The organism is Streptomyces gilvus, from assembly GCF_022513565.1.
GTDB lineage: Bacteria > Actinomycetota > Actinomycetes > Streptomycetales > Streptomycetaceae > Streptomyces > Streptomyces gilvus.
In genome coordinates, this window is the sequence record NZ_JAKWBE010000014.1 from 165,684 (window position 1) to 221,660 (window position 55,977).

A 55,977-nucleotide genomic window follows, 5' to 3' on the forward strand; every position below is an offset into this window, starting at 1 on the left:
GTCCGCGGAAGGCGACGTCGAGGGTGCCCTTGCGCAGGTCGGCGACCATCGGGGCCGACTCGCGGTAGTAGCGGATGGTCACCGCGTCGTTCTTGCGGTCGGCGTAGCCCTTGTAGGTGCCGTTCCGGACGAGTTCGGCCTTCTTGCCGTCCTCGTACGACTGCAGCGTGTAGGGCCCCGAGCCGTCGACCTTGTCGTCCTTGCGCAGGGCGGCGGCCGGGTACTTCGCGGGGTCCACGATGGACATCGCGGGGGTGGCGAGCACGAAGGGGAAGGTCGCGTCGGGCTTGTCGAGGTGGAAGACGACCTCCGTGTCGCCCAGCGCCTGCACGCGGTCGAGGCTGCCGAGGAGCCCGGCGGGACCGCCGTTGAGGTTGATCTTCCGGATGCGGTCGATGGAGTACTTGACGGCCTGGGCGTCGAGGGCGTGTCCGTCGGAGAACTTCAGCCCCTTGCGCAGCTCGCATCGGTACGTCGTGTTCGAACTGTCGGTGAAGCGGCAGTTGTCGGCGGCGTCCGGCTGCGGGGTGGTCGCGCCGACGGGGTAGCTGAGCAGCGTCTGGTAGATGTTGCGGAACAGCTCCCACGACTGGTCCCAGGACGCCGCCGGGTCCAGGGTGCTGGGGGCGCTCGTCGTCCCGACCGTGATCGGTCCGGTGCTGTCGGAGGAGTCCGACGAGAGGACGCCGCACCCGGCCACCAGGGTCGATAGGGACGCGATGGCCGCCGTTCGCCGCAGGCCTCGGTTCCGGTTGAACACGCGCTCGCTCCTCGATCTGCCGTACCAAGGGTCGGCAGACCATACCGCAGTGTGACGGGAGTTCAACCCGTGTCGCACAGGGCCCTTGATCAGCATCTTTATGACGACGTTGTCATTTCCCCATGCCTTTCCCGTACGACGACGAGGGCGCCGTTCCCGTCAAGGAAACGGCGCCCTCGGGTGCCCGATCGTTACAGTCGCAACGCCTTTGTCAGGAGACGCCGGCGTTCAGGAAGATGCCGCCGTCGACCACGAGCGTCTGGCCGGTGACCCAGTCCGACTGCTCGGAGGTGAGGAACGCGGCGGCGCCGCCGATGTCGGAGGGCACGCCGAGCCGGGCCAGCGGGTAGGCGGCGGCCGCCTCCGCCTCCCGGCCCTCGTAGAGGGCCTTGGCGAACTGGGTCTTCACCACGGCCGGGGCGATCGCGTTGACCCGCACCTTCGGCGCGAACTCGTGCGCCAGCTGCTGGGTGAGGTTGATCAGCGCGGCCTTGCTGACGCCGTAGGCGGCGATGAAGGGCGAGGGCGCGAGACCGGCGACGGAGGCGATGTTGACGATGGCGCCGCCGTTGTCCTTCTGCCAGGCGTGCCAGGTCTTCTGGGCGAAGCCGAGCGCGGAGATCACGTTGGTCTCGAAGACCTTGCGGGCCACGTCCAGGTCGAGGTCGGCGATCGGGCCGAACACCGGGTTGGTGCCGGCGTTGTTGACCAGGAAGTCGACGCGGCCGAAGGCCTCCATGGTGCGCTCGACGACCTCGGTCTGGTGGTCCAGGTCGTGCGCCTTGCCGGCGACGCCGATGACCCGGTCGGCACCGAGCTTCTCGACGGCCTCCTTGAGGGCGTCCTCGTTGCGGCCGGTGATGGTCACGCGGTCGCCGCGGGCGACGAGCGCCTCGGCGACGCCGTAGCCGATGCCGCGGCTGGCGCCGGTGACGACGGCGACCTTGCCGGAGAGTTCAGTCATGTCCGTTACTCCTGGTCGAACCTAGTCGAGGGGGCCGCCGGCGACGTACAGCACCTGGCCGGAGACGAACCCGGCCGCCTCGCCGGTGAAGAAGGCGATGGCGTTGGCGATGTCGTCCGGCTCGCCCACGCGCGCGACCGGGATCTGGGTGGCGGCCGCGGCCTTGAAGTCCTCGAAGCCCATGCCGACGCGCTCGGCGGTGGCCTTGGTCATCTCGGTGGCGATAAAGCCGGGGGCGACGGCGTTGGCGGTGATGCCGAACTTGCCGAGCTCCTTGGCTAGGGTCTTGGTGAAGCCCTGCAGACCGGCCTTGGCGGCCGAGTAGTTGACCTGGCCCCGGTTGCCGAGCGCCGAGGAGGAGGACAGGTTGACGATCCGGCCGAAGCCCGCGTCGACCATGTGCTTCTGAACGGCCTTCGACATCAGGAAGGCTCCGCGCAGGTGGACGTTCATGACGGTGTCCCAGTCGGAGACGCTCATCTTGAACAGCAGGTTGTCGCGCAGCACGCCCGCGTTGTTGACCAGGATCGTCGGTGCGCCCAGCTCCTCGACCACGCGCGCGATCGCGGCTTCGACCTGCGCCTCGTCGGAGACGTCGGCGCCGACCGCGAGCGCCCTGCCGCCGGCCGCGGTGATCTTCTCCACGGTGTCCTTGCAGGCGGCCTCGTCGAGGTCGATCACGGCGACCGCGCGACCCTCGGCGGCCAGTCGTACGGCGGTGGCGGCGCCGATGCCGCGCGCCGCGCCGGTGACCACGGCGACCCGCTGCTCAGTGGTGGACATTGCTGCTTCTCCTCGCCCTTGAGAGAACCCGCGGCCCGGTGAGCGACCGCTTAGTACCTTCGTCGCACGTGACGCTAGAAGCCATGGCACCCGGTGTCAACGTCACGCGGCTGCGGTGTGATCCATTACCTCACCAGCAGGTCGAGCAACCGCTCGGTCTCGGCCGCCGGATCGGTGGTGAGCCCAGTGTGCACCGGCCCGGGCTGCACGACCGTGGAGCGCGGCGCGATGAGCCAGCGAAAGCGCCGTCCGGCGTCCTCACCGGCGGCCTGCCCCGCCCCCTCTCCCCCGCCGCAGACCCGCTCGACGGCCGCGAGCGCCGCCCGGATCCCGGCCACGTCGGCCCCCGGGTCCAGGGCCAGCAGCCGCGCCTCGTCGAGATGAGTGCGGGCGCCGACGTACCGCTGGGCGCGGCAGTAGAGCAGCACGCCCGCGTTGATGCACTCGCCGCGTTCGACGCGGGGCACGACCCGCAGCAGGGCGTACTCGAAGACGTCCCGGTCGTTGGCCTCGCTGCCGCGGATGATGTGCCGCTCGACCACGGAGCCGGCCATGTGGATGTGGCGCTCGGTCACTTGCCCTCCTCGATTCCGGTCACGCGCGTGTGGACGTCGGCGGCGCGGGCGAGCAGCACGCGCGCGTAGGCGTGCCGGAGCCCGTCCGGGGTGTCGAAGCCGGGCTCGTCGGCCAGCCAGACGTCCGGGATCTCCGCGGTCACCTCGGCCAGCAGGTCCTCGGTGACGTGCGGGGCGAGATCGGCGGCGGCGCCCGCGAGGTCGGGGCGGAAGCGGGCGAGGGCGTGGTCGGAGGCGTCGTAGGGGCGGGCGGCCGAGGCGTCGGCGCCGGGCCAGTTGTGATGCCAGATCATGGTGGCGCCGTGGTCGATGAGCCACAGTTCGCCGTGCCGGACCAGCAGGTTGGGGTTGCGCCAGGACCGGTCGACGTTGTTGATCAGGGCGTCGAACCAGAGGACGCGTCCGGCCTCCTCGGGGCTCACCTGGAAGGCGAGCGGGTCGAAGCCGAGGGCGCCGGAGAGGAAGTCCATGCCGAGGTTGGTGCCGCCGCTCGCCCGCAGCAGGTCCTGCACCTGCTGCTCGGGCTCACCGAGCCCCAGCACCGGATCGAGGCCGATCGTGACCAGGCGGGGCATCCGGAAGCCCAGCCGGCGGGCGAGTTCCCCGCAGATCACCTCCGCGACGAGCGTCTTGCGGCCCTGACCGGCGCCGGTGAACTTCATCACGTACGTCCCGAAGTCGTCGGCCTCGACGAGCCCCGGCAGCGAGCCGCCCTCACGCAGGGGCGTGATGAAGCGGGTCGCGATCACTTCCTTGAGCATCGCCCCAGGTTACTGGCCGACAGCGAACCGACAGCTCTGGTTTACCCCGCCCTGAACTCGAACGCGTTTAGATCTCGACATCGTCTGAACAACCCGTGCGCGAACGCCGTACCCCTGGACGATCCACAAACCCCACAACGAAGGGAAACGTCAGCATGACGACCAGCGAACCGCTCCAGCCCGTCCCGGCGCCGGCCCGGCGTACCGTCGTGGCGGCGGTCGGCGCCGCCGGACTGGCCGTCGCGCTGACCGCGTGCGGATCCTCCGACGACAACTCCTCCAGCCCCTCGGACACCCAGGCCGGCGCGAACGCGAGCACCGGAGCCGGAGCCGGCGGCGACGCGAGCGCGAGCGCCTCCACCGGCTCCGGCGGCGGCACGGCCCTGGCCAAGACCGCCGACATCCCGGAGGGCGGCGGCAAGATCTTCAAGGACAAGTCCGTGGTGGTCACCCAGCCGGCCTCGGGCACCTTCAAGGCCTTCTCGACCAAGTGCCCGCACCAGGGGTGCGCGGTCTCCAGCATCGCCAACGGCGTCATCGTCTGTCCCTGCCACGGCAGCGAGTTCTCGGTGACGGACGGCAGCGTGAAGAAGGGCCCGGCCACGACCGGTCTCGCGGCCCAGAACGTCACCGTGAGCGGCGACTCGATCACGCTGGCCTGATCCGCGCCCGCCGCGGCCCTTCGAGGCAGCCCAGCACCTCCGCCGTGGTCACGACCGTGGCGACCAGGGCGAGGGTGTTACGGATCATCGCGGGGGTGTACTCGGAGGGCACTCCCGCTATCGCGTCGGAGGGCACCACGACCGTGTAGCCGCGGTTGACCGCGTCGAAGACGGCGTTGGGGACGGCCACGTTGGCCGAGACTCCGGCCACGACGAGCGTGCGGCAGCCCAGGTTGCGCAGCAGCGCGTCGACGTCGGTGCCCTGGATCGGCGACAACCCGTGCAGCCGCCGTACCACGAGGTCCTCCTCGGCCACCTCGATGGGGGCCGCCACGCGCACCGCCGTGGTGCCGGACAGCTGCTGGACGGGCAGCCGTTCGGCGGCGCGGAAGAGGCGGGCGTTGCGGTTGGCGCCGCGTCCGTCGGGGCGGCGCTCGGCGATGGCGTGGACGACCTGGACGCCGCTCTGGTGCGCGGCGGACACGAGCCGCGCCACGTTGGCGAGGGCGCCCGAACGGCGTGCCTCGAGGGCGAGTTCCGGCAGGGCGCTGTCCGGGCCGACGACACCCTGCTGACACTCGACGGTGAGCAGCACGGTGGTGGCCGGATCGAGGAGTTCGCTGAGCTGTTCGCGGGACGGCACGGTTCCCCCTCGTCGCGGGCGGCTGGAGCGGGCGAGAGTAGCGACCATTGCGCATGGACGGAAGACGACCCATGCTTTTCTGACGTGATGTCAGAGGATCACCGGACCCTCTGGCACTTCGTGAGAGAAGAGGGGGACGCATGACCGTCACTCAGCGCCGCGGCCGCAAGATCATGATGACGCCGGGCGAGCTGGACGAGTTCCTCACCGGCCAGCGCACCTGCCGGGTGGCCACCGTGTCGGCGGGCGGGGCCCCGCATGTCAGCGCGCTGTGGTTCGCCTGGGACGGCACCTCGGTCTGGCTGTACTCGGTGGTGCGCAGCAAGCGGTGGACCGACCTGCGGCGGGACCCGCGGGTCGCGATCGTGGTGGACTCGGGCGAGGACTACGACGAGCTGCGCGGCGTGGAGCTGTCGGGGACCGTGGAGTTCGTGGGCGAGTTCCCGCGCACCGGCGAGCTGTGCGCCGAACTCGACGTCCCCGAGACCCTGTTCGCCCGCAAGAACTTCGGCCTGGAGGAGATGCCGCACGACGGGCGGCACGCCTGGATCCGGCTGACGCCCGAGAAGATCGTGTCCTGGGACTTCCGCAAGCTGGGGGGCGCGTAGGCGAGTTGATCGGGAGAAGGCAGGCACGTCGGGATCAGCCGGCCTTCTCCGCCGCCTCCTGCAGCGCCTCCACCGCCGCCCGGATCGACGGGCGGCGGTCGGCGTCCGCGCGCCACACGGCGTAGACGTACCGGTGCACGCGGTGCCGCACGGGCACGGCCCGCACTCCGGCCGGCATCGGGTCGCGGCCCAGCCGCGGCGCGACACACACCCCCAACCCGGCCTCAACCAGGGCGAGTTGGGTGTGGTGCTCCTCGGCGCGATGGGCGATCCGCGGCTCGATGCCCTTGCTGCGCAGGGTGTAGAGCAGCCATTCGTGGCAGAACTCGCCCTCCGGCCAGACCACCCACTCGTCCTCGCCGAAGTCGTCCAGGTCGACGTCGTCCCGGCCGGCCAGCGGGTGCCCCGCGGGCATGGCGATCTCCACCGGGTCGTCGAGGAGTGGCGCCTTCGCCAGCCCGTCGGGCATGGGCAGCGGCTTGTTGTACCAGTCCAGGACCACGGCGAGGTCGGCGTCGCCCCTCAGGACCGCGTTCACGCCCTCCTCCGGCTCCAGCTCCCGCGAGCGCACCCGCAGCGCCGGGTGGTCGTCGCGCAGGGCGGCGAGGGCGGCCGGGAAGAGTCCGCGCAGGGCCGTCGGGAACGCGACCAGCCGCAGCTCGCCGACCACCTGCCCGCGCTGCGCCTCCAGATCGGACTGGGCGAGCTCGACCTGCGACAGGATCCGGGCCGCGTGCTCGGCGAGCAGCCGGCCCGCGTCCGTGAGCCGCACCCCCCGGCCGTTCTTGGCCAGCAGCCGCTGGCCCACCTCCCGCTCCAGCTTGGCCATCTGCTGGGAGACGGCCGAGGTCGTGATGTGCAGCCCCTCGGCCGCGCCGCTGACCGAGCCGTGCCGGGCGAGGGCGTCGAGGGTGCGCAGGCGCTCCAGGTTCAACATGTAAGCGATGCTACGAGATATCTCGCGCGAAATCTCGATTGTGCTACGAGGTGCTGTCCAGCATCGTTACGGCCATGACCACCGCCACCGCGACCACCCGGACCCCCGTCCGCCCCGCCGCCCGCCGCCCCGCCCTCGACTGGCGTCTGCGCTTCGGCGCGCTGTCCCTGATCTGGGGCTTCAGCTTCCTCCTCATCAAGGTCGGCACCCAGGGCTACGCACCGTTCCACGTCACCCTGGGGCGGCTGGTGTTCGGTACGGCGGTGCTCGCGGGGGCGATGGCGGTGAAGCGGGAGCGGCTGCCGCGGGGCCCGCGCACCTGGGCGCATCTGACGGTCGCGGCCTTCCTGCTCAACGCCCTGCCGTTCTCGCTCTTCGCCTACTCCGAGCTGACGATCCCCTCGACACTGGCGGGCATCTGCAACGCGACCTCGCCGCTGTGGGGCATGGCCCTGTCCCTGGTCGCCCTCTCGGAGGACCGGCCGACCCGCGTCCGGGTCGCGGGGCTCGGCATCGGCTTCCTCGGCGTCCTGACGGTCCTCGGCGCATGGCAGGGCTTCCACGGCCTGGACGCGACGGGCACGGCGATGGCCCTGACGGCCTCGCTGAGCTACCCCGTCGGCTGGATCTACGTCCGCCGCACCCTGGCCGGCTCCAGCCACTCGAACCTCTCCCTGACGGGCGCCCAGTTGCTGCTGGCCACCCTCCAACTGGCCTTCGTGACCCCGCTGTTCACCTCCCTGCCCACCCGCTTCCCGGCCGTCCCCCTTCTCGCGATCGCGGCGCTGGGCGCCCTGGGCACCGGCCTCGCCGTGCTCGTCCAGTACGGCCTGGTCGCCGAGGTCGGCCCCACCACGGCCCAGATGGTCACGTACTTCATCCCGGTCATCGCGACCGTCGCGGGCGTGGCGGTCCTCGGCGAGTCCCTGACCTGGTCGACTCCGGTGGGCGCGGTGATCGTCCTGGCGGGCGCGGCACTGACCCAGGTGCGCCGACGCGCCTGAGACGCGGGGCGCCGTCGCCGGTACGGGGCCGGGCTCAGACGTAGGTACGCGTGGACGCCGGTCCCAGGGCCTGGGCGACCGCGTCCGCCAGTGGGGGCGTCTCCTCCGGTGCGAGGGTGGAGACCGTGATGCGGATGCCGGGCGGGGCGCTCATACGGAAGCGGGCCCCCGGTGACACCGCCCAGCCGGCGTGCAGGAGGCGGGCGACGGCGCCCGTCTCGTCGGGGACCGGGATCCAGACGTTCAGGCCGCTGCGGCCGTGCGCGGCGACGCCCCGCTCGGCGAGTGCGTCGATCAGCAGGTCTCGGCGTTCCCGGTAGGCGGCCGCCACCGCGTCCGGGTCGAGGGCGTCGTCGGTCCACAGGTGCACCACCGCCCGCTGGACGATGCGGCTGACCCAGCCGGGGCCCAGGCGGTGCCGGCCGGTCACGCGGTCGACGGTGACGGGGTCGCCGGTGAGGACGGCGAGGCGCAGATCGGGGCCGTAGGCCTTGGCGACCGAGCGGACGAGGGCCCAGTGGTGGGTGACACCGGCCAGGGGGTGCAGGGGCAGGTCGACGATGCCGTGGCCGTGGTCGTCCTCGATCAGCAGGGTCTCCGGGTGCTCCCGCAGCACGGCCCGCAGGGCACGCGCGCGTGCGGCGGTCACGGCGGCGCCGGTCGGGTTCTGGGCGCGGTCGGTGACGACGAGCGCCCGTGCACCGCCCACCAGGGCCCGCCGTACGTCCTCGGCCCGCGGCCCCTCGTCGTCGACACCTACCGGCGCCGTCCGCAGTCCGAGCGCCGGGATCAGGTCGAGCAGGCTGCCCCAGCCGGGGTCCTCGACGGCCACGGTGTCCCCGGGCTTGAGGTGGGCCGCGAGCACCCGCTCGATGGCGTCCAGCGAGCCGGACGCGACGGCGAGCGGCCCGTCCGGCACACCGTCGGCGTCCAGTCGCGCACGGGCGATACGGGCCAGCTCGGGCTCCACCAGGGCGTCCCCGTACAGCACGGGATCCCGGTCACCCTGCTCGGCGGCCGCCGCGAAGGCCTTCGCCAGCGGCGGCAGCAGCGCCGGGTCAGGATTGCCGCTCGCCACGTCCCGCACACCCTCGGGGACGTCCATCCGCGCGTACTCGCGGCCCGTGGTCGCCGGTTTCGACCGCACGCGACTGCCCCGCCGCCCGGCGGTCTCGATCACCCCGCGCTCCCGCAGGATCCGGTACGCGGCCGCGACGGTGTTGGGATTCACCCCCAGCTCGACCGCCAACTCCCGCATGGGGGGCAGCGGTTGCCCGGGTTCCAGCTCTCCCGAACCCACCGCGCGCTCGACGCTCGCCGCAATCTCTGCTGCGCGTCGCCCTTCGATCCGATATCCTCCTAGCACAAAGCAGATTATGCACTAGTGCAATTAGCGCCGCAAGGCGAGAAGCAGACCACCGCACGACGAAGCAACGAGTTCTGGAGAACGCCATGCAGGGGACCGCCCAGCCGACGTCGCCGCCCGCCGCCTACACGCCGACCGACCGCACCGTCCCCACGCGCTCGGCGGACCGGGCGTCGTACGACAGGGAATTGGTGCACTCGATACTCGACGAGGGATACGTCTGCCACCTGGGCTTCGTCCGCGACGGGCGGCCGGTGGTCCTGCCGACTCTCTACGGGCGGGTCGGCGAGCGGCTGTACGTCCACGGCTCGACGGGCTCGCGTCCGCTGCGGATGACCGGACAGGCCGACCCGGGCCTCCCGGTCTGCCTGACCGTGACACACGTCGACGCGCTGGTCCTGGCCCGCTCCGCCTTCCACCACTCGATCAACTACCGCTCCGTCGTGGTCCACGGCATCGCCCACGACGTCACGGACCCCGAGGAGAAGCGGGCGGCCCTGGACGCGCTGGTCGACCACGTCGTGCCGGGCCGCGCCGCCGACTCGCGCCCCGCGAACAAGAAGGAACTCGCGGCCACCGCCGTCATCCGCCTCGACCTCGACGAGGTCTCCGCCAAGCTCCGCACCGGCGGCGTGAACGACGAGCCCGCGGACCTCCCCCTCCCCCACTGGGCCGGGCTCGTCCCCCTGCGCAAGGGGTACGACGCCCCCGTGGCCGACGCGGACCTGACGCCCGGCATCGGGCTCCCCGACTACCTGACGGTCCGCTGATGCTGATCCACCCCTGGGACGCGGCACACGACGACTCGGAGTGGCAGCGGTGGCTCGCGGTCCACGACTTCGGACAGCTCGCCGTCAACGGACTGCCCGGCGAAGCACCTTACGTACAGCCGCTGCACTTCCTCTACGACGCCGGACGCGGCGAGGTCCTGACCCACCTGGCCCGGCCCAACCCGCTGTGGCCGGCGCTGGAGGCGAACCCGGACGTCGTGCTGAGCGTGGTCGACGACTACGTGTACGCGCCGGGCTACTGGCAGGCCATGCCCGGCACACCATCCGAGCACGGCACGCCGACGAGCTACTGCGCGGCGGTCCAGCTCCGGTGCCGCGCCCATCTGGTGGACGATCCGGCGGAGAAGGCCGAGCTGCTCAACCGCCTGGTCGACCACTTCCAGCCGGAGGGCGGCTCGGCGCGCGTGGCGGTGGGCGAGGTGCCGTACGGCAGGATGCTCGCCGGTCTGCGCGGGGTGCGGCTCGACGTCGTGGACGTCCGCGCGAAGTTCAAGTACGCCAACCACAAGCCCGAGGTGCACGAACGGGTGGCGGCGGCGCTGACGCAGCGAGGCGGTCCGCGTGACACGGCCGCGCGTGCGCATCTGGCGCGCAGGCACGGGGTGTGACACCAACTGCCGTACCGGCGCTGATCATTGAGGGAGGGGCCGCACGGGGGTGGGCCCCTCTCCGCACACCCGCTCCGGCTAGGTGGCCGTTCCCCGGGCCGACAGCTCGCGTTCCGGGCCGCCGCCGGCCACCGGGTCCGGGGAGGGCTTGGCCGGCGCGGAGGACTGGGCGATGAAGGCGCCCACGAGGACGACCGCGCCGCCCGCGATCTGCGGTGCCGAGAGGTGCTCGCCGAGCAGCACCCAGGCCAGGACGGTCGCTATGACCGCTTCCAGGCAGGCCACGACGCCCGCGACCTGCGGCGAGAGCCGGCGTACCGACAGCACGCCGGTGACGTAGGCGAGGACGGTCGCGATCAGCACGATCCACGCCAGCAGCAGGCCTGCGGAGACCGGGGTGCCGTTCATGTGCGCGGTGCCGGACAGCACCGACCAGTCCATGGACCAGGGGCGGGCGACAGCCGTAAGCAGGAGGGCGCCGATCAGCAGGCCGTAGGCGATGACGCCCAGTGGGTCCGGAGCCTCGTCCCCGGCGTCGCTGCCCTGGTCGGACAGGACGAAGTAGCCGACCTGACAGCAGGCGGCGCCGAGCGCGAGCAGCAGGCCGAAGACGTCGAAGCTCAGGCCCGACCAGACCTCGACCACACAGGCCAGACCGCCGACCGCGAGGACGACTCCCGCCGCGGCGGCGCGGGTCACCGGCCGCCGCTGCACGAACCGCACCCAGCCCAGCACCAGGGCGGGCGCGAGGTACTCCACGAGCAGCGCGACCCCGACGGGGATGCGGGAAAGCGCGGCGAAGTAGCAGGCCTGCACACCGGCCACCGCGAGCAGGCCGAACCCGGCGAGCAGGGCCGGGCGGCGGAACAGCAGCGTGCGGTGACGCACCGCGACCGGCAGCATCACCAGGGCCGCGCCGGTCACCCGCAGCCACACCACGTGCAGCGGGTCGAGTCCGGCCTCGATCAGCGGTTTCGCCGCGACGCCGGACCCTCCGAAGGCGAGCGCGGACACGAGCGCGAGCCCGAGCCCGACGCCCTTGCCGCGACCGGCCTGACTGCTCTGTGAGGTACGCACCGGCACATGATGACAGGCGTCGACAGGAGCGTCACCCCCGATGACACCTGTCTCACCGGATGGACGGTCCGGCGCCCGTCACTGGCCGGACCACTCCGGCCGGGTGAGCCGGTCCTCGATTCGGGCGAGCACCTCGTACGGGTCGATTCCGGCGCGGGCCAGCACCTCGACGGCCCGCGCCTGCGGGTCCGCGAGGATCGCCGCGAGCAGGTCGACGCCGAGCGCCGCGTCCTCGCCGCGGTGGGCGGCGCGCGCGGCGGCGTCCTCCATGGCGCCGGCGGCCAGCGGCGAGAAGCCCGCGCTCCCGGCCACCACGGGCACGGCGCCGGAGTCCTCGACCGAGCCCTGCCAGCGCAGCCCGTAGCCGATGCTGCGCTGCACGAGATAGCCGAGCAGCCGGGCGTTCTCCGCGCCGTCGTCGAAGACGGCGCGCACATCGGGGTCGTACTCCAGGAGCGAGTGCAGCAGATGGGCGGTGTCGATCTGCCGGTCCCCGTCGCGGACCGCGCGGCGGCGGGCACCCGAGACCACCGCTGCCAGTGCGGCGCTGAGCTTGGCATCGTTGTCCGGGCGAGGGCCGACGGCCGGCTCCTCGGCCTGCTGTCGGGGTATACGGGGTGGCACATCCCCCACCCCATCAGTCCCCGGCGTCCGCGGTCATCCCCGGGGGGAACCATTTCGGCGTCCCACGGAGAGTGGACGGCGTACGCCGGAATCTCCTCCTTGCGGATGAGATCAGGTGGCTTTACCCGGAGGGGCGCGCGCCATCCTGCCGCGCACCGGATGTGTCCCTGCCGGTCGTGGACGGCAAGCGGTACGGGTACCGGGTGGACGCCCCGGGGGACGTATGACGAAAGCGCCGTCCCGCGCGCGTGCACAATTTCTGACGCCTCGTCAGTATTGAATGTTGCGATCCCTGCGGTTACTTTCCGCGACACCACAGCCCGACACGAAGAGGTGGTCGCATGCCCGAAATCAGCGCGGAGGCACGGATCGAGGCGCCGGCCGAGAAGGTGTGGGCGCAGCTCACGGACTGGCCCGCGTACGGCGAGTGGAACGCCACCCACACCAGCTTTCCGCAGGGCGGCCCGGCGGCGCTGGAGGTGGGCGCGACCTTCCAGGAGAACATGAAGCTGATGGGCTTCCCGGCCGAGGTCGAGTGGACCGTCTCGGAAGTGGAACCGGCCCGGCGCTTCGTCATCACGGGCAAGGGGCCGATGGCGGTGAGCCTCGCCACCCGCTACACCCTCACCCCGGACGGCGACGCCACGAAGGTCCGTATCGAGGGGGAGTTCACGGGCGCCGCGGTGACCCTGATGGCGGGCAAGCTCAGGGACTCGGGCACGGCCGCCCTCAACGAGTCGCTGCGCAAGCTGGCGGGGCTGGTGTCCTGACCCCGGGCACGGACGGGCGCCCCGCGGACGATTCCGCGGGGCGCCTGCGTCGCCGTTGGACGTTCAGTCCTCGTCGGCGAGGATCAGGTACAGCTTCTTGCGGGCCTCGTTGATGACGGCCAGCGCCTTGTCGCGCTGGTCCTTGCTGCCGGTCTTCCAGACCTGGCCGAAGGCCTCCATCAGACCGAAGCCGGCCTGACGGATCTCACCGAGCGCCTCGAAGTCGATACCGCGGGAGGCTTCCTCCCAGGGCGCGTCCGGGCCCTCGTCGGCCGCGGCGCGGCCGGACTCGGTGAGCGAGAACAGCTTCTTGCCGCCCTCACTCGCGCTGGCGATCAGACCCTCGTCCTCCAGCAGTTGGAGGGTGGGGTACACCGAGCCGGGGCTGGGCTTCCATGCCCCGCCGCTGCGCTCGGCGATCTCCTGGATCATCTCGTAACCGTGCATCGGACGTTCCTTGAGCAGGGCCAGGATCGACGCGCGTACGTCACCTCGCCGTGCCCTGCCCCTCGGCCCGCCACGCCCTCGCGGCCCCCAGGGGCCCGGACCGAACCCGGGTCCGCCGAAACCGAAGCCGCCACGCGGGTCACCGCCCGGACCACCGGGCCCGAAGGGCCCGAAGGCACCCCGCCGCCCCTCGAAACCGCCCCGCCCACGAGGGCCGGGTCCACCGTGTCCACGCTCGAATCCATGGGAACGCATCGCAATCACTCCATCCATTCGTTGATCTGTCGCGATGCGTCAACGATATATCGGAACAGCTCGCATGACAACCCCCGGCCCGGACGGACGGCGGCGGCTGCTGCTGCTGACGGGCGGGGCCTACACCCAGTTCGCCCAACCAAAGGTGAAGAGATAGGCCCGGCGCCCCGTGTCCAGACCTCGGAGCCCGCGAATGAACATGACCACCAGAGCAACGAGGAACAGAGCAGCAAAGGCGCCGGCTACAAGGACCCCGGCGACAGGCCCCACGAGCAAGCCCACGAACACGCTCGCGACGATGACGATCCCCAGACCGAAGTGCGCGGCAGGCAGATCTGCCCTGATCGCCTCTCGCAGTGCCTTGCGCACCGACCGCATGTCGGAGTCGTACCGCTCCCGCGCCGCTTCCGGATCAGCGGCGGACCCTCGGGCCACCTGCTCAGCACTGGCGATCCCGAAGCCACTCGGCCACGGCCACGAAGTCCGCGTCCACGAGGCCCGTCATGGCATCGACGCGGTGAAGGAGGGCGTGCCCGCGATGATGAGCCGACACCCACTCCCGATCGAGATCCGTGACCGAGTCGTCGGCCCACACGAAGGGCCGGCCGGCGGCGACCCGCACGAGCGCCACGGTCTTCCAGTTCAGTACGCCGGGCTCGTACTCGTCCGGCGCGGCCGGCAGGTCGGCCAACGGAAGGTCCGGCAGTCCGAGCACAGGCGCGATCACCCTGTTCGCGTCGCCCATCCACGCGGTGGCCCATATCAGCGCGCAGGGCAGGGCGAGCAGCCGCGGGCCATGGCGTGGATCGAGCTGCGCCAGGTGGGGATTCGACACGTCCTGCCAGTCGGCCCATCCCTCGGGGGTCGTGGGAAGCCGGGCTCCGCGGTAGGGCAGGAGCGTTCCGTCGACGTCCAGGAACAGCAGCGGGCGGTCGCCCGTGGATCCGGTCAATGGCCTCGGAACGCCTCCTCCAGCCACCAGGAGCCCCGGTCTCGGGTCACCTTGGCGTCCACGAGGAGGGGGGCCGTGCGGGGGCCGGTCACCCAGTCCGCCACCGCCTTGAGGTCGGCGGTGGTGCGTACCGTCGCCGCCTCGAAGCCGTAGCCGCGGGCGATCGCGGCGATGTCCGTCTCCGGGAAGACGACCGTGTCGAGGGGGTGGCCTTCGGGGCCGAAGTGGTGGACCTCGGCGCCGTACGCCTCGTCGTTGTAGACGACCACCACCATCGGCAGCCCCAGGCGGCGCACGGTGTCGAGCTCCACCGCGCTCATCAGCGCACCCCCGTCGCCCAGCGCGGCGACCGGCAGCCGGTCCGGGCGGGCCAGGGCCGCGCCGATCGTCGTGGCGAGCCCCAGGCCGATGGACTGGAACGCCTGCGTGAAGCAGAAGCCGTCCTGGTCCGGCACGGACAGGTACGCGCTCGGGTAGCCCATGAAGTTGCCCGAGTCCACCCCGACGATCCGCTCGGCGGGCAGCATGTCGTCGAGGGCGATGCTGAGCGTGCGCGGGTCGATCCGGTCCCGGGTGCTCTCGTCCTCGTACGGCACGTCCCGCCACCGCACCCGCGCCGCGAGCGCCTCGGCGACATCGGGAGTGCGGTATCCGTCCCGCTCCTCGCCCGCCGCCTCCAACGCCCGCACGGCCGTACGGGTCACGTCTCCGGTGACGCCGAGGGCGATCTCCCGGTGCGCGCCGAGCGCCTCCGGGTCGTCGTCGACCTGCACGACCGTCGCCCCGGCGCCGATGAGCTTGCCGTGCCGCATGGTCCACATGTTCAGCGCGCAGCCCCACCCGACGATCAGGTCGGCGCCCTGGATCAGTTCGGCCGCGAGGGGCGACGCGAAGCCGCCGGAGACGTCGAGGGACCACGGGCTGCCGTGGAAGAGGCCGCGCGCGACGGCGGAGGTGGCCAGCAGGGCGCCGTGGCGGTCGGCGAGGGCGGTCAGCGCGTCGCGGGCGGCCGGGGTGCGGGCGCCGCGCCCGGCGACGAAGACCGGTCGCCGGGCGCGCGCGAGGGCGCCTGCGAGGTCGGCGACCGCCCGCTGCGAGGGCTCGACGGGTTCCGGTCCGGGCAGGGGCACGGCGTCGAGGGAGATCCCGTCGGGCACGTCCAGGGCCTGTACCTCCAGGGGGAGGTTGAGCAGGACCGTGCGGCGTTCGTGCACCGCGCGGCGCAGGGCGGCGCGGGCCTGGTCGACCGCGTCGTGCGCCGTGGTCACGCGGGCCGAGACGGCACCGACGGAGTGCGCCAACACAGCCTGTTCGACACGGAAGTTGGAGTGCCGCGCGGTCGCCTCGGCGGCCAGCACGAGCAGCGGCGTACGGCTCTTGGCGGCCTCGGTGATGCCGGTCAGGGCGTTGGTCAGGCCGGGCCCCTGGTGGACGCTGAGCGCGGCGACCGTACCGCTGGTGCGGGCGTAGGCGTCGGCCATGGTCGCCGCGCCTCCCTCGTGCCGGGCGGCGACGAAGCGGGCGCCCGCGGCCACCATGGCGTTGGTGAGGTGGAAGTTGCCCGAGCCGACGACACCGAAGACCTGGTCGACCCCGGCCGCGGTCAGGGCCCGGCCGACGGCCTCGGCGACCTTCACGACCGCTCCACCAGGGCCAGGACGCGCGCCGGGGCGCCGGAGCCGCTGACGATCGGCAGCGGTCCCGCGATGACGACTGCGCCGGTCGGGGGCAGGGCGGCGAGGTTCTGCAGCTGGGTGAGCCCGTACTTGTCGGCGCCCAGGAGGTAGGAGTGGCAGGGGAACGCCGGCTCGAAGGAGTGCGCCCGCCCCGCGTCCGTGCCGACGGTCTCCGTGCCGAGGCCGATGACCGGGGACTCCTTGGCGACCCAGCGCGCGCACTCCGGGGAGAGGCCGGGGGTGTGCGGGCCGTTCTCGTCGGCGTTGAGGAACTCTTCCTGTGAGCGCGAACGCGCGTCCCATCCGGTGCGCAGCAGTAGCCAACCCCCTTCGGGCAAGGGGCCGTTGTCGGCCTCCCAGGCCTTGATGTGGTCCACCTCGACGAGGAAGTCGGGGTCCTTGGCGGCCTGTTCGGAGAAGTCCAGCACGGCCGCGGGCGCGATGAGCCGACCGGTGGGGACGGAGGCAACGTCCGCGAGGTCCCTGCCGGTCACCCAGTGGACCGGGGCGTCGAAGTGGGTGCCGGTGTGCTCGCCGCTGCGGAAGTTGTTCCAGTACCAGGCGGGTCCACGGTCGTCGTACCGGCTGATCTCCTCCAGCTCGAAGACCTGCGTCTGCCCGAACTGCGGCGGCAGTTGGATCACGGGAGTGGAGGGCGAGAGCGGCTGGGTGAGGTCGACGAGCTCGATGGATCCGCTCCGCAGCCCGGACAGCAGCGCGGCGAGCACGGACGACTGGGACATGACGGCCTCCTGGAACGGGGCGGAACTGGCAACGCCTGTCTGGTACAGGGTGTCAGCGTCTCCCGGATCGTCCAGAGGCGCAGCATGAACCGGCAAGCCGGAGGCGCGGCATCAACCGGCAGGACGGCGACGGCAGTCCCGGAATCAGGCCAGTGGTCGGGAATTGGCCTTGGGCACGGGAGCCACGTGGTCCTAGCGTCGAAGACATGCGTATCCGAATCGTCGACGCCTTCACGGACCGTCCCTTCGCAGGCAACCCGGCCGGGGTGCTGCTCCTCGACGCCTTCCCGGACGACGAGCGGCTGCAGCGGATCGCGCTGGAGGTGAACCACGCGGAGACGGCGTTCGCACACCCGCTGCCCGGCGGCGGCGAGGCCGACTGGGCGCTCAGGTGGTTCACGCCGACCACCGAGGTCGCCATGTGCGGCCACGCCACCCTCGCCACCGCCCACGTACTGCACTCCACCGGCGCGCACGAGGGCGCCGTGCGCTTCACGACCCGCAGCGGCGTGCTCGTCGCGACACCCCGGGAGGACGGGTCGATCACGCTGGACTTCCCGACGGCCCCGCTCACCCCGGTCGAGGCGCCGGACGGGGTCGCCGAGGCACTGGGCGCACAGCCGCTCTCCGTCTTCGACACCGGACCGAACATCGGTGACCTGCTCGTGGAGCTCGCGGACGAGAAGACGATCCACGGCCTGTCCCCCGACCTCAGGACGCTGGGCGCCTACTCCGAGCGCGGCATCATCGCCACGGCCCGCGCCGAGGACCCCGCCCGGGGCTACGACTTCGTCTCGCGCTGCTTCTTCCCGAACGTCGGCATCGACGAGGACCCGGTCACCGGCAGCGCCCACACCGCGCTCGCCCCCTTCTGGTCGCAGCGCCTGGGCAGCCCCGTCCTCACCGGCCTCCAGGCCTCCCGTCGCTCCGGCCGCGTCCGCACCGAGCTGCGCGGCGACCGCACCCTGCTCTCCGGCCGCGCGGTCACCGTCATCGACGGCGAACTGCTGGCCTAGGCGGTCGGCAGCCAGCCCACCTTGCCGGCCAGGAGCGCGTAGCCGACGAACGCCCCGATGTCGAGCAGGGAATGCGCCACCACCAGGGGGCCGACCCGCCCCCACCGTCGGTACAGGTAGACGAAGACCACGCCCATCACCATGTTGCCGAGGAAGCCGCCGATGCCCTGGTAGAGGTGGTAGCTGCCGCGCAGTACGGAACTGGCCACCAGCGCGGCTCCCGGTGTCCAGCCCAGCTGCCCCAGCCGGCGCAGCAGATAGCCGACCACGATGACCTCCTCCAGGACCGCGTTCTGGATCGCGGAGAGGATCAGCACCGGGTACTTCCACCAGACGGAGGGCAGGGCCTCGGGCACCACGGTGAGGTTGGCGCCGAGACCGCGGGCGGCCAGGTAGAAGGCGATCCCGGTGCTGCCGATCACCGCCGCGATCGCGGCGCCGCGGGCGAGGTCGGGCCAGGGGCGGGTCCGGTCGAACCCGATGGTGCGCAGGCTTCCGCCCTCGCGCAGGAGCAGATGGGCGACGAGCGCGACCGGGACCAGGGCGGTGGCGATCCCGAACAGCTGCCAGGCGAGATCCAGCCAGGGGCGGCCCGGCGCGGCCGAGGCGTTCATGGTCGCCGCCTGGTCCTTCAGACCGCCCGGTTTCGTGACCGATCCGACAAAGCTGATCAGGGCGGACACACCGCTCGCACCGAGCGAAAGCCCCAGAACGAGCAGGGTCTCGTCCCGGAAGATCCGTCGCGAAAGCCGCTCGGGCGGAAAAGAATCGGCCACCCCACTCGTCTCTGCCTGCACACTTGACTCCACTTCAGTAATCCCGCCTCATCGCCACCGTCACGCCGCTAGGGTCTCGAAAGAAGTTGCGAAGATCGTGCGTGACAGGCCGTTGGGGGGACGGACGCCGTACGGGGCGTACCTCCCTTTTGCATGCCATACGGCCGTCTCGCGGCACGAGGTTCAACAGGGAGGGACACCACCGTCATGGGACGTCACAGCTTGCCCGATCAGTATGGGGCGGGCGCGAGCGACCCCCGTCCACGCGCGCGCCGCCGCACGGTGGCCATCGCGACGGTCCTCGTGCTGACCGCGGCCGGCGGCACGGCGGGGGCCGTCAAGAGCGGACTGCTCTCCTTCGGCTCGTCCTGCCAGGACCACGCCGTGCGGCTGAACCTCGTCGCCTCACCGGACATCGCGCCCGCGCTGACCCTCGCGGCGAATCAGGCCCGCGAGGACGGGATCACCTCCGACGGACGGTGCGTCGCCGTGTCGGTGTCCGCCCGGGACTCGTACAAGGTCGCGGACGTGCTCGAGGCCGGCCGGAAGAGCGACGCTCAGGTCTGGGTGGCGGACTCGGACCTGTGGGTGGACCGGATCACGGCGAACAGCGCGGCGACCGACGTGACCCCGGCGGGCGCCGTCGCCTCCACGCCGGTCGGCGTGGCCATGGTGCCGACGGCCGCGAAGTCCCTGGGCTGGCCGCAGAAGACGTACAGCTGGCTGGAGCTGGCCGGCGCGGCCATGCAGGGCGACTCGCTCAGGCTCGGCGCGGCCGACCCGGCGCGCAGCGCCACCGGGCTGCTGGCGCTGACCCGGCTGACCGCGGCCGCGGCCAAGCTCAAGGGCGGGGACACCCAGGCCGCGGCGATGATGAAAACGCTCTCGCAACGCACCTCGGACACCGACGGCCAGGTCGTGGAGACACTGCCCCGCGACTCCTCGGGCACCGAGCTGGGCAACCCCAAGCGCAACGAGGCGCTGATCCTCACCGAGCAGGCGGCCTACACCTACAACTCCTCGGCCGACGCCGACGCCGGGCTCGACATGTTCTACCCCAAGGACGGCTCGCCGCAGCTGACCTACCCGTACACGATGGTCGGCCAGCTGACCACCGACCAGAGCAGGGCCGCGCTGCGGTTCATGAACTACCTGCGCCAGCCCGAGCAGCTGCGCCTGCTGCAGAAGCACGGCTTCCGCACCTCCGACGACGCGGCACCGCGGGCGGTGGTGGCGCGCGCGGGCGGCAGCAGCCCGCAGCCGTACGACGCCGAAGCCCCCGAGCCGGACTCGGACACCGCGCTCCAGGAGGCCCTCGGCACCTGGACGATCACGGTGCAGAGCGCCCGGATCACCACGGTCGTGGACGCGTCCTCCTCCATGTCGGAACCGGTGTCGAAGACGGGTCAGTCCCGGATGGACGTGACCAAGGCGTCGCTGCTGCAGGCCCTGGCCACCTTCACGCCCGACGACGAGATCGGGCTGTGGGAGTTCTCCACGAAGCTCGACGGCGACAAGGACTACCGCGTCCTGGTGCCGACCGAACGCCTGGGCGACCAGAAGGCCGGCGGCACCGTACGGGACGAGCTGTCGGCGGCGTTCACCTCCCTGAAGCCGGTGCCGAACGGCGCGACCGGGCTGTACGACACCACGCTCGCCGCCTACAAGGAGGCCACCTCGTCGTATGTGCAGGGGAAGTTCAACGCCCTGGTCATCCTCACCGACGGGGTCAACCAGGACCCCGGCAGCATCTCCCGCGGCGGGCTGATCAGCCAGTTGCAGAAACTCACCGACCCCGAGCGTCCGGTGCCGCTCATCATGATCGCGGTGGGTCCGGACGCCGACCGGCAGGAGGCCCAGGAGATCGCCGAGGCGACCGGCGGCTCGGGCCAGTCGGTCAGCAACCCCGCCGACATCCAGTCGGTGATGCTGAAGGCGATCGTCGCGGCCGGGGCCGAGGGCAACCCCGACGGCTGACCCGACTGACCCTCAACCGGCGGGCACGGGCTCGGGCAGCCCCACGGGCCAGGTGTGCACCGGCTCGCCGGCCAGCATCAGCTCGCGGTACCTGCGGGTGGTCGCGGCCAGCGCGGCATCGCGTGTCATGCCGGTCTCCAGCGCCCGGTGGAAGGTCGCCGCCTGCCAGGTCGCGCCGTTGGCGCGGCGCCGGCAGCGCTCCTCGATCACGCCGAGGTAGAGGTCCCGGTCCGCGGGCTCGACCCCCCAGGCGTCCAGTCCGGCCGCGGCGAGCGGCAGCAGTTCGTCGCGCACCAGGGTCACCGCGTCGACCTCGGCCGTCCCGCCGTACCGTCCGCGGCGTGGCCACCGCAGCCGGGCCTCGATGCCGTGCTTGCAGGCGGCGTCGAAGTTGGCGGCGGCCGCCTCGAAGGGCAGCCGGGTCCACACCGGCCTGGTCTCCTCGGCGAGGGCGCGGACGAGGCCGTAGTAGAAGGCGGCGTTGGCGATGACGTCCGTGATGGTGGGTCCCGCGGGCAGGACGCGGTTCTCGACGCGCAGGTGCGGGACGCCGTCGGCGATGCCGTAGACCGGGCGGTTCCAGCGGTAGACGGTGCCGTTGTGCAGGACGAGTTCGTACAGTTCGGGGATGCCGCCCGAGTCGAGGACGTCGAGCGGCTCCTCGTCGTCGCAGATGGGCAGCAGGGCCGGGAAGTAGCGCAGGTTCTCCTCGAAGAGCTCGTGCGCGGAGGAGATCCAGCGCTCCCCGAACCAGGTGCGCGGGCGCACGCCCTGGGCCTGGAGCTCGGGCGGGCGGGTGTCGGTGGACTGCTGGAACAGCGGGGGGCGCGACTCGCGCCACAGCTCGCGGCCGAACAGGAACGGCGAGTTGGCGCCGACGGCGATCTGCGCGGCGCTGACGGCCTGCGCGGCGTTCCACACGTCGGCGAAGCGGCCCGGGGTGACCTGGAGGTGCAGCTGCACCGAGGTGCAGGCGGCCTCCGGGGCTATGGACTTGGAGGTGCAGGTGAGGCGCTCCACGCCGTCGATGTCGAGCGCGAAGTCCTCGCCGCGGGCGGCCACGATCTGGTCGTTGAGGAGGGCGTAGCGGTCGACCGCGGAAAGGTTGGTGGAGACCAGGTCGTCCCGGTCGAGCGTGGGCAGAATGCCGATCATCACGATTCCGGCGTCGAGCTCGCCGGCTTTCCGGTCGGCATATGCCAGGGAGGTGCGGAGTTCCTCGGCGAGCCGGTCGAATACCCGGCCGCCCAGCGGATGTGGGGCTATGTTGACTTCCAGGTTGAACATGGCGAGTTCTGTTTGGAAATCTCGGCTCGCGATGCGTTCGAGGACCTGCGCATTGAGCATTTTCGGCATCCCGTCGGCGCCGGCCAGATTCAATTCGATCTCCAGCCCCATGAGATTCCTGGGGCGTTCGAACCGCTTCTCGGCCAGGAGCCGCTCCAGTCCCGTCAGGCACCTGCGGAGCTTGTCCCGGTAGAGCTGACGATCGGAGAGGTCGATCCGACCTGCCACGACCTTCTCCCCCATCGAAGCTTCCCTCCTGGATCGGGCGGCTCGACGATTCGGCCGCCGCTGTCGGGTCACGGGGGATGATGCCCCGCCTCGGCGATCGATAACGCCCCCACAGTCCTCCGTCGGGCGCTACTCTGGTGGGATGTGACCGGCGGCACATTCACCGGGCATGCAGCACGGCGCAGTTTCGCGCCGACAGGAACTCGTGAAAAACGCCGACGAGAATTGGCCGACCGCTCCCCGGGTATTGTCCGAGGTCACCGCCGTAAGGCCGGAGCGGAAACGGGATGATTCCCGCGCATCGCCGACCGGATACGCCCTTGCCGGGTGCACCGGAAACGGCTAGCCGAAACACCGTGTGAACATACGTCGTATAAACTCCGCGAACAGGCAGAGGGTTGGCGCCCAGGTCGTGGAACCTGCCGTCGGGGTGCCGTGCGGCAGTCCTCACTACACTCCGCGTTCCCAGACCCCGGCCCCCGACACTCTCGCCTCGTGAGCAGACAGCGCCGTCCGCCCCCGCCCTCGCGCCACCGTGCCTGTCGAATGAGAGGCGACCCACCATGCCGCTGCATGTCCCCCCGGCTCCCGCGCCCGCCCTTCGCACCGTCCTCACCGCACTCGGTTCGCCCACCGCGGTCCGCGAGGCCCGAACGCCCTCCCTGCTGCGAGCACAGGGGCCCGCCACCCCCGAGCTCCCGCTGCCCGTCCACGTCCTCGACCGGCCGGTCCAGGACGGCTCCTCCCTCACCCGGCTCGCCGGCTGGCGCTTCCTCATCCGCTGCGGCGACCGCGCGGTGGCCGCGGCCGAGACCATGCTGACCGCGGACGGCTGGGCCTTCTCGCACTTCTTCGAAGGGCCCTACATCGCCTCCACCGAGCGCGCGCTGCGCCAGGCCGAGACGATGAAACAGCCGTACCAGCCGCGCCTGCTGTCGGTGCCGAGCCTGTACATGCTCACGCTCTGGCTGCACGGCGACTGCACGGCCGACGCCTCCACCGGCCACCCCGCCCCGACGGACCTGCTCGTCCCGCTCGCGCCGGCGCCGCCCGGCATCGCGGCCCACCGCCCGCTCCGCGTCGCCGAACTGCTTCCCGTGCTGACCCATCGGGTGACTGCGGTTCCGCTGCTCGGCCAGATCGCCTGAAATCCCCTCCAGCGAACACCCCCGTACCCCGTCGCCGAATTCCCGGTGACGGGGTACGGCGCTGTTTGGCCCCGCATTCTGCTCGTACGAGCAAATAACTGCTCGTACGAGCCGCTAAATGCCTTCCTTCCTGGACGGACTAGCCCTATCAGGCCACCGTGAACCATCCGAAGTGACAGTGCAGTTGGACTGAACCGTGCGCGCCGCGGATGCGTCATCAACCTGTGAAGAAGTGGTGCGTCGAAATGCCTGCGGATTGACGTCCGTAGGGCAACACTGGACTGGACCGACTTATCACAACGGGGGGCGGCCATGGACGACACGTCAAGCCGCGTGACAGACACGACAGCCATCACATCCATGACGACACAGCGAAAGATCCCACCAATGTGCCAGCACCAGCCACCGTGTCCTTCAGCCGACTCCGCCGACCGGGAATCCGCCCGCCTCGTGGCGCACCACCCGGAGCAGGGATGGAGCCTGCTGTGCAACGGCGTTCTGCTCTTCGAGGACACCGGTGAGCTCCTGCCCGACGGCCAGATCATCGCCCCGCACCGCAGCCAGGTGATGACCGCCGCCTGAGGCGAGTCCGGGCGGCACCGAGCCGTCCGGTGACATCCGGGGCCGGTCGCGGACCTGAACCGCGAGCCGGCCCCGACGCATGTCCGGTCCCGATCACACACCGTAGTTACCCGTGCGTAGTGAAGTGACGGCAGTGACCCGGCCCGGATCCGGGGGTGATCTCCCTTCCCACGGACGCCCGTTTTCCGGAAGACTTCTGGAAGTTTCGCCGCAAGCGTCCACGGAGGTGGGGGGATTGGCAGCAGACGAGGCCGGGGCCGGGGAGGCGCCCGAGGGGCGGGGCCGGGTCACGATCACGGAGATCGCCCGGCAGGCCGGGGTCTCGGTGCCGACGGTGTCGCGGGTCGTCAACGGACGGTCCGACGTGTCGCCGAGGACCCGGGCCCGGGTGGAGGACCTGCTGCTGCGGCACGGCTACCGCAAGCGCCCGACCGTCTCCGGCAGCGGTGCGGCCCTGCTGGACCTGGTCTTCAACGACCTCGACAGTCCCTGGGCGGTGGAGATCATCCGGGGCGTGGAGGAGGTGGCGCACGCGGCCGGGGTGGGCACGGTGGTGTCGGCGATCCACGGACGCTCGGGAGACGCCCGCGAATGGATGCGCAACCTCCGGGCGCGCGCCTCGGACGGCGTCATCCTGGTCACCTCGGCCCTGGAGCCGGTGCTGCACGAGGAGTTGCGGGCCCTCGGCGTCCCGCTGGTCGTCGTCGACCCGGCGGGCTCCCCCGCCCTCGACGTGCCTACCATCGGCGCGGCCAACTGGTCCGGCGGCATGGCGGCCACCGACCATCTGCTGTCCCTGGGCCACCGCAGGATCGGCCTGATCGCCGGCCCGCCCCGGCTGCTGTGTTCCCGCGCCCGCCTGGACGGCTACCGGGCCGCCCTGGAGGGCGCCGGCGTCGCCCTGGACGAAACCCTGGTCGTCCCCGGCGACTTCCACCCCGAGTCCGGCTTCCGGGGCTGCAACACCCTCCTGGACCTCCCCGAACCGCCGACCGCCGTCTTCGCGGCCAGCGACCAGATGGCCCTCGGCGCGATCGAGGCGCTGCGCCGGCGCGGCCTGCGCGTGCCGGAGGACATGAGCGTGGTCGGCTTCGACGACCTCCCCGAGGTCCGCTGGTCCGCTCCCCCGCTCACCACGGTCCGCCAACCGCTGGCCGACATGGGCAAGTTGGCGGTCCGCACGGCCCTGCGCCTGACCCGCGACGAACGACCGGACTCACCGCGCGTGGAGCTGGGCACGGAGCTGGTGGTGCGGTCCAGCACCGCACCACCAGCACTGCCCTGAGCTAGCTCAAAGCCTTCCTGATCGCGAAGTTACGCGGGCTTGGGCGCGAGTTGCTCGTCCCACGGCAGCGCCGCGCCCTCCCCTGGGAAGAAGGCCGGGATCCAGGAGTACTTGTCGGTGTAGTCCCAGATCGTGATGCCCACGCAGCGGCGGACCGCCAGACAGGCCGAGGTCAGCCGGCCGTACCAGTCGGCCTGTTCCGCCAGCTTGTCCTCGGTCGCCGGGAGGAGCATCCGGATGTCGACCTCGGTGAGCGCGGTGTCCAGACCGAGCCGGGAGAAGCGACGCAGGTTGTCCTCCAGGGTGGTCGGATAGCCGTACTGGAGCGCGAGGTGGGCCTGCAGGCCGATGCCGTCCAGCGGGACCTTCCGTGCCTTGAGGTCCTTGGCCAGCTGGTAGTACGCGTCCGACTTCGGGCCGACCGCCTCGATGTTGTAGTCGTTCAGGTAGAGCTTGGCGTGCGGGTCGGCCTGGTGGGCCCAGCGCAGCGCGTCGGCGATGTAGCCGGGGCCGAGGGTCTTGTACCAGATGGTCTCCCGGTAGGTGCCGTCCTCGTTGAACGCCTCGTTGACGACGTCCCAGGAGTAGACCTTGCCCCGGTAGTGCCGTACCTCCGTCTGGATGTGGTTCTTCAGCACCGCCCGCAGTTCGGCAGCCGTCCAGTCGCGGCCGGTGAGCCAGCTCGGCAGCTGACTGTGCCAGACCAGGGTGTGGGCCCGTACCCGCTGGTGGTTCTTGCGGGCGAGGTCCACGATCTGGTCGCCGTTGGTCCAGTCGAAGACGCCCTGTCGCGGCTCGGTGGCGTACCACTTCATGCCGTTGCCGGGCGTGATCATGTCGAACTCCTCGCCGAGCAGGGCCGTGTAGGCGCTGTCGGTGAGTTCCGGGTTGTCGGTCGCGCTGCCGAAGTAGCGGCCGTGGCGCTGGGCCAGCTCCGCGAGCGTCGGCTGCTTGGGGCTCGCCTGGGCCGACGGCCCGGCGGCGAGTCCGGCCACGACCAGGCCGGCGGCGAGCGCGCCGGTGAGTCTGAGGCGGGTGGTCTTGCGCATGGTGCGACTCCTCACGGTGTGGGGTGTGGGGCCGTACGTCCGCCGGCGCGCGTCATCCCTTCGTGGCGCCGGCGGTGAGGCCGCCGACGAGCTGGCGCTCGGCGACCGAGTAGAGGGCGAGGGCGGGGACCATCGCCAGGACGAGGTAGGCGAAGACACGGGCGTACTCGGCGGAGTACTGGCCCTGGAACTGCACGACGCCGAGGGGCAGCGTCCACCACTTGGAGTCGGTGAACACCAGCAGCGGCAGCATGAAGTTGTTCCAGCTGGCGACGACGGCGAGCACGGAGACCGTGCCGAGCGCCGGCCGCGCCATGGGCAGCAGCACCCGCCAGAAGAACCCGAAGGCGCTGCACCCGTCCAGCGTGGCCGCCTCCTCCAGCTCTCCCGGGATCTGCCGGAAGAAGCCCCGCAGGATGATGATGGTCATCGGCAGCCCGAAGGCGGCCTGCGGGAGGATCACGCCGAGCGGGTTGTCCAGCAGGTCCAGGTAGCGAAGGATCAGGAACAGCGGCAGGACGGCCACCGCGAAGGGGAACATCAGCCCCATCGTGAAGAACATGAACAGCAGCTCCCGCCCCCGGAAGGCGAACCGGGCGAAGGAGAAGGCGGCGAGGGCGGACACGGCGACCACGAGCACGGTCGTCGCCACCGCCACCAGGGTGCTGTTGCCGAGCAGCCGCCAGAAGTCGCCCGAGCCGAGGATGTCGGTGTAGTTCCCGGTCAGCCAGTGTTCGGGCAGCCCGAAGGGGTTGCGGGAGAGCTCGTCGGTCGACTTGAAGCCGGACAGGGCGGCGTACAGCAGGGGTACGACCACCACCGCGCCGACCAGCACGAGCACGACGTGCAGCGGCAGTTTGCGCAGGGTCTTCACGCGCCGTCCCCCCTCATGTTCGTGGTGGCTCCTTCGAGGTCGCGGCGGAGCACGAACCGCTGGTAGGCGAGGGCGAAGACGAGGCAGATGCCGAACATGACCACGCTGATCGCGCTGGCGTAGCCGACCTGGTAGCGCTTGAAGCCGTACTGGAACATGGTCACGGCCATCGTCTCGGAGTGGTGGTCGGGTCCGCCCTGGGTGATCACCCAGACCAGGTCGAACAGTTGGATCGACCCGATGACGGAGAGGAAGACGCTGATGCGCAGGGTGGGCGCGAGCAGCGGCAGGGTGACGTTGCGGAAGCGCTGCCAGGGGCCGGCGCCGTCGATCAGCGCGGCCTCCGTCAACTCGGCCGGGATGGACTGGAGTCCGGCGAGGTAGAGCATCATGTGGAAGCCGAAGTACTTCCAGGTCATGACGAGGAAGAGGGTCGCCATGACGTAGGAGGGGTCGGCGAACCACTCCCCGCCGATCCCGCCCAGGCCGACGGCGCCGAGCACATGGTCGGCGAGCCCGTCGTCCGGGGCGAAGACCATGCTGAACAGGACGCCGGTGATGGCCTCGGACAGCACGTAGGGGGCGAAGAACAGCATCCGGTACACGGCCCGGCCGCGCAGCCGCTGGTTCAGCGCCACCGCCATGGCCAGCGCGAACGGCAGTTGCAGCACGAGGGAGAGGCCGACCAGGAGCAGACAGCGCCACAGGTCGCCGAGGAAGACGTCGTCCTTGAAGAGCTGTGTGAAGTTGTCCGTGCCGATGTAGTCGGAGGGCATGCCGAAGCCGCCCCAGCGGAAGAACGCGGCGTACAGCGCGAACAGCATCGGCAGCAGCACCAGGCCGATGAAGAGCACCAGCGCCGGCACCTGGAAGCCGACCGCGGTGAGCCAGTTGACCAGCCGCCGGCGCGCACGCCCGCGTCCCGGCCTCGCCACGGGGGAGGTCGGGGCGAGGCCGGTGCCGGTCCGCTCGTCCGGGAGGAAAGTGGAGGTCATCGCCGGCAACTACGCTTCCTTCGCGGCCTTGGTGATCGACTGGGTGACCTGCTCGGGCGACTTGGAGCCGGCGATGAGCGCGGAGACGCTGTCGTTGACCTCCTGCCCGACGGCGGGCGCGTACGCCTGGTCGAGGTAGAGCTGGAAGCCGGTGGCGCCCTTCAACTGGGCTTGTACCGCCTCGGTGTTGGGGTCCGAGAGGCCCTTCTCCGCGCCGGGGACGATCGGCAGCGTGTTGGTCTTCCTGACCAGTTCGAGGTCGGTGGCCTCGGAGGCGAAGAACTTCAGGAAGTCGACGGCCGCCTGCGGCGCGCCCTTGCGCAGGGCGTGCCCGCCACCGCCGCCGAACACCTCGGTGATCGCGCCCTTTCCGCCCTCGACGGCCGGGAAGGGGAAGAAGCCGAGGTTCGAACCGAGCCCCTTGCCGGAGTCGGCCTCGACGACCGGGGCCCACTGGCCCATCAGCTCCATGGCCGCCTTGCCGTTGCCCATGGTGGCGGCCTGTCCGGTCGGGGTGGAGTACGAGGCGCCCAGGAACCCCTTCTGGAACGGCTGGAGTTTGACCAGGTCCTGGAGGTGCTGCCCGGCCTGGACCAGCCCGGGGTCACTGAAGTCCTTGTCGTCGCTGGCCTTCTGGAGGGCGGCTATGCCGGCCGTGCGCATGGCGAGGTAGGCCCAGTAGTACATCTCGGGCCACTTCTCCTTGCCGGCCAGGGCGATGGGCGTGATGTTCTTCGCCTTGAGCTTCTTCACCGCGTCGAGGAAGCCGCTCCAGGTGGTGGGGGGCGTGCTGATGCCCGCCTGCCGGAAGAGCGCCTTGTTGTACCAGAAGCCGATCATGCCGATGTCGAACGGGATGCCGTACACCTTCTTGTCGAAGATGTACGGCTGCTTCGCCACCGACAGCAGGCCGTCGGCCCACGGCTTGGTGCGGTCGGTGAGGTCCTCGACGAGACCTGCGTCGATCTGCTGCCTGAGGACGCCGCCGCCCCAGGTGTGGAAGATGTCCGGCAGCTTCCCGGAGGCGGTCAGCGCGGTCATCTTGGACTTGTAGGCGTCGTTCTCCAGCTGCACGATCTTCAGCTTGACCTTGGGGTTCTGGGCCTCGAACTTCTTGGCGAGGCCGGCCCAGACGGTCTTCGTCGGCTCGGTGGTGGAGATGTTCCACCACTCGATCGTGGTCGTGCCGTCCGCGGACGACCCGTTCGAGTCGCCGCCGCAGCCGCTCAGTGCGGTCATGCCCAGACCGGCCGCGGCGGAGGCCGCCAGGAAGCCGCGGCGGGACAGTGCCCGGTCGCCCATGATGCGCTCCTTGGGGTAGGGACGGCGTGTCCACGACCGTCCGCTGGACCGAAAGTTTCGGAGTTGATCCAGAAAGATGCGTTGTTGCCGCACCCTAGAGACAGCTCCCAAACGGTGGCAACCCCTTGTACGCGCTGAATCTGCGGCCAACCTGCGGGGACGGCCGTACTGTTGACTAGATCCCGGATTGTTCGGACCCCTGACATGCGTCAGCCCCTCCGGAAGAACGTCGAAACATTCGGATGAGTCGACGAACCTTCCGGAGGGGCACTGCGCACTGTAGAAGCTCAGGTCTCGAAGCGATACCCCATGCCGGGCTCGGTGATGAGATGGGAGGGGTGGGCGGGATCCGCCTCGAGTTTCCGGCGCAGCTGGGCCATGTAGACGCGCAGGTAGTTGGTCTTGCTGGTGCTCGCGACTCCCCAGACCTCCTGCAGCAACTGCTTCTGGGTGACCAGCCGGCCGGGGTTGGTGATCAGGATCTCCAGCAGATGCCACTCGGTCGGGGTGAGGCGCACGTCGTGCCCGCCGCGCACCACCTTCTTGGCCAGCAGGTCGACGGTGAACCCGTCCGTCTCGACCCGGGCGGTCCCCGAGGCCGCCGGGTCGTCCTCGACCCGGCGGACCGCCGCCCTGAGCCGGGCCATCAGCTCGTCCATGCTGAACGGCTTGGTGACGTAGTCGTCGGCGCCGGCGTCCAGGGCGGCGACCTTCTCCGCGGACGCCTGCCGGGCGGAGAGCACCAGGATCGGCACCCGGGTCCAGCCGCGCAGGGCACGGATGACGTCGACGCCGTCCATGTCGGGCAGTCCGAGGTCGAGCATCACGACGTCCGGCTGCCGGGTGGCCGCCAGCCGGAGGGCGGTGGCGCCGTCGGGCGCCGCGTCCACTCCGTACCGGCGTGCCCGCATGTTGATCACGAGTGCTCGTACGAGCTGGGGGTCGTCTTCCACGACCAGCACCCGGGTCATCGGTCAGCGGCCCTTGGCCAGTTCCCGTAGGGCGATGTTGAGTTCGAGGACGTTCACGCGGGGCTCGCCGATGAAGCCGAGGGTGCGGCCCTGCGTGTGGTCCTCGACCAGCTTCTCCACCCGGGCGACGGAGAGATGGTTGCGTTCGGCGACCCGGTGGACCTGGAGCTCGGCGTAGGCCGGGGAGATGTCCGGGTCGAGGCCGGAGCCGGAGGAGGTGACGGCGTCGGCGGGCACCTGGGAGGGCCTGACCTTGTAGTCGGCCGTCGAGTTCTCCGCCACCACCTTGGCCTTCGCCTGCTTCACCCATGTGACGAGCTGGGGGTTGTCGGCGGAGCGGTTGGTGGCGCCGGAGAGGATCAGCTTGTACTGGGTGTTGACGGTGTTCTCACCCAGTCCGTTCGCCGGACGGGGCTGGAAGTAGTCGAGGCCGTAGTGCTGCTGGCCGATCAGGGAGGAGCCGACGACCTTCCCGTCCAGCTTGATCTCCGAGCCGTTGGCCTTGTTGTTGAACAGTGCCTGCGCCACGCCTGTCACGGCCAGCGGATAGAGGACGCCGGTGAGCAGGGTCAGCACGAGCAGCGCCCGCAGGCCCGCCCCGAGCAACCGCCCGGTGTTCACGACGGAGTTGTTCATGTGGGTTCACCCGATCCCGGGGATCAGAGAAATGAGCAGGTCGATGAGCTTGATGCCGATGAACGGGGCGATCAGCCCGCCCAGTCCGTATATCCCGAGGTTGCGGCGCAGCATCCGGTCCGCGCTCACCGGCCGGTACTGCACGCCCCTCAGGGCCAGCGGCACCAGCGCGATGATGATGAGCGCGTTGAAGATGACCGCCGACAGGATCGCGGAGTCGGGCGAGGAGAGGCGCATGATGTTCAGCTTGTCCAGGCCCGGGTAGACGGCCGCGAACAGTGCCGGGATGATCGCGAAGTACTTCGCGACATCGTTCGCGATGGAGAAGGTCGTCAGCGCGCCCCGGGTGATCAGGAGCTGCTTGCCGATCTCGACGATCTCGATCAGCTTGGTCGGGTTGGAGTCGAGGTCGACCATGTTGCCGGCCTCCTTGGCGGCCGACGTGCCCGTGTTCATGGCCACGCCGACGTCCGCCTGGGCGAGCGCGGGCGCGTCGTTGGTGCCGTCGCCGGTCATCGCGACGAGCTTGCCGCCCGCCTGCTCCCGCTTGATCAGCGCCATCTTGTCCTCGGGAGTCGCCTCCGCGAGGAAGTCGTCGACGCCCGCCTCCTCGGCGATCGCCCTGGCCGTCAGCGGGTTGTCGCCGGTGATCATGACGGTCTTGATGCCCATGCGGCGCAGCTCGTCGAACCGCTCCCGCATGCCCTCCTTGACGACGTCCTTGAGGTGGATGACGCCCAGCACCCGGGCGCCGCCCGTGTCCTCGACCGCCACCAGCAGCGGTGTGCCGCCCGCCTCGGCGATGCGGTCGGTCACCTCCTGCGCGTCCTCGGCGACCTCACCGCCGCGCTCGCGCACCCAGGCGACGACCGCACCGGCGGCGCCCTTGCGGATCCTGCGTCCCTCGACGTCGACGCCGGACATCCGGGTCTGCGCGGTGAACGGGATCCACTCGGCCCCGGCGAGCTCCCCCTGGTGCCGCTCGCGCAGCCCGTACTTCTCCTTCGCCAGGACGACGACGGAGCGGCCCTCGGGCGTCTCGTCGGCCAGCGACGACAGCTGGGCGGCGTCGGCGACCTCGGCCTCGGTGGTGCCGTGCACCGGGACGAACTCCGCGGCCTGGCGGTTGCCGAGGGTGATGGTGCCGGTCTTGTCGAGCAGCAGGGTGGAGACGTCGCCGGCCGCCTCGACCGCCCGGCCGGACATGGCGAGGACGTTGCGCTGGACCAGCCGGTCCATGCCGGCGATGCCGATCGCGGACAGCAGCGCGCCGATCGTCGTGGGGATCAGACACACCAGCAGCGCCACCAGCACGACCATCGTCAGGTGGGTGCCCGCGTAGTCCGCGAACGGCGGCAGCGTGGCCACCGCGAGCAGGAAGACGATCGTCAGCGAGGCGAGCAGGATGTTCAGCGCGATCTCGTTGGGGGTCTTCTGCCGGGCCGCGCCCTCCACCAGGTTGATCATCCGGTCGATGAAGGTCTCGCCGGGCCTGGTCGTGATCTTGATGACGATCCGGTCGGAGAGGACCTTCGTACCGCCCGTGACGGCACTGCGGTCACCGCCCGACTCCCGGATGACGGGCGCCGACTCGCCGGTGATCGCGGACTCGTCGACCGAGGCGACACCCTCGATCACGTCGCCGTCGCCGGGAATGACGTCACCCGCCTCGCAGACGACGAGGTCGCCGATCCGCAACTCGGTTCCCGGCACCCGCTCCTCGCCGTCCCCGGCGAGCCGGCGTGCCACGGTGTCGGTCTTGGCCTTGCGCAGGGTGTCGGCCTGCGCCTTGCCGCGGCCCTCGGCGACGGCCTCCGCCAGGTTGGCGAAGACCACGGTCAGCCACAGCCAGGCGCTGATCGCCCAGCCGAACCAGTCGCCCGGGTCCTTGAAGGAGAAGACGGTGGTCAGCACGGAGCCGACCCACACCACGAACATCACGGGCGACTTGACCAGCACCCGTGGGTCCAGCTTGCGCAGGGCGTCGGGCAGCGACTTCACCAACTGCCCGGGATCGAAGAGTCCCGCGCCGACCCGGCTCTCCCGGTGGCCGGTGGGCACGTCCTGGTGCGGTGCCCGGGTGGGAGTGGCTGTGGACATGGAGTCCTCGTGCTTCTGCGTGTCGGTGGTCATGACGCCAGCCCCTCGGCCAGCGGGCCCAGCGCGAGGGCCGGAAAGTAGGTCAGACCGGTGATGATCAGGATCGCGCCCACCAACAGGCCGGTGAACAGCGGTTTCTCGGTGCGCAGGGTGCCCGCGGTCTCCGGGACCGGCTTCTGCTCGCCGAGCGAACCCGCCAACGCCAGCACGAACACCATGGGCAGGAACCGGCCGAAGATCATCGCCAGGCCCAGGGTGCTGTTGAACCACTGCGTGTCCGCGTTCAGCCCGGCGAAGGCGGAGCCGTTGTTGTTGGCGGCGGACGTGTAGGCGTACAGGATCTCGGAGAAGCCGTGCGCACCGCTGTTGGTCATCGAGTGCGCCGGAGTGGGCAGGGCCATCGCGAAGGCGGTGAAGACGAGCACCAGCGCCGGGGTGACCAGGATGTAGCAGGCCGCGAGCTTGATCTCCCGGGTGCCGATCTTTTTGCCCAGGTACTCGGGCGTACGGCCCACCATCAGCCCGGCGATGAACACCGCGATGATCGCCATGATCAGCATGCCGTACAGACCGGATCCGGTGCCGCCGGGTGCGATCTCGCCCAGCATCATGCCGAGCAGGGTGATGCCGCCGCCGAGCCCGGTGAAGGAGGAGTGGAAGGAGTCCACGGCGCCGGTCGAGGTGAGCGTGGTCGACACCGCGAAGATCGACGAGGAGCCGACCCCGAAGCGGACCTCCTTGCCCTCCATCGCCCCGCCGGCCAGCTGCAACGCCGGTCCGTGGTGGGCGAACTCGGTCCACATCATCAGGCCGACGAAGCCGACCCAGATGGTGGCCATGGTGGCGAGGATCGCGTACCCCTGCTTCACGCTGCCGACCATCACGCCGAAGGTGCGGGTCAGCGCGAACGGGATGACCAGCAGCAGGAAGATCTCGAAGAGGTTGGTGAAGGGGGTCGGGTTCTCGAAGGGATGCGCCGAGTTGGCGTTGAAGTAGCCGCCGCCGTTGGTGCCCAGCTCCTTGATGGCCTCCTGGGAGGCCACCGCTCCGCCGTTCCACTGCTGCGAACCGCCGAAGAACTGGCCGACCTCGTGGATCCCGGAGAAGTTCTGGATGGCCCCGCAGGCCACCAGCACGATCGCCGCGACGAAGGCGCCCGGCAGCAGGATGCGGGTGACACCGCGCACCATGTCCGACCAGAAGTTGCCCAGTTCACCGGTGCGGGAGCGCGCGAAACCGCGTACGAGGGCGACGGCCACCGCCATGCCGACCGCCGCGGAGACGAAGTTCTGCACGGCGAGACCGGCGGTCTGCACGACGTGGCCCATGGCCTGCTCGCCGTAGTAGGACTGCCAGTTGGTGTTGGTCACGAAGGACGCGGCCGTGTTGAACGCCTGGTCGGGGTCGATGGACTTGAAGCCCAGCGACAGCGGCAGGACGCCCTGGAGGCGCTGCAGCAGGTAGAGGAAGAGGACGCTGACGGCCGAGAAGGCCAGGACTCCGCGCAGGTACGCGGGCCAGCGCATCTCCGTGTCCGGGTCGGCGCCGATGCCCTTGTAGATCCACCGCTCCACGCGCCAGTGCCGGTCGGCGGAGTAGACCCGGGCCATGTAGGTGCCGAGGGGAACATAGGCGAGCGCCAACGCCGCTATGAGCGCGAGCAGTTGGAGCACGCCGGCGAGTACGGGACCCATCGCTTGTCTCAGAACCTCTCGGGGAAGATCAGGGCGAGGACGAGATAGCCCAGCAGGGCGAGGGCCACGACCAGGCCGACGACGTTCTCGGCGGTCACAGCTTCGTCACCCCCTTGGCGACGAGGGCCACCAGCGCGAAGCACGCGATCGTGGTGACGACGAAGGCCAGATCGGCCATCGTGAGCTCCTGGAATGAGGTTCGGGTGGGACGGACGCTTAGAGGAAATCGCGTCCTCGGGCCCCTTCGGCCACCGTTGACGGCTCCCATACGGCGCACGGCACGCCCTTGACGGATCTCATACGGCGGGACGACCACCGCAGGTCGCGAACGGGCGGGCGGGCAAACAGGTCGTCCCGACGGCTCCCGCGGTCCGTTCGCGACGGCAGACCACCGTGTCCGCTCAGAACAGCCGGTCAGAACAGCCGGAACCGCAGCCGGCAGATCACCGCGTCGGTCTCCCTGCGCACGGCGTGGGCGACGACGGCACCCCGCTGGTTCTGCAGCAGCCGCTGCCACAGCCGCTCCGGTTCGGCTTCGGGGATGAGCACGGTGACGCGGGCGGCGGGCTCCGCCGCGGCCACCGCTCGGACGTACGCGGCGATGGGGCGGCCCAGTGTGCGGCGCTCGGAGCTCAGCCGGACCAGCGGCACTCCGGGATCCCACTGCGCCCACGCCCGCTCCAGGGCGTGCAGTTGGGCCCGGTCCTCGGGATCGGGGTGGCAGACGGTGACCGCGCGGACCTCGTCGCCGAGGGAGGTGGCGGCCGTCAGCGCCTCCGAGGTGAGGCGGGAGATCGACGACACCGGGACGATCACGACCGAGCGGTCGCGGTGCGGGTGCTCGGGGACGAGGCCGAGGCCCAGCCGCTCGCCGATGCGCGCGTAGGCGCGGTGCACGGTCTCGAAGGCCGCGACCAGCAGCGGCAGGGCGATCACGATGAACCAGGCGCCGTCCTCGAACTTCGACGCGGTGACCACGACCGCCGAGACACCGGTGAGGACCGCGCCGGAGCCGTTCAAGAGGGCCTTGCCGCGCCAACCGGGACCGCGTTCGATCCGCCAGTGCCGGACCATGCCGACCTGTGCGACCGTGAAGCCGACGAAGACGCCGATCGCGAAGAGCGGCACCAGCGTGTTGGTGTCGCCGCCGGAGAAGACCAGCAGCGCGGCGGAGACGCCGGCCAGGGCCAGCACGCCGTGGCGGTGCACCTGGCGGTCGGCCTTGAGGGCGAAGACATGGGGCGCGTAGTTGTCCCGGGCCAGCAGCTTCAGCAGCACCGGCAGACCGCCGAACGACGTGTTCGCGGAGAGCGCCAGCAGGGTCATCGTCGCGAACTGGATGACGTAGAAGGCCCAGTTGTGGCCCACCGAGGCGTCCACGAGCTGGGCGAGGACGGTGACGCCCCGCACCGGCTGGAGATGGAAGCGGGAGATCAGCACCGACAGGCCGATCAGCATGATCCCGAGCACGGCGCCGAGGGCGACCTCCGCGCGCTGGGCGCGTCTGACGCGCGGTCGGCGGAAGGAGGGGACGGTGTTGGCGATGGCCTCGACGCCGGTGAGCGCCGAACAACCCGAGGCGAAAGCTTTCAGCAGGAGAAGAGCGCCGACGGTTGTGACGTCGCCGGTCACCACCGGCGGGTGGTCAACCCTGTTCACAGGCGCATCGCGGAAGAGCCCGATCACCACCACGGCGAGGATCGAACCGACGAACACGACCGTCGGCACCATGAACACGCGCGCCGACTCGACGATCCCGCGCAGGTTCACAGCTGTGAGCACGGTCAACACGGCCAGGCACAGCCACAGCCGTTCACCGTAGAGCACGGGAAACGCCGAGGTGAGCGCCGCGACACCGGCCGTCACGGCCACGGCCACGTTCAGCACGTAGTCGAGGATCAGCGAGCCCGCCGCCACCAGGCTCGTCCGCGCGCCCAGATGGGTCCTGGCCACCGCGTACGACCCACCGCCGTCCGGAAAGGCCGCGATCACCTGCCGGTACGAGGCGACCAGCACCGCCAGCAGAGCCGCGATCGCGAGCGTCACCGGCACGGTGAAGCCCAGCCCGTGGGCGCCCGCCGCGGCCAGCACCAGCACGATCGCCTCGGGCCCGTAGGCCACGGACGCCATCGCGTCCAGGGACAGGGCGGCGAGGCCGGTGACCGCGGTCAGGCGGTGGCGCTCGCCGGTATCGGGAGGCTCCTCACCGGCGGGGACGGCGCCGGGTTCGGTGGTCAGAACGGACATGGGTCGGTGCTCCTTCGGACAGGGCGAACAGCCGTACGCGGGCTCCGCGTCCGGTGCACCCAGGGTGTGTCCCGCTCCGCGGCCCGCGGAGCGTCCCTTGCGCCTTCTTCGCACCGAACATGCCGCTCTTGACGCCGTCTTGACGCCCGTGTGAGCCACCCGACGCAGGGCTGTGCGCCGCGGTGGCGTCAAGAACCGGCGCCAGGTCGTCAGGGTCCCGTCAAGGCGCTCCCCTCCGGGCCGGCCGGTCCCTACGGTCAGCCGTATGGGACACGGCACTTCCCCGCACGGCCCCGGTCACGCGGTGTACGACCGCCGCTGGCGCGGCGACCTGCTCGGTTCGGTCCGCTGCTCGGCCGCGCTGCTCGGCACCCTGTTCCTGATCGACTGGGGCAGGGGCACCCTGTCCGCGGGGCGCGCCGTGCTGTGGACGGCGCTCGCCGTCCTGCTGTTCGTCGTGCTGTGCCCGGTCCGGGTCTCGGCAGACGAGGGCCGGCTGACCTCCCGCCGGCTGCTGCGCACCCGGCGGCTGCGCACCGACCTGCTGACGTCGATGCGGATCCAGGACGGGATCACCCAACGCCTGGTGCTGCGGGACGCCTTCGGCGGGCGCGTCGAACTCGATCCCCAGGTCCTCGTCGACAACCCCGACCTCTGGCACCGCCTGCACACGGACGCCCGCCGCTCCCTGACCCAGGGCACCCTGCTGTGCGGCGCCACGGCACTCGGGGCGGTCTCGGAGCGGGTGGAACGCGAAACAGCGCGAATGGTGTTCCGGGTGTCCGGCCTCGAATCACGGCCCGAGGTCTCCTCGGAAGGGGAGATTCGCCACTGAGACACCCGGCCGGTTCGTTCCCGCGAACCGAAGAAGCGCGGCCGCCGCCCGGCCCGGGGCCACCTTCACAGACCGCAGAGACACAGCCGTAGGCCCGGTCCAGGGCCCACTCACGCGGGGGGAGCCACAGCCGCACGCCCTGCCGGGCCCCTCAACCCCCCGTCCCAGCCCACCCAGACGCGCCGAAGAGGAAGAGCCACCTCTGGTCGACCGGCGCTGCCTCCCGCACGCCAAGGGCCGCCCAGCGCCCGCCCCCGTCGGAGTCCACTCCCGCCCGCCAGAAGCCGCCGCCGCTCAGTCAGGGCCGACTCCCGCGCCGAAGAACCGCCGCTCCGTCCCCAGCCCGGGTCCGCCCCCGCGCCGAGGAAGCACGCCTCAGCCCAGCCCGGAGTCACCCTCACCCCCATCCGGACGCAACCGCACGCCCGTCATCAGGACGTCCAGACCCCGCCGCGTCGTCGCCAGGACCACCCGGTCGCCCGCGGCCAGCACCCGCCCCTGTGCCGGACGCCAGTCGAAGTCCGTACGGTCGGGGTGAAGTGTGTCGGAGCCCTCCACGGCCGCCGATCCGGGCAGCGGACCTCGCGCGGCCCCCACGGCCAGCACCCGCCACTCGTTCTCCCGGAACGCCTCGTGCACCGACCGGCCCTCCAGCTCGGGGTGCCCCGCCACGTCCACGCAGGTGAACAGCAGCGACCCCCGCTCCACCGGCATCACCCCCAGCACATGGCGGCCCATCATCGCCGCGGCGAAAGAGGGCGCAGCCAGCGCCGAAACGCTTCTGCTGCGGGTGAGGGCGTCCGGGTAGGAGGCGCGCAGGGTGCGCTGCACGGTCGCCGCGAACGCGTCGTCGTACAGCCGCGTCACCACCCGCACCGCGGGGTTGGTCTCCCGGACGGCCATGACGATGTCGAGGTTCTGGCCGTCGTCGCGGGTGAGGACGAGCAGCGAGCCGCTCTGCCGGACACGGGCCCGTTCGAGCACGGCCGGCTCCGTGGCGTCCTCCAGCAGCAGCGGGATGCCGAGCCGGCGGGCGAGGGCGACGCCCCGGGCGCGCGGGTCGCGTTCGATGGCGACGACCTGGTGCCCGGTGGCGTGCAGCCGGTCGAGGACGCGGGTGCCGACCATGCCCAGGCCGACCAGGACGATGTGGCCGTCCACGTCGTCGTCGGGCGGATGGCTCGCGGAGGCGGTACGGAAGGCGTCGGTCGCGTTCACCGTCGCGGCGACGACGAGCGGAAGGACGGCCAACCCGACGAAACCGGCGAGCAGTTGGAGCACCCGACGGGCCACCGACTCCTCGGTGGCCGGGTCGCCCATGGTGAAGATGTCCAGCAACGGCAGGTAGACGTTCTTCCACCACGGGCGCTCGTCGGCGAAGAGCGCGGTCGCCGTCGACAGCCCGGCCACCACCGCCGCCAACGCCCCGTACACAGCCACGAGTTGGTGGGAGAGGAAGACCTTCCACGGCAGATGGGCGAGGCGCGCCCGCACCCAGCTGCGCGGGCGGAAGCGCCGGGTCCGCGCGGTCTGTTCGGCCGCGAGGTGGCTGACCTCCTCCAGCATCAGCCGGCCGTGCGTGAACTGCCGGTGGTACGCGGTCCGGTCGTCGGGCAGCAACCGTATGCCGTCCTCCCCCGTGGTCTCCGCGCTGTCCTGGCTCGCGGGATCGTCCTGGTGGGCGCCGGACAGGACGGCGAGCGTGGCCAGGTCGGTGGTGTGCGGCGGCGTACCGGCGCGGCGTACGACCCCGCGGAAGACCTTCCCCTCGACCTGGAGGGTGTGCCCGTGGCCCACCGCGGCGGCCGCCACCAGTTCCGGTACGGCGGTGTCGGCGTCGGACAGCACCGTGGTGGAGGTGTCCTCGCCGAGGTCGTCGCACAGCCCCGCCGCCCGGTCCAGCAGGCGCTCCAGATGCCGGCCGCGCTCACGGTCGAACATCCGCACCACCAGCCGCACCGAGGGGTTCACGGTCCTGGCCAGCAGGGCGCCCGTCATGTTGACCTGGTCGTCGCGGTAGGTGAGGGCGAGCGCGGCGGCCCGCTCGACGCCCGCCGCGCGCAGCGTCCGCTCGTCGGGGCGGGCGGAGAGGTGCAGTTCGACCGGCGAGTCCGGGTCCTGGTGCAGCGCGGCGATCCGCGCGCCGTGCTCGTCGCTCGTGGAGGGCAGCACGACGGTGACCATCTCGCCGCACACGGCGTCCAGTTCGACGGCGAGCCGGTGTGCGAGTCCGTCGTCGCCGCAGATCACCATGTGCTGCGATCTCTGACCGGCTGGGGTGCGGGCGGGGAGAGTTGTCGTCACATGAGGCTGAACGGCGGGGATCACGAGGACTGTTCCAGCCGTGTACCTGACAGCATCCAAGATTGCGTCAAGATCACGCCAAGGCGAGCGAGTGGCGCCCCTGCCGGGCCCGCGGCACCCCCGCCCGGCCCCTGACGCGTTCTTGGCGCCGCTGACGAGCACATTGACCCTGTCTTGACGGGACGCCGCCGGGATAGGGTGAAACCGGTGTGCCGGGAAGTCTGGTCGGCAGGGAGCCGCGGTGGCCCCCTTCTGAGCCCCAGGGGGACGGCATGCGCGGCGTCGGCACGGTTCTCTCACTGGTCGTCCTGGCCACGGTCGTGGCGACCTTCGCCCGCCGCTGGCGCATCCCCGCCCCCTCCCTGCTCGTCGTCGCCGGCCTCGCCGTCGCCCTGCTGCCCGGAACCCCGCGGATCGAGATCAGCCCCGACGTCATCGGCCTGGTCGTCCTGCCGCCCCTGCTGTACGCCAGCGCTGAGGAACTGTCCTGGCGCGAGCTGCGCGCGGTGTGGAAGCCGGTCGGGATCCTCTCCATCGGCCTGGTGCTGGCGTCCGCGGCGGCTGTCGGAGCGGTCGCCTCGCTGCTCACGCCGCTGCCGTGGCAGATGGCGTTCGTCCTCGGCGCGGTCCTGGCCAGCACCGATCCCGTCGCGGTCACCGCGCTCGGCCGCCGGCTCGCCCTGCCGCCCCGGGTGCAGGTCCTGGTGCAGGCGGAGAGCCTGTTCAACGACGCCACCTCACTCGTCCTGTTCCGGGTCGCGGCGAGCGTGGCGGTGGCCTCCGCCGCGGCGAACTGGAGCGGTGCGGGCGGTGAGTTCGTCGTCCTCGCGGGCGGCGGCACGCTGATCGGGGCGGCCGTGGCCTCCGTGGTCACACTGATCCGCCGGCGCACCGAGGACCCGGTCCTGGAGACGGTGATCGCCCTGGTCACCCCGTACGCCGCCTACGTCCTCGCCGAGGCCGCGCACACCTCAGGCGTCACCTCGGTCGTGGTCGCCGGTGTCGTCCTGGGCGGACGCGGCGAGAGACTCACCAACGCCCGCATCCGGCTCCAGCTGCACGCGGTCTACGGCACCGTGGTCTTCCTGCTGGAGAGCGTGGTGTTCTCCCTCATCGGCCTCGCCCTGCCGGCCCAGGTCCAGGCGCTGTCCGACCGTGACCGCTCCTGGCCGCTGTACGCCCTCGCGGTCGCCGGCACCCTGATCGCCGTACGCCTGCTGTGGCTGGCGCCGCTGTCGGCGGTGGTGCAGCGCAAGGGCGGCATGCGGCGGACGAACTGGCGGGTGCCCATGGTGCTGACCTGGGCGGGAACCCGGGGCGTCGTACCGCTGGCGGCCGCCCTGTCCATCCCGGAGACCACCAGGAGCGGCGCGGCCCTCGCCGACCGTCCGCTGGTCCTCGTACTGACCACCTCGGTCGTGGTCGTCACCCTCGTCGTCCAGGGCTTCACCCTGGCCCCGGTCGTGCGCCGCTCCGGCATAGCCCTGGAGCCCGACCACACCGAGCGCGAGGAGGCCGCCGCCCGCTGCCGGCTGGCCGACGCGGGGATACGGCGCCTGGACGAGCTGTCGGCCCTCGAGGCGGCGCCCGACGTCGTCCTCGACCGTCTGCGCCGCGGCCTCACCGCCCGTCTCGACGACGCCCGCGACCGCCTGGCCGACCACGCGGGGACCGTGCCCGCCGAGTCCGCCGACCTGATCTACCGCCAGCTGCGCCGCGACCTGATCACCGTCGAAGCCCTGGAACTCCAGCGCCTCTACGACGAACACGCCATCAGCGACACCACCCGCCGACGCCTCCAGCGCTCCCTGGACCTGGAGGAGGCACGCCTCACGGACATCTGAGCGCCCCCGCCATGACAGAGGGTGTCCACAGGGCGGGACGCGGCCTCGCCCCCCATACGGCCCAGAACTCGGTGAACCCGTACAAGTGGGTCCGACACAGGTCCGTCAACGCCCCTGCCAGCGAGTCTTAACGCAAGATTGACGCTCTTGACCGTCTCATTCGTGGGCCCACACGTAACTCTCCGCTTACGCTGGTGCCGCCGTCCGCGTGATGGCCAGAACCGCACGACGGCCCGCACATCAGGAGCACCCGATGGCCACGACCGAACACCCTCCCAGTCGTATGCGCGCCTGGATGCTGGAGGGGCTGTCCGACATGGGCAAGGGGATCCAGCAGGCCCCGCACGCCCTGCCGGAGCCCCCGCACAAGGGCCAGCGCTGGTACCGGGTCATGTGTCTGACCGGTGTGGACTACTTCTCGACCCTCGGCTACCAGCCCGGCATCGCTGCCCTGGCGGCCGGTCTGCTCTCACCGGTCGCGACCATCGTGCTCGTGATCGTGACCCTGGCCGGCGCCCTGCCGGTCTACCGCCGGGTCGCCGAGGAGAGCCCGCACGGCGAGGGCTCGATCGCCATGCTGGAGCGGCTGCTGTCGTTCTGGCAGGGCAAGCTGTTCGTCCTCGCCCTGCTCGGCTTCGCCGCCACCGACTTCCTCATCACCATCACCCTCTCGGCCGCGGACGCCTCGACCCACCTCGTCGAGAACCCGCACCTGACCAGCACCCTGCACGGCCAGCAGATGGTGATCACCCTGATCCTGGTCGCCCTGCTCGGCGCGGTCTTCCTCAAGGGCTTCCTGGAGGCGATCGGCGTCGCGGTGGCCCTGGTGGTCGCCTACCTCGGGCTCAACGCCGTGGTCGTGGCCGTCGGCTTCTGGCACGTCCTCACCGAGGGCCATGTGGTCACCGACTGGACCAGCGCCCTCACCGCGGAGCACGGGAACGTCTTCGCCATGATCGGCGTCTCCCTGCTGGTCTTCCCGAAGCTGGCGCTCGGCCTGTCCGGCTTCGAGACCGGCGTCGCGGTCATGCCGCACGTGCAGGGCGACCCCGGTGACACCGAGGAGAACCCCAAGGGCCGTATCCGGGACACCAAGAAGCTCCTGACGACCGCCGCCCTGATCATGAGCGTCTTCCTGATCGCCACCAGCTTCATCACCACGGTGCTGATCCCGGAGAAGGAGTTCAAGAACGGCGGCCAGGCCAACGGCCGCGCCCTGGCCTACCTCGCGCACCAGTACCTGGGCGGCGCCTTCGGCACGGTCTACGACGTCTCGACCATCGCCATCCTGTGGTTCGCCGGCGCCTCCGCGATGGCCGGCCTGCTCAACCTGATGCCGCGCTACCTGCCCCGCTACGGCATGGCCCCGCACTGGGCCCGCGCCGTACGGCCCATGGTCATCGTCTTCACCCTGATCGCCTTCCTGGTCACCTGGATCTTCGACGCGAACGTCGACGCCCAGGGCGGCGCCTACGCCACCGGCGTCCTGGTTCTCATGTCCTCGGCCGCGATCGCGGTGACCATCGCCGCCCGACGCGCGGGCCAGCGCGGCTGGACCATCGGCTTCGGCATCGTCTCGGCGGTCCTGCTCTACGTCACCGGCGCGAACGTCGTCGAACGCCCGGACGGCGTCAAGATCGGCGCCTGCTTCATCGCGGGCATCATCCTCGTCTCCCTGCTGTCCCGGCTGGCCCGCGCCTTCGAGCTGCGCGTCACGCACGTCGAGCTCGACGACATGGCGGAACGATTCATCCGGGACATGTCCAGCCGGAAGATACGGCTCATCGCCAACGAGCCCGGCCGACGTGACAAGGCCGAGTACCGCGACAAGATCGAGCAGATCCGCGCCGACAACGACATCCCCGGCGAGGACTTCGTCTTCGTGGAGGTCACGGTCACCGACCCGTCCGAGTTCGAGGCGGGCCTGACGGTCCACGGCGAGGTCCTGCACAACCGCTACCGCGTCCTGACCCTGGAGTCCTCCTCCATCCCCAACGCCCTGGCCGCCCTCGCCCTCCACGTCCGCGACAGCACGAACTGCATCCCGCACATCTACTTCGAGTGGACCGAGGGCACCCCCTTCGCCAACTTCCTGCGCTTCTTCCTCTTCGGCCAGGGCGAGGTCGCCCCGGTCACCCGGGAGGTCCTCCGGGAGGCGGAACCGGACCGCGTACGGCGACCCCGGGTGCACACTGGTTGAGCGCGCCCGCCCTCTCCGCGTAAGGAAACCGTCAAGAAGGCGGCGTACCGCGTCAGGGCCCCGTCAGCGGCGGCGCCAAGCCGTCGAGGGCGCCCTACCGTCGGCACATGCCCAGCAGCAGACGTCCGAGCCCGGTCGGGGACCGCCACTGGCGCGGCAGTGCCCGGCTCGCCGCGGGCTGCGCCGCCGCGTTCTGCGCGATGACCATGCTGGTCGACTGGGACGCGGAGACCCTGACCGCACCGCGCGCCCTGCTCTGGCTCGTCCTGTCCGCGGCCGTCTTCACGGTCCTGCTCCCGCCCCGCGTGACCGCGGGCCCCGGCTGGCTGGCCGCCCGCGGCCCACTGCGCAGGCGCCTGGTGCGCACGGACGCCCTGATCGCCGTACGGCAGTACAGCGGCGCCTCCTCCCATCTGGTCCTGCGCGACGCCCACGGCGGCCGGCTCGAACTCGACCCCCGTGTCCTGATGGCCGACCCCCTGCTGTGGCACGAACTCGACACGGGCGTGCGCCGCTCCATCGAGCGCGGCACCCTGCGTCAGGGCACGGAGGTGCTGCTTCGCCTCGGTCACCGGATCGACGACGAGACCGCGCAGGCCGTCCTCAGGGAGTCGGGCCTCTCCTGACGCCGGCGCCGCGCCCTCGACCGCCCGGCGACCAGCGCCAACCTCTTCAGCAGCGGTCCATTCCACCGGCCCCCGGCCACGCCCCTATCGTTACGGCATGCAGAGCTACACGATCGGCCAGGCGGCGCGGCTGCTCGGCGTCAGCCCGGACACCGCGCGGCGCTGGGCGGACGCCGGCCGCGTGGTGACCCACCGCGACGAGGGCGGACGGCGACTCATCGACGGCCGGGACCTGGCCGCCTTCTCTGTCGAGCTCGCCAAGGCGGGCACCGGCGAGGAGGAGACCTCGTACACCTCGGTCCGCAACGCCTTCCCCGGCATCGTCACCGCGATCAAACTCGGCGACGTGGCCGCCCAGGTCGAGATCCAGGCCGGCCCGCACCGTCTGGTCTCCCTGCTGACCCGGGAGGCCGTGGAGGAACTGGGCCTGGAGGTCGGCATGGAGGCCACGGCCCGCGTGAAGTCGACGAACGTCCACATCGACCGCGTCTGACCTCCCGGCCGGAACGGCCCGCGGCGGCTACGGTGACCCGTGGGCACAAACGCCCACAGGACCCACAAATCCCCCATCTCCCGCGAGGCCTTCCCATGAGTCTGAGCATCCGCAACCAGATCCCCGGCACGGTCACCGCAGTCACCCCGGGCGAGGTCATGGCCACCGTCAAGGTCCGCCTCACCGGCGGCCAGGAGATCACCGCGGCGATCACCCTGGAGTCCGTCGAGGAACTCGGCCTCACCGCGGGGACCGCCGTACGCGCCCTGGTGAAGTCGACGGAGGTGTCCCTCGCCACCGCGCCGGTCCAGGGAGTGTCCATCCGCAACCAACTGCCCGGCACGGTCACCGACATCGCCACCGGCGGCGCCATGGCCTCCGTGAAGGTCGCGGTCGAGGGCGGCGAACTCACCTCCGCGATCACCAGGGACGCGGCGACCGACCTGGGTCTGACGACCGGTGCGTCCGTGGTCGCCCTGATCAAGTCGACCGAGGTGTCGCTGGCCACGGCCTGACATGCAAAGGGCCCCGCCGAAGCGGGGCCCCTCATCCACGACTGGCTCAGTCCTCGTAGGCGTCCAGCGGCGGGCACGAGCACACCAGGTTGCGGTCGCCGAAGGCCTGGTCGATCCGCCGCACCGGCGGCCAGTACTTGGCGGCGGCCGAGACACCGGCCGGGAAGACGGCCTCCTCGCGCGTGTACGCGTGCTCCCACTCGCCGCCCAGCGCGGCGGCGGTGTGCGGCGCGTTGCGCAGCGGGTTGTCATCCGCCGGCCACTCCCCCGCGCCGACCTTCTCGATCTCCGCACGGATGGCGATCATCGCGTCGCAGAACCGGTCCAGCTCGGTCAGGTCCTCGGACTCGGTCGGCTCGATCATCAGCGTGCCGGCCACCGGGAAGGACATGGTCGGCGCGTGGAAGCCGTAGTCGATGAGCCGCTTGGCGACGTCGTCGACGCTCACGCCGGTCGCCTTGGTCAGCGGCCGCAGGTCGATGATGCACTCGTGCGCGACCAGACCGCCGGGCCCGGTGTAGAGCACCGGGTAGTGCGGCTCGAGCCGCTTGGCGATGTAGTTGGCGGACAGCACGGCCACCTGAGTGGCCCGCTTGAGCCCCTCACCGCCCATGAGCCGGACGTACGCCCAGGAGATCGGCAGGATGCCCGCGGAACCCCAGGGCGCGGCCGAGATGGGCCCCACGCCGGTCTCCGGGCCGGCCTCCGGCTGCAGCGGGTGGTTGGGCAGGTACGGCGCCAGGTGCGAGCGCACACCCACCGGGCCGACGCCCGGACCGCCGCCGCCGTGCGGGATGCAGAAGGTCTTGTGCAGGTTCAGGTGCGAGACGTCCCCGCCGAAGTGGCCCGGCTTGGCCAGCCCGACCAGCGCGTTGAGGTTGGCGCCGTCGACGTAGACCTGCCCGCCGGCCTCGTGCACCTGTGCGCAGATGTCGGCGACGTGCTCCTCGAACACCCCGTGCGTCGACGGGTACGTGATCATCAGCACGGCCAGCTCGTCGCGGTACTGCTCGATCCTCGCCCTCAGATCCTCGACGTCGATCTCGCCGTCCTCGGCGGTCTTCACGACGACGACCTTCATCCCGGCCATCACGGCGCTGGCGGCGTTGGTACCGTGCGCGGAGGACGGGATCAGACACACGGTCCGCTGCTCGTCCCCGTTGGCCCGGTGGTATCCGCGGACGGCCAGCAGCCCGGCCAGCTCGCCCTGCGACCCGGCGTTCGGCTGCAGCGACACCTTGTCGTACCCGGTGACCTCGGCGAGACGTTCCTCCAGCTCATGGATGAGCGTGAGGTAGCCCTGCGCCTGCTCGGCGGGCGCGAAGGGGTGCAGCTGACCGAACTCGGGCCAGGTGACCGGCTCCATCTCGGTGGTCGCGTTGAGCTTCATGGTGCAGGAGCCCAGCGGGATCATGCCCCGGTCGAGCGCGTAGTCCCGGTCGGCCAGCCTGCGCAGGTAGCGCAGCATGGCGGTCTCGGAGCGGTGCTGGTGGAAGACCGGGTGGGTGAGGACGTCGTCCCGGCGCAGCAGGTCCTCGGGCAGGGCCGCCCCGGCGACCGCGTCCAGCGCCTCGACGTCGCCCTCGACCCCGAAGGCCGCCCACACGGCCGCCAGCTGGGCCCGCCCGGTCGTCTCGTCGCAGGCGATCGACACCTGGTCGGCGTCGACGAGGCGCAGGTTGACGCCGTTGTCCCGGGCGGCCGCGACGACCTCGCCGGCCCGTCCGGGGACCCGCACGGTGAGCGTGTCGAAGTACGCCCCGTGCACCACCTCGACGCCCCCGGCCTTCAGGCCCTCGACGAGGATGGTGGCGTAGCGGTGGGTGCGCCAGGCGATGCCCCGCAGGCCCTCGGGACCGTGGTACACGGCGTACATCCCGGCCATGACCGCGAGCAGCACCTGCGCGGTGCAGATGTTGCTGGTGGCCTTCTCCCGCCGGATGTGCTGCTCACGGGTCTGCAGGGCCAGCCGGTACGCCTGGTGCCCGTCCGCGTCCACGGACACCCCCACGAGCCGTCCGGGCAGGCTGCGCGCGAACTTCTCGTGCACGGCCATGTAGCCCGCGTGCGGCCCGCCGAAGCCCATCGGCACACCGAACCGCTGGGTCGTCCCGACCGCGATGTCGGCCCCGAGCTCGCCGGGCGACTTCAGCAGGGTGAGGGCGAGCAGATCGGCGGCGACGGTGACCAGGGCCCCCAGGTCGTGCGCCTGGTCGATCACCGCCTTGATGTCGCGTACGGCACCGGAGGCGCCGGGGTACTGGACCAGCACCCCGTTGATCTCACGGCCGGCGACCTCGGCCGGGATCCCGTCGCTCAGGTCGGCGACCACGACCTCCACGCCCGTCGGCTCGGCGCGGGTCTCGATCACGGCGATGGTCTGCGGCAGCACGTCCGCGTCGACCAGGAACAGGCCCCTCTTGTTCTTGCCCATGCGGCGGGACAGGGACATGGCCTCGGCCGCCGCCGTCCCCTCGTCGAGCAGCGAGGCGCCGGAGGTGGGCAGCCCGGTGAGGTCGGCGACCATGGTCTGGAAGTTGAGCAGGGCCTCCAGCCGCCCCTGGGAGATCTCCGGCTGGTAGGGGGTGTAGGCCGTGTACCAGGCGGGGTTCTCCATCACGTTCCGCAGGATCACGGGCGGCGTGAAGGTGCCGTAGTAGCCGAGCCCGATCATGGAGCCGAGCACCTGGTTGCGGTCGGCCAGCGAACGCAGCTCGGCCAACACCTCGGCCTCGGTCCGCGCTCCCGGCAGCTCCAGGGCATCGGCGTTCCTGATGACGTCCGGCACCGCGGCGGTGGTCAGCTCGTCCAGCGAGCCGTACCCGATGTGGGCGAGCATCTTCGCCCGGGCTTCCTGGTCGGGCCCGATGTGGCGCTGCTCGAAGGGGATCCCCTTCTCGAGCTCGGAGAGCGGAATGCGATGGGCGGTCATTTGCGGAGGCCTCCTGGTCTGACACGACCTTCGAGGGGCACCACGGCACGGGTACCCGAACGGCCTCCCCCTCTGTCATCTCGACCTGAGAGCTTCACCGGGTGGCCCGAAAGCTCCCGGTTTTCACCGTCGGTGAGAGCGGAAGCCGTGACACCCGCCCTGCTTTCCAGAGTGACCTCGTCCGTGCGGTACGTGAGCCTGAGAGATTCCGGGGAGGATTTGCTCCTTCGGCGCCTCCGGTGTCACCCGGAGGACTCTCCCGCACGGGGTCATCAGCCGTTGACAGAGTACCAGTGCGCTCTACAGCCCGGCTCGAGTGGCCGCGTCGCCCGATGTGCACTTTCGTAGTGCTTACGGATGAGTCGCGACCATGTGGAGGGCCCGTGCAGACCGACATCGATCCGCGCAACCTGATCGGCCGCAAGGCGTTCGACCGCAACGGCACGAAGATCGGCACCATCGACGAGGTCTATCTCGACGACGCCACCGGTGTGCCCGAGTGGGCGGCCATACGCACCGGTCTCTTCTCCCGCGACGCCTTCGTCCCCCTGGAGCCCAGCGAGCTGGTCGAAGGCACCCTCCACGTCCCCTACGACCGGGCCCTGATCAAGGACGCCCCCGACTTCGGCGTGGGCCGCCACCTCTCCCCCGAGCAGGAACTCCAGCTCTACCACCACTACGGCCTCCACCTGGCCTCACCCCCCTCGCTCCCGGACCGCGACTTCGGCCGACTCGCGGGCCAGGAGGACGCGGACGCCTGACGCCCGCCCCGCCGGCACCCGCAGCCGGCCTCGCTCACACGCCACCCCGCTCACACCGCGCCCCGCCGCCCCCTCGACCCGTACCGCTCACTTGTTGCCCTTGCTCACGCCACCTCCATCCACCGAGGCCTCGGGTCTCTCCGCCACCAACGGCAAGGGTTCGGCCCCCTCCAGCTCAGGGTCGTCGACCCGGAACGTCCGCACCCTCCCGGGCTCGGACCACGGCGTCTCGAACCGCACGGTCACCCGCCCCAGCCCGCTCCCCTGCACCCACCCGTGCCCGAACTCGGCATGCCGGACGTCGTGCCCCGCCGGCCATCGCCGCTCGACCACGGTCAGCTGCTCCTCGGCGGGCTCCTCCGCCCCCTCGTCCCCGGCATGCTCCATCCCCGTCGTCTCTCCGGTGGCCTGCGCGAACAGGTCCTCCTGGGTGTAGTCGGCCAGCCCGCTCACCCCCACCCCGAGCAGCCGCACACCCCCCGTCGTGTCCACGGCGTCCAGCAGCCGGGCCGCGGCCTCCCGCACCACCGCCGGATCGTCCGTGGGCCCGCGCAACGTCTCGGACCGGGTCAGCGTCGAGAAGTCGTAGCGCCGCACCTTCAGCACGATCGTCCGCCCCGACAGCCCCGCCGCCCGGAGTCTTCGCACGCACCGGTCCGCCAGTCGCTGCACCTCCAGCCCGACCCGGATCCGGTCGTGGATGTCCACGTCGTAGGTGTCCTCGACCGACACCGACTTCGCCTCCCGCTCGGCGACCACCGGCCGGTCGTCGTGCGCCAGCGCCATGGCGTACAGCGCGTGCCCGTGCGCCTTGCCGAGCAGCCGTACCAGCTCGTCCTCCCCGGCCTCCGCGATGTCGTCGACCGTGGTGATCCCGGCCCGCCGCAGATGGTCGCCCGTCGCCGGCCCCACCCCGGGCAGCGTCCGCACCGACATCGGCCCGAGCAGCGCCCGCTCGGTCCCCGGCTCGATCAGCACCAGTCCGTCGGGCTTGGCCTCCTCGGAGGCGATCTTGGCGACCATCTTGGACGCGGCGAGCCCGACGGACCCGGTGAGCCCCGTGCCGGCCCGTATGTCCGCGCGCAGCTTCTCCCCCACCAGCCTGGCCGACGCCTCGTCCCAGGCCGCCTCACCGGCCTCCAGGTCCACGAACGCCTCGTCCAGGCTCAACGGCTCCACCAGCGGCGACAACTCGTGCAGCAGCCCCATCACCTGCTCGCTGATCGCCCGGTAGAAGCCGAACCTCGGCACCAGGTACGCGGCGTTCGGCGCCAGCCGCCGCGCCTGGGCCATCGGCATCGCGGACCGCACCCCGAAGACCCGCGCCTCGTACGACGCCGTGGCCACCACACCGCGCGGCCCCAGCCCGCCCACGACCACGGCCTTCCCGCGCAGACTCGGCTTGGACGCCTGCTCCGCCGAGGCGTAGAAGGCATCCATGTCGAGATGCAGGATGGTGGGCGCGTTCCTCACATCTCCGATGCTGCCCTACGCCACTGACAATGCCCCCGTACGACGTCGGGCGGCCCGCGCCCGCGTCTCAGACCGCCCGGTTGCGCCGCCGCGCCAGCTCGTCCGCCGGATTCTGCCCGACGAGGGTCTCGCCGGTGTCGATCCGCTCGCCGTGCAGCTGGGACAGCGCGCTCTCGACGTCCCGCCAGACCACCCCGACGGCGATCCCGAAGATCCCCTGCCCGCCCTGCAGCAGGGCGTGGACCTCGTCCGGCGAGGTGCACTCGTAGACCGTGGCGCCGTCGCTCATCAGCGTCATGCGCTCCAGGTCCCGGAAGCCGCGCTCCCGCAGGTGCTGCACGGCCGTGCGGATGTTCTGCAGCGACACGCCGGTGTCCAGGAACCGCTTGACGATCTTCAGGACGACCACGTCCCGGAAGCTGTACAACCGCTGAGTCCCCGACCCGTACGCGGGCCGCACGCTCGGCTCCACGAGCCCGGTGCGCGCCCAGTAGTCGAGTTGCCGGTAGGTGATACCGGCGGCCGCGCAGGCCGTGGGACCGCGGTAGCCGATCTGCTCGGACGCCATGGACGTCGCCCCTCCGCTGCTGGGCACGGCCGTCGGTCGCTGGGGAGCGTGATCGGCCGCGCTGCCGTGAAGCGGATACGGGAGGCTTGCCCCCACCTCACGTCCGGGGGCACCCCCAGCCGTACCGTCGCCGCTGCTTCTCACGCCGACCTCCGTCCTTGACCTGCCTCCTCGAAGGTAGGCAGCCACCAGGGGTGCGTCAACGACCGCCACACTCGGCACGCCGAGTGATAATCACCCTAAGAGTGGTTTCCCGTATCCCACCGCGGGGAAAGGCTAGCCGAATGCGCTCGGAGCGGGCCGCAGGACGCTCTCACGCGCCGGTGGCAAATGCCGGCATTTATGTGGTCACCGGACACAACCGGCCCGTCACGGACCGCCGGGCCGGCCGCACCTCACTGGCTGCTGGTGCCGAAATCCTCCGGCGAGATCTGGTCGAGGAACTCGCGGAACTTCTCCACCTCGTCCTCCTGTTCGTCCGGAATCGCGATGCCGGCGTCGTCGAGCACTCCGTCGCTGCCGTAGATCGGCGTCCCGGTGCGCAGCGCGAGCGCTATGGCGTCGGACGGGCGGGCGCTCACCTCGACCCCGCTGGCGAAGACCAGCTCCGCGTAGAACACGCCCTCACGCAGATCCGTGATGCGTACTTCGGTGAGCTCCTGGCCGACGGCCTCCAGCACGTCCTTGAACAGGTCGTGGGTCAGCGGCCGGGCGGGAGCCATGCCCTGCTGGGCGAAGGCGATCGCCGTCGCCTCCCCCGGCCCGATCCAGATGGGGAGGTAACGGTCGCCTCCCACTTCCCGCAGGAGCACGATCGGTTGGTTGGAGGGCATTTCGACCCGGACACCTACGACATCGAGCTCGTTCACACAGCAACCCTAGGCCGTGCCCGGGACGTTTGGGTAGTCGGGCAGGGAACGGGGGGCCGATCCGGCCTTCGCGTCCGCGCCCGCTCAGGGCAGGCGCACGCCGAGCGCGGTCTGCACCAGCGCCGCGTGGAGCTTCACCGTGAGCGCCGCCAGCTCCTTCGTACGCGCCTCCGCGTGCGCCCTGGTCTGCGGATTGCGGTGCCGCTTCAGCGGGGCCACCACCTGGTCCACGAGGCCCGCCTCACGGTCTGCGGCGGCCTTCATGGCCCGCAGGTGCCGCGGCTCGATCCCGAACCGCCCGAGTTCGATGACGAGCGAGGCCACGGTGAGCGCCTCGGCGTCGTACGCGCCGTCCGGCAGCGGAGTGAGCAGCCCGTACGACTCCCACTCCTTCAGTTCCTGCTCGTCGATCCCCGCCGCGGCGAGCAGCTCCGCCCGTCCGATACGGGCCGCGGTGGGGCCCTCCAGGGGCTCCAGGACGGTCTCGCCGTCCCGCTGACGGTTCACCGCGGGCAGCGGCAGGGCCTCGCCGCGCTCCATGGCGTCCAGATGCTCGCGGATCACCTTGAGCGGCAGATAGTGGTCCCGCTGCATCCTCAGGACGTGACCGAGACGCTCGACGTCACCGGCCGTGAACTTGCGGTACCCCGAAGGGGTCCGCTGCGGCTCGACGAGCCCCTCCGACTCCAGGAAGCGGATCTTGGAGATGGTGACCTCGGGGAACTCGTCACGCAGCACGTTCAGCACCGTGCCGATGCTCATCAGCCCGCTGTCCGCGGCGGCGGCCCCGTGCCCGGAACCGCCGCTCGGTGATTGCAGCATGGACCTTCTCCGGGGAGGGTCAGTAGCCCCGCTGGCTCGCGTAGAACACCAGCCGGTACTTGCCGATCTGCACCTCGTCGCCGTTGTTCAGGGCGACCTGGTCGATCCGCTCGCGGTTGACGTACGTGCCGTTGAGGCTGCCGACGTCGGCCACCGTGAAGGAGCCGTCCCCGCCCCGGCGGAACTCCACATGGCGGCGCGAGACCGTCACGTCGTCCAGGAAGATGTCGCTCTGCGGGTGGCGGCCTGCCGTGGTCAGGTCGCTGTCCAGGAGGAAGCGGCTGCCCGAGTTGGGTCCGCGGCGCACGACGAGGAGCGCGGAGCCCATCGGCAGCGCGTCCACGGCCGCCTGGGCCTCGGGCGAGAGGGCGGGCAGCTGTGTCTGCCCGGTGACCTCGGCGTCGTAGGCCTCCAGGCCGGAGATGGAGATCGTGGACGTCGTCTCCGAGGGGCGCTCGGGGGTGGCCCCGGCCCGCAGCGGGGCGCCGCAGTTGGAGCAGAAGCGGCTGTTCTCCGCGTTGCGGTTACCGCACCTCGTACACACCAGGGCCGACATAGGGGAAAACCCTCCACCCGTAGTTGAGGTTGACGGTTGCCCGAAACCTATGCCGCCGGACTGCGCAGGGTCAACAGACGGCGCGCCCTGACCTCCGGAAATGTCACCGCCCGGACCACCGACCTGGTCCCGGAACAGCGGACGCTGGCCCTCCGCGTCGGGCTGTGCGCGATGGCGGGCGGTGGCATTGTCGCTGCCTTCTCGCGCGCTCTTGCCGAACAACTTCGCAAACAACTTCACGGGCGATTCCCCTTGACCGAAACAGACCCGCCCGTGGGGCAGGACGAACCCTGACTCATTACGCCGGCCGACCCGGACATCCTCACAACGTCCGTATCCACCAGACAGTTTCCACCACGCACCACCCGTTCGGTGCGCCGACCCCCCGCAACCTCATGCCCCTGCCCGACGCCCCCCATGCACCGCCGGTTCACTGGGAGGACGACCGAGCGTAGTCAGGCTGCTTCGCCGCTCGCAAGGCGTCCACGACGATCTTGTTCGACCGCTCGACAGTGACCGTGGCCTGCTCCTTCTCAAGAGTCTGCACCACGCCTCCAGGGATGTTGAGCGCCGGCTCGAGGTCCGCCGGCTTGCCGATGACCTTGAAACGATAGGGCGCGTTGATCTTGTTCCCGTCCACCGTCACGCTCTTGCCCGAATCGGTGAAGTAGGTGCTCGCCACCACGCGCACTCCGTTCACCTGGATCGCCTCCGCCCCCGCCGCGCGCAGCTCCTGGATCGTGTCGAGCAGACTGTCCGCCTCGACCGCTCCCTTCGCGTCCTCGATCGTCATGGTGATACCGGGTCCCTGAGCGGCCACCGTGCCCGCCAGAATGCCGAGTTGCCTCTCCTTCTCGATCGTCTGCTTGCGGGCCTCCTCGGCCTGGTCGGAGCTGTTCTCCAACTCCTGGCGCTGCTTCTCCAGCCCCTGCTTCTCGTCGTCAAGACGCTGCGTACGGTCGTCGAGTTCATCGAGGATGCGTACGAGGTCCTCCTGCCGCGCGCCGCGCAGGGCACTGTCGCTGGCGCTGTTGGAGGCCACCTGGATGGCCAGTCCGAAACCGAGCCCGAACAGCAGCACGGCGACGATCAGTTGGGCCCGCGTGACACGCGGCGGCCACAGACCGTTGACGAGCCGCTGGCGCCCGGTCAGCGCCGGCTCCTTCTCCTCGGGAGCCTCCTCGACGACCTCGGGCGTCGCCCCGTCGCCCTCGGGCGCCTCCGCGGGCACCTCTTCGGGCAGTTCCTTGCGCAGCCTGTTCTCGGGCTTGTCGTCCTTCTCGCTCATCGGCCTCACGCCCGGAACACGTGCCGGCGGATCGCCGCGGCGTTGGAGAAGATCCGGATGCCGAGGACCACGACGACGCCGGTGGACAGCTGGGCACCCACGCCCAACTTGTCGCCCAGGAACACGATCAGCGCGGCCACGACCACGTTGGACAGGAACGACACGACGAAGACCTTGTCGTCGAAGATCCCGTCGAGCATGGCCCGCAGACCACCGAAGACGGCGTCGAGCGCCGCGACGACGGCGATCGGCAGATAAGGCTCGACGACCGCCGGAACCTCAGGCCGGACCAACAGTCCGGCCACCACTCCCACGACGAGGCCCAGTACGGCGATCACGATGTGCCCTTCTCGGTTTTCTCGGTGCTCGGCTGTGCTGTACGTACGATCACACTCGGTGCTGCGGGCAGCCGGAGGTCGCTCTCCACGGAGATGCTGGTCCGGATGCCGTAGTTCTCCTGCAGCGCGTGCAGATACAGTCCGTCGACGCTGTCCTGGAACCGGGTGCTCAGCTGCTTGCCGTCCCCCACGGCGAGCACCGTGTACGGCGGAACAAGTGGCCTGTTGTCGACCAGTATGGCGTCACCCGCGGCCCTGATCGCCGACAGCGCCGTCAAGCGCTGCCCGTTGATGGAGACGGCCTCGGCGCCCGACTCCCACAGCCCGTTGACGACACGCTGCATGTCACGGTCCCGGACCCGGCCCGTGTCGGAGAAGTC

General features: G+C 71.0%; 54 protein-coding genes, 1 pseudogene and 1 riboswitch (2 of these 56 running past the window's edge). Of the genes and pseudogenes, 18 read left to right on the forward strand and 37 right to left on the reverse strand.

Annotated features, from left to right (window positions below):
- The 5 genes from MKW14_RS22660 to MKW14_RS22680 form a co-directional block, all read right to left on the reverse strand.
- Positions 1-760 carry the start of an ABC transporter substrate-binding protein gene (locus tag MKW14_RS22660; protein WP_240864939.1) on the reverse strand. It extends 824 nt beyond the left edge of the window, so only the first 760 of its 1,584 coding nucleotides appear in the window; it begins with the start codon at positions 758-760; the stop codon falls past the left edge of the window.
- 211 nt (positions 761-971) lie between these two features.
- The gene (locus MKW14_RS22665; RefSeq protein ID WP_240864940.1) at positions 972-1,724 is read right to left on the reverse strand and encodes an SDR family oxidoreductase; all 753 of its coding nucleotides are present in this window, start codon (positions 1,722-1,724) and stop codon (positions 972-974) included.
- A 21-nt stretch (positions 1,725-1,745) separates the two neighbouring features.
- On the reverse strand, positions 1,746-2,507 hold the full coding sequence (fabG, locus tag MKW14_RS22670; RefSeq protein ID WP_240864941.1) for a 3-oxoacyl-ACP reductase FabG: 762 nt from the start codon (positions 2,505-2,507) through the stop codon (positions 1,746-1,748).
- A 125-nt stretch (positions 2,508-2,632) separates the two neighbouring features.
- Entirely contained in the window at positions 2,633-3,082 is a 450-nt protein-coding gene (locus tag MKW14_RS22675) for a DUF3037 domain-containing protein (RefSeq protein WP_240864942.1), read from the reverse strand.
- A complete protein-coding gene (locus MKW14_RS22680; protein ID WP_240864943.1) occupies positions 3,079-3,843 on the reverse strand; it encodes a HipA family kinase in 765 nt (254 codons plus the stop codon). The genes MKW14_RS22675 and MKW14_RS22680 overlap by 4 nt, the downstream gene beginning before the upstream one ends.
- Before the next feature lie 155 nt (positions 3,844-3,998).
- Between MKW14_RS22680 and MKW14_RS22685 the strand changes: the two genes are divergently transcribed.
- Positions 3,999-4,505 (forward strand): Rieske (2Fe-2S) protein, encoded by a 507-nt coding sequence (locus MKW14_RS22685; protein WP_240864944.1) that lies wholly within the window; start codon positions 3,999-4,001, stop codon positions 4,503-4,505.
- On the opposite strand, the gene MKW14_RS22690 is transcribed toward MKW14_RS22685, so the two are convergent.
- A complete protein-coding gene (locus MKW14_RS22690) occupies positions 4,492-5,148 on the reverse strand; it encodes a cysteine hydrolase family protein (RefSeq protein WP_240864945.1) in 657 nt (218 codons plus the stop codon). The genes MKW14_RS22685 and MKW14_RS22690 overlap by 14 nt on opposite strands.
- Positions 5,149-5,288: 140 nt before the next feature.
- Here MKW14_RS22690 and MKW14_RS22695 point away from each other — a divergent pair, with 140 nt between their 5' ends.
- On the forward strand, positions 5,289-5,756 hold the full coding sequence (locus tag MKW14_RS22695) for a pyridoxamine 5'-phosphate oxidase family protein (protein ID WP_133047503.1): 468 nt from the start codon (positions 5,289-5,291) through the stop codon (positions 5,754-5,756).
- A 34-nt stretch (positions 5,757-5,790) separates the two neighbouring features.
- Here the strand turns inward: MKW14_RS22695 and MKW14_RS22700 are convergent, their stop codons facing one another.
- Complete coding sequence (locus MKW14_RS22700; RefSeq protein ID WP_240864946.1) at positions 5,791-6,693, reverse strand: LysR family transcriptional regulator; 903 nt, start codon at positions 6,691-6,693, stop codon at positions 5,791-5,793.
- 74 nt (positions 6,694-6,767) lie between these two features.
- Here MKW14_RS22700 and MKW14_RS22705 point away from each other — a divergent pair, with 74 nt between their 5' ends.
- Complete coding sequence (locus MKW14_RS22705; protein WP_374116586.1) at positions 6,768-7,697, forward strand: DMT family transporter; 930 nt, start codon at positions 6,768-6,770, stop codon at positions 7,695-7,697.
- Positions 7,698-7,731: 34 nt separating this feature from the next.
- Here MKW14_RS22705 and MKW14_RS22710 read toward each other — a convergent pair whose 3' ends face one another.
- Complete coding sequence (locus tag MKW14_RS22710) at positions 7,732-9,063, reverse strand: aminotransferase class I/II-fold pyridoxal phosphate-dependent enzyme (protein ID WP_240864948.1); 1,332 nt, start codon at positions 9,061-9,063, stop codon at positions 7,732-7,734.
- A gap of 86 nt (positions 9,064-9,149) precedes the next feature.
- Here MKW14_RS22710 and MKW14_RS22715 point away from each other — a divergent pair, with 86 nt between their 5' ends.
- Positions 9,150-9,833: a pyridoxamine 5'-phosphate oxidase family protein gene (locus tag MKW14_RS22715; RefSeq protein ID WP_240864949.1), complete on the forward strand. Its 684-nt coding sequence runs from the start codon at positions 9,150-9,152 to the stop codon at positions 9,831-9,833.
- Positions 9,833-10,462 carry an FMN-binding negative transcriptional regulator gene (locus MKW14_RS22720; protein WP_240864950.1) on the forward strand — a complete coding sequence of 210 codons (630 nt, stop codon included), beginning with the start codon at positions 9,833-9,835 and terminating at the stop codon, positions 10,460-10,462. The genes MKW14_RS22715 and MKW14_RS22720 overlap by 1 nt, the downstream gene beginning before the upstream one ends.
- A gap of 78 nt (positions 10,463-10,540) precedes the next feature.
- Here MKW14_RS22720 and MKW14_RS22725 read toward each other — a convergent pair whose 3' ends face one another.
- Both MKW14_RS22725 and MKW14_RS22730 read right to left on the reverse strand, forming a co-directional pair.
- Positions 10,541-11,545 carry an EamA family transporter gene (locus MKW14_RS22725; protein WP_240864951.1) on the reverse strand — a complete coding sequence of 335 codons (1,005 nt, stop codon included), beginning with the start codon at positions 11,543-11,545 and terminating at the stop codon, positions 10,541-10,543.
- 72 nt (positions 11,546-11,617) lie between these two features.
- Entirely contained in the window at positions 11,618-12,163 is a 546-nt protein-coding gene (locus tag MKW14_RS22730) for a Clp protease N-terminal domain-containing protein (RefSeq protein WP_240864952.1), read from the reverse strand.
- A gap of 341 nt (positions 12,164-12,504) precedes the next feature.
- Between MKW14_RS22730 and MKW14_RS22735 the strand changes: the two genes are divergently transcribed.
- Positions 12,505-12,933, forward strand: coding sequence for a type II toxin-antitoxin system Rv0910 family toxin (locus tag MKW14_RS22735; RefSeq protein WP_240864953.1), 429 nt, complete (start codon positions 12,505-12,507; stop codon positions 12,931-12,933).
- Between the two features lie 63 nt (positions 12,934-12,996).
- On the opposite strand, the gene MKW14_RS22740 is transcribed toward MKW14_RS22735, so the two are convergent.
- The 5 genes from MKW14_RS22740 to MKW14_RS22760 all read right to left on the reverse strand — a co-directional run bounded on the left by MKW14_RS22740 (position 12,997) and on the right by MKW14_RS22760 (position 17,006).
- Positions 12,997-13,635 carry a PadR family transcriptional regulator gene (locus MKW14_RS22740; RefSeq protein ID WP_240864954.1) on the reverse strand — a complete coding sequence of 213 codons (639 nt, stop codon included), beginning with the start codon at positions 13,633-13,635 and terminating at the stop codon, positions 12,997-12,999.
- Positions 13,636-13,755: 120 nt separating this feature from the next.
- Positions 13,756-14,013: a hypothetical protein gene (locus MKW14_RS22745; protein ID WP_240864955.1), complete on the reverse strand. Its 258-nt coding sequence runs from the start codon at positions 14,011-14,013 to the stop codon at positions 13,756-13,758.
- 61 nt (positions 14,014-14,074) lie between these two features.
- Positions 14,075-14,587, reverse strand: coding sequence for an HAD domain-containing protein (locus MKW14_RS22750; RefSeq protein ID WP_240864957.1), 513 nt, complete (start codon positions 14,585-14,587; stop codon positions 14,075-14,077).
- The gene (locus MKW14_RS22755; protein ID WP_240864958.1) at positions 14,584-16,224 is read right to left on the reverse strand and encodes a thiamine pyrophosphate-binding protein; all 1,641 of its coding nucleotides are present in this window, start codon (positions 16,222-16,224) and stop codon (positions 14,584-14,586) included. Before MKW14_RS22755 ends, MKW14_RS22750 begins: the two co-directional genes overlap by 4 nt.
- Positions 16,221-17,006 (reverse strand): cyclase family protein, encoded by a 786-nt coding sequence (locus tag MKW14_RS22760; RefSeq protein ID WP_240864959.1) that lies wholly within the window; start codon positions 17,004-17,006, stop codon positions 16,221-16,223. The genes MKW14_RS22755 and MKW14_RS22760 overlap by 4 nt, the downstream gene beginning before the upstream one ends.
- 206 nt (positions 17,007-17,212) lie before the next feature.
- Between MKW14_RS22760 and MKW14_RS22765 the strand changes: the two genes are divergently transcribed.
- A complete protein-coding gene (locus MKW14_RS22765) occupies positions 17,213-18,022 on the forward strand; it encodes a PhzF family phenazine biosynthesis protein (RefSeq protein ID WP_240864960.1) in 810 nt (269 codons plus the stop codon).
- Here MKW14_RS22765 and MKW14_RS22770 read toward each other — a convergent pair.
- Entirely contained in the window at positions 18,019-18,819 is an 801-nt protein-coding gene (locus MKW14_RS22770) for a CPBP family intramembrane glutamic endopeptidase (RefSeq protein ID WP_240864961.1), read from the reverse strand. The two genes, MKW14_RS22765 and MKW14_RS22770, sit on opposite strands and share 4 nt — an antisense overlap.
- A 186-nt stretch (positions 18,820-19,005) precedes the next feature.
- Here MKW14_RS22770 and MKW14_RS22775 point away from each other — a divergent pair, with 186 nt between their 5' ends.
- Positions 19,006-20,775 (forward strand): substrate-binding domain-containing protein, encoded by a 1,770-nt coding sequence (locus MKW14_RS22775; protein WP_240864962.1) that lies wholly within the window; start codon positions 19,006-19,008, stop codon positions 20,773-20,775.
- 12 nt (positions 20,776-20,787) lie between these two features.
- Here MKW14_RS22775 and MKW14_RS22780 read toward each other — a convergent pair whose 3' ends face one another.
- Complete coding sequence (locus MKW14_RS22780) at positions 20,788-22,305, reverse strand: glutamate-cysteine ligase family protein (RefSeq protein ID WP_240864963.1); 1,518 nt, start codon at positions 22,303-22,305, stop codon at positions 20,788-20,790.
- 548 nt (positions 22,306-22,853) lie between these two features.
- Here MKW14_RS22780 and MKW14_RS22785 point away from each other — a divergent pair.
- From MKW14_RS22785 to MKW14_RS22795, 3 genes are all read left to right on the forward strand, one after another.
- A complete protein-coding gene (locus MKW14_RS22785) occupies positions 22,854-23,438 on the forward strand; it encodes a hypothetical protein (protein WP_240864964.1) in 585 nt (194 codons plus the stop codon).
- A 387-nt stretch (positions 23,439-23,825) separates the two neighbouring features.
- Positions 23,826-24,020 (forward strand): DUF5999 family protein, encoded by a 195-nt coding sequence (locus tag MKW14_RS22790; protein WP_133047485.1) that lies wholly within the window; start codon positions 23,826-23,828, stop codon positions 24,018-24,020.
- A 235-nt stretch (positions 24,021-24,255) separates the two neighbouring features.
- The gene (locus tag MKW14_RS22795) at positions 24,256-25,305 is read left to right on the forward strand and encodes a LacI family DNA-binding transcriptional regulator (protein WP_240864966.1); all 1,050 of its coding nucleotides are present in this window, start codon (positions 24,256-24,258) and stop codon (positions 25,303-25,305) included.
- Between the two features lies 1 nt (position 25,306).
- On the opposite strand, the pseudogene MKW14_RS22800 reads toward MKW14_RS22795, so the two are convergent.
- From MKW14_RS22800 to MKW14_RS22845, 10 genes and pseudogenes are all read right to left on the reverse strand, one after another.
- Positions 25,307-26,354 (reverse strand): annotated as a pseudogene (locus MKW14_RS22800) (endo-1,4-beta-xylanase).
- 52 nt (positions 26,355-26,406) lie between these two features.
- Positions 26,407-27,228 (reverse strand): carbohydrate ABC transporter permease, encoded by an 822-nt coding sequence (locus MKW14_RS22805; RefSeq protein WP_240864968.1) that lies wholly within the window; start codon positions 27,226-27,228, stop codon positions 26,407-26,409.
- Entirely contained in the window at positions 27,225-28,223 is a 999-nt protein-coding gene (locus MKW14_RS22810; protein ID WP_240864969.1) for a carbohydrate ABC transporter permease, read from the reverse strand. Before MKW14_RS22810 ends, MKW14_RS22805 begins: the two co-directional genes overlap by 4 nt.
- Before the next feature lie 9 nt (positions 28,224-28,232).
- Entirely contained in the window at positions 28,233-29,525 is a 1,293-nt protein-coding gene (locus tag MKW14_RS22815; RefSeq protein WP_240864970.1) for an extracellular solute-binding protein, read from the reverse strand.
- A 287-nt stretch (positions 29,526-29,812) separates the two neighbouring features.
- Positions 29,813-30,496 (reverse strand): response regulator, encoded by a 684-nt coding sequence (locus tag MKW14_RS22820; RefSeq protein WP_240864972.1) that lies wholly within the window; start codon positions 30,494-30,496, stop codon positions 29,813-29,815.
- 3 nt (positions 30,497-30,499) lie between these two features.
- Positions 30,500-31,132 carry a potassium-transporting ATPase subunit C gene (locus MKW14_RS22825; RefSeq protein WP_240864974.1) on the reverse strand — a complete coding sequence of 211 codons (633 nt, stop codon included), beginning with the start codon at positions 31,130-31,132 and terminating at the stop codon, positions 30,500-30,502.
- 6 nt (positions 31,133-31,138) lie between these two features.
- On the reverse strand, positions 31,139-33,265 hold the full coding sequence (kdpB, locus tag MKW14_RS22830; protein ID WP_240864975.1) for a potassium-transporting ATPase subunit KdpB: 2,127 nt from the start codon (positions 33,263-33,265) through the stop codon (positions 31,139-31,141).
- A complete protein-coding gene (gene kdpA, locus MKW14_RS22835; RefSeq protein ID WP_240864976.1) occupies positions 33,262-34,926 on the reverse strand; it encodes a potassium-transporting ATPase subunit KdpA in 1,665 nt (554 codons plus the stop codon). Before kdpA ends, kdpB begins: the two co-directional genes overlap by 4 nt.
- Positions 34,927-34,934: 8 nt before the next feature.
- Complete coding sequence (gene kdpF, locus MKW14_RS22840) at positions 34,935-35,024, reverse strand: K(+)-transporting ATPase subunit F (protein WP_240864977.1); 90 nt, start codon at positions 35,022-35,024, stop codon at positions 34,935-34,937.
- Positions 35,025-35,340: 316 nt separating this feature from the next.
- Positions 35,341-37,173: an APC family permease gene (locus MKW14_RS22845; protein ID WP_240864978.1), complete on the reverse strand. Its 1,833-nt coding sequence runs from the start codon at positions 37,171-37,173 to the stop codon at positions 35,341-35,343.
- Between the two features lie 265 nt (positions 37,174-37,438).
- Between MKW14_RS22845 and MKW14_RS22850 the strand changes: the two genes are divergently transcribed.
- Positions 37,439-38,008 carry a hypothetical protein gene (locus MKW14_RS22850; protein WP_240864979.1) on the forward strand — a complete coding sequence of 190 codons (570 nt, stop codon included), beginning with the start codon at positions 37,439-37,441 and terminating at the stop codon, positions 38,006-38,008.
- A gap of 375 nt (positions 38,009-38,383) precedes the next feature.
- Here MKW14_RS22850 and MKW14_RS22855 read toward each other — a convergent pair whose 3' ends face one another.
- Positions 38,384-40,261, reverse strand: a complete 1,878-nt coding sequence (locus tag MKW14_RS22855; RefSeq protein ID WP_240864980.1) for an NAD-binding protein — start codon at positions 40,259-40,261, stop codon at positions 38,384-38,386.
- Positions 40,262-40,584: 323 nt separating this feature from the next.
- Between MKW14_RS22855 and MKW14_RS22860 the strand changes: the two genes are divergently transcribed.
- From MKW14_RS22860 to MKW14_RS22880, 5 genes are all read left to right on the forward strand, one after another.
- On the forward strand, positions 40,585-42,156 hold the full coding sequence (locus MKW14_RS22860; RefSeq protein WP_240864981.1) for a Na+/H+ antiporter: 1,572 nt from the start codon (positions 40,585-40,587) through the stop codon (positions 42,154-42,156).
- Positions 42,157-42,409: 253 nt separating this feature from the next.
- Positions 42,410-44,356: an APC family permease gene (locus tag MKW14_RS22865; RefSeq protein WP_240864982.1), complete on the forward strand. Its 1,947-nt coding sequence runs from the start codon at positions 42,410-42,412 to the stop codon at positions 44,354-44,356.
- Between the two features lie 107 nt (positions 44,357-44,463).
- Positions 44,464-44,982 (forward strand): hypothetical protein, encoded by a 519-nt coding sequence (locus tag MKW14_RS22870; RefSeq protein ID WP_240864984.1) that lies wholly within the window; start codon positions 44,464-44,466, stop codon positions 44,980-44,982.
- Positions 44,983-45,079: 97 nt separating this feature from the next.
- Entirely contained in the window at positions 45,080-45,475 is a 396-nt protein-coding gene (locus tag MKW14_RS22875) for a TOBE domain-containing protein (RefSeq protein WP_133047636.1), read from the forward strand.
- 95 nt (positions 45,476-45,570) lie between these two features.
- The gene (locus tag MKW14_RS22880; protein ID WP_240864985.1) at positions 45,571-45,990 is read left to right on the forward strand and encodes a TOBE domain-containing protein; all 420 of its coding nucleotides are present in this window, start codon (positions 45,571-45,573) and stop codon (positions 45,988-45,990) included.
- Between the two features lie 46 nt (positions 45,991-46,036).
- On the opposite strand, the gene gcvP is transcribed toward MKW14_RS22880, so the two are convergent.
- Positions 46,037-48,922, reverse strand: a complete 2,886-nt coding sequence (gcvP, locus tag MKW14_RS22885) for an aminomethyl-transferring glycine dehydrogenase (protein WP_240864986.1) — start codon at positions 48,920-48,922, stop codon at positions 46,037-46,039.
- Positions 48,923-49,098: 176 nt separating this feature from the next.
- Positions 49,099-49,194, reverse strand: a riboswitch (glycine riboswitch).
- 111 nt (positions 49,195-49,305) lie between these two features.
- Between gcvP and MKW14_RS22890 the strand changes: the two genes are divergently transcribed.
- Positions 49,306-49,683 (forward strand): PRC-barrel domain-containing protein, encoded by a 378-nt coding sequence (locus tag MKW14_RS22890; protein WP_240864987.1) that lies wholly within the window; start codon positions 49,306-49,308, stop codon positions 49,681-49,683.
- A gap of 87 nt (positions 49,684-49,770) precedes the next feature.
- On the opposite strand, the gene MKW14_RS22895 is transcribed toward MKW14_RS22890, so the two are convergent.
- The 8 genes from MKW14_RS22895 to MKW14_RS22930 all read right to left on the reverse strand — a co-directional run.
- Complete coding sequence (locus tag MKW14_RS22895; RefSeq protein ID WP_240864988.1) at positions 49,771-51,156, reverse strand: DNA polymerase IV; 1,386 nt, start codon at positions 51,154-51,156, stop codon at positions 49,771-49,773.
- A gap of 67 nt (positions 51,157-51,223) precedes the next feature.
- Entirely contained in the window at positions 51,224-51,868 is a 645-nt protein-coding gene (locus tag MKW14_RS22900) for a MerR family transcriptional regulator (protein WP_240864989.1), read from the reverse strand.
- 251 nt (positions 51,869-52,119) lie between these two features.
- Entirely contained in the window at positions 52,120-52,593 is a 474-nt protein-coding gene (locus MKW14_RS22905; protein ID WP_004002801.1) for a bifunctional nuclease family protein, read from the reverse strand.
- Positions 52,594-52,677: 84 nt separating this feature from the next.
- Positions 52,678-53,415, reverse strand: a complete 738-nt coding sequence (gene ftsR / locus MKW14_RS22910) for a transcriptional regulator FtsR (RefSeq protein WP_240864990.1) — start codon at positions 53,413-53,415, stop codon at positions 52,678-52,680.
- Between the two features lie 19 nt (positions 53,416-53,434).
- A complete protein-coding gene (locus MKW14_RS22915) occupies positions 53,435-54,319 on the reverse strand; it encodes a zinc-ribbon and FHA domain-containing protein (protein WP_240864997.1) in 885 nt (294 codons plus the stop codon).
- Positions 54,320-54,401: 82 nt separating this feature from the next.
- The gene (locus MKW14_RS22920) at positions 54,402-55,259 is read right to left on the reverse strand and encodes a DUF881 domain-containing protein (RefSeq protein ID WP_240864992.1); all 858 of its coding nucleotides are present in this window, start codon (positions 55,257-55,259) and stop codon (positions 54,402-54,404) included.
- Positions 55,260-55,264: 5 nt separating this feature from the next.
- Positions 55,265-55,597 (reverse strand): small basic family protein, encoded by a 333-nt coding sequence (locus MKW14_RS22925; RefSeq protein ID WP_003988855.1) that lies wholly within the window; start codon positions 55,595-55,597, stop codon positions 55,265-55,267.
- A protein-coding gene (locus MKW14_RS22930; protein WP_240864993.1) for a DUF881 domain-containing protein crosses the window boundary here: on the reverse strand, positions 55,594-55,977 show its final stretch. Its footprint extends 522 nt past the window's final position; only the last 384 of its 906 coding nucleotides appear in the window; its start codon lies beyond the right edge, outside the window; it ends in the stop codon at positions 55,594-55,596. The genes MKW14_RS22925 and MKW14_RS22930 overlap by 4 nt, the downstream gene beginning before the upstream one ends.

Coding starts and splice junctions, on each gene's coding strand:
- MKW14_RS22665 (WP_240864940.1), bottom strand. CDS start 1,724: ATGACTGAACTCTCCGGCAAGGTCGCCGTCGTCACCGGCGCCAGCCGC.
- fabG (WP_240864941.1), bottom strand. CDS start 2,507: ATGTCCACCACTGAGCAGCGGGTCGCCGTGGTCACCGGCGCGGCGCGC.
- MKW14_RS22680 (WP_240864943.1), bottom strand. CDS start 3,843: ATGCTCAAGGAAGTGATCGCGACCCGCTTCATCACGCCCCTGCGTGAG.
- MKW14_RS22685 (WP_240864944.1), top strand. CDS start 3,999: ATGACGACCAGCGAACCGCTCCAGCCCGTCCCGGCGCCGGCCCGGCGT.
- MKW14_RS22695 (WP_133047503.1), top strand. CDS start 5,289: ATGACCGTCACTCAGCGCCGCGGCCGCAAGATCATGATGACGCCGGGC.
- MKW14_RS22700 (WP_240864946.1), bottom strand. CDS start 6,693: ATGTTGAACCTGGAGCGCCTGCGCACCCTCGACGCCCTCGCCCGGCAC.
- MKW14_RS22705 (WP_374116586.1), top strand. CDS start 6,768: ATGACCACCGCCACCGCGACCACCCGGACCCCCGTCCGCCCCGCCGCC.
- MKW14_RS22715 (WP_240864949.1), top strand. CDS start 9,150: ATGCAGGGGACCGCCCAGCCGACGTCGCCGCCCGCCGCCTACACGCCG.
- MKW14_RS22720 (WP_240864950.1), top strand. CDS start 9,833: ATGCTGATCCACCCCTGGGACGCGGCACACGACGACTCGGAGTGGCAG.
- MKW14_RS22735 (WP_240864953.1), top strand. CDS start 12,505: ATGCCCGAAATCAGCGCGGAGGCACGGATCGAGGCGCCGGCCGAGAAG.
- MKW14_RS22740 (WP_240864954.1), bottom strand. CDS start 13,635: ATGCGTTCCCATGGATTCGAGCGTGGACACGGTGGACCCGGCCCTCGT.
- MKW14_RS22745 (WP_240864955.1), bottom strand. CDS start 14,013: ATGCGGTCGGTGCGCAAGGCACTGCGAGAGGCGATCAGGGCAGATCTG.
- MKW14_RS22760 (WP_240864959.1), bottom strand. CDS start 17,006: ATGTCCCAGTCGTCCGTGCTCGCCGCGCTGCTGTCCGGGCTGCGGAGC.
- MKW14_RS22765 (WP_240864960.1), top strand. CDS start 17,213: ATGCGTATCCGAATCGTCGACGCCTTCACGGACCGTCCCTTCGCAGGC.
- MKW14_RS22775 (WP_240864962.1), top strand. CDS start 19,006: ATGGGACGTCACAGCTTGCCCGATCAGTATGGGGCGGGCGCGAGCGAC.
- MKW14_RS22780 (WP_240864963.1), bottom strand. CDS start 22,305: ATGGGGGAGAAGGTCGTGGCAGGTCGGATCGACCTCTCCGATCGTCAG.
- MKW14_RS22785 (WP_240864964.1), top strand. CDS start 22,854: ATGCCGCTGCATGTCCCCCCGGCTCCCGCGCCCGCCCTTCGCACCGTC.
- MKW14_RS22790 (WP_133047485.1), top strand. CDS start 23,826: ATGTGCCAGCACCAGCCACCGTGTCCTTCAGCCGACTCCGCCGACCGG.
- MKW14_RS22810 (WP_240864969.1), bottom strand. CDS start 28,223: ATGACCTCCACTTTCCTCCCGGACGAGCGGACCGGCACCGGCCTCGCC.
- MKW14_RS22815 (WP_240864970.1), bottom strand. CDS start 29,525: ATGGGCGACCGGGCACTGTCCCGCCGCGGCTTCCTGGCGGCCTCCGCC.
- MKW14_RS22820 (WP_240864972.1), bottom strand. CDS start 30,496: ATGACCCGGGTGCTGGTCGTGGAAGACGACCCCCAGCTCGTACGAGCA.
- MKW14_RS22825 (WP_240864974.1), bottom strand. CDS start 31,132: ATGAACAACTCCGTCGTGAACACCGGGCGGTTGCTCGGGGCGGGCCTG.
- kdpB (WP_240864975.1), bottom strand. CDS start 33,265: ATGACCACCGACACGCAGAAGCACGAGGACTCCATGTCCACAGCCACT.
- kdpA (WP_240864976.1), bottom strand. CDS start 34,926: ATGGGTCCCGTACTCGCCGGCGTGCTCCAACTGCTCGCGCTCATAGCG.
- MKW14_RS22845 (WP_240864978.1), bottom strand. CDS start 37,173: ATGTCCGTTCTGACCACCGAACCCGGCGCCGTCCCCGCCGGTGAGGAG.
- MKW14_RS22850 (WP_240864979.1), top strand. CDS start 37,439: ATGGGACACGGCACTTCCCCGCACGGCCCCGGTCACGCGGTGTACGAC.
- MKW14_RS22855 (WP_240864980.1), bottom strand. CDS start 40,261: ATGGTGATCTGCGGCGACGACGGACTCGCACACCGGCTCGCCGTCGAA.
- MKW14_RS22860 (WP_240864981.1), top strand. CDS start 40,585: ATGCGCGGCGTCGGCACGGTTCTCTCACTGGTCGTCCTGGCCACGGTC.
- MKW14_RS22865 (WP_240864982.1), top strand. CDS start 42,410: ATGGCCACGACCGAACACCCTCCCAGTCGTATGCGCGCCTGGATGCTG.
- MKW14_RS22870 (WP_240864984.1), top strand. CDS start 44,464: ATGCCCAGCAGCAGACGTCCGAGCCCGGTCGGGGACCGCCACTGGCGC.
- MKW14_RS22875 (WP_133047636.1), top strand. CDS start 45,080: ATGCAGAGCTACACGATCGGCCAGGCGGCGCGGCTGCTCGGCGTCAGC.
- MKW14_RS22880 (WP_240864985.1), top strand. CDS start 45,571: ATGAGTCTGAGCATCCGCAACCAGATCCCCGGCACGGTCACCGCAGTC.
- gcvP (WP_240864986.1), bottom strand. CDS start 48,922: ATGACCGCCCATCGCATTCCGCTCTCCGAGCTCGAGAAGGGGATCCCC.
- ftsR (WP_240864990.1), bottom strand. CDS start 53,415: ATGCTGCAATCACCGAGCGGCGGTTCCGGGCACGGGGCCGCCGCCGCG.
- MKW14_RS22920 (WP_240864992.1), bottom strand. CDS start 55,259: ATGAGCGAGAAGGACGACAAGCCCGAGAACAGGCTGCGCAAGGAACTG.